General features: G+C 42.9%; 43 protein-coding genes, 3 tRNA genes, 1 rRNA gene and 1 riboswitch. Of the genes, 7 read left to right on the forward strand and 40 right to left on the reverse strand.

Translation table 11 applies throughout. The annotated features are described in order from the left end of the window. From HC733_RS16250 to orn, 9 genes are all read right to left on the reverse strand, one after another. A 16S ribosomal RNA gene (locus HC733_RS16250) occupies positions 1-109 on the reverse strand; the annotation flags it as partial. 821 nt (positions 110-930) lie between these two features. Then, positions 931-1,383 carry a 50S ribosomal protein L9 gene (gene rplI / locus HC733_RS16255; RefSeq protein WP_190366069.1) on the reverse strand — a complete coding sequence of 151 codons (453 nt, stop codon included), beginning with the start codon at positions 1,381-1,383 and terminating at the stop codon, positions 931-933. A gap of 35 nt (positions 1,384-1,418) precedes the next feature. Further along, complete coding sequence (gene rpsR / locus HC733_RS16260) at positions 1,419-1,646, reverse strand: 30S ribosomal protein S18 (protein ID WP_086744268.1); 228 nt, start codon at positions 1,644-1,646, stop codon at positions 1,419-1,421. An 11-nt stretch (positions 1,647-1,657) separates the two neighbouring features. After that, entirely contained in the window at positions 1,658-1,984 is a 327-nt protein-coding gene (priB, locus tag HC733_RS16265) for a primosomal replication protein N (protein WP_190366070.1), read from the reverse strand. Positions 1,985-2,016: 32 nt separating this feature from the next. Further along, positions 2,017-2,358 carry a 30S ribosomal protein S6 gene (gene rpsF / locus HC733_RS16270; protein ID WP_070991141.1) on the reverse strand — a complete coding sequence of 114 codons (342 nt, stop codon included), beginning with the start codon at positions 2,356-2,358 and terminating at the stop codon, positions 2,017-2,019. 185 nt (positions 2,359-2,543) lie between these two features. Next, a tRNA-Gly gene (locus tag HC733_RS16275) sits at positions 2,544-2,619 on the reverse strand. Between the two features lie 96 nt (positions 2,620-2,715). Continuing rightward, a tRNA-Gly gene (locus HC733_RS16280) sits at positions 2,716-2,791 on the reverse strand. Between the two features lie 96 nt (positions 2,792-2,887). Further along, positions 2,888-2,963 (reverse strand) — tRNA-Gly (locus HC733_RS16285). Between the two features lie 105 nt (positions 2,964-3,068). Further along, entirely contained in the window at positions 3,069-3,614 is a 546-nt protein-coding gene (gene orn / locus HC733_RS16290) for an oligoribonuclease (protein WP_152087218.1), read from the reverse strand. Positions 3,615-3,819: 205 nt separating this feature from the next. On the opposite strand from orn, the gene rsgA reads away from it, so the two are divergent. Together rsgA and asd are read left to right on the forward strand one after the other, a co-directional pair. Beyond that, positions 3,820-4,878 (forward strand): small ribosomal subunit biogenesis GTPase RsgA, encoded by a 1,059-nt coding sequence (gene rsgA, locus HC733_RS16295; protein WP_190366071.1) that lies wholly within the window; start codon positions 3,820-3,822, stop codon positions 4,876-4,878. A 43-nt stretch (positions 4,879-4,921) separates the two neighbouring features. Beyond that, positions 4,922-5,788 carry an archaetidylserine decarboxylase gene (gene asd / locus HC733_RS16300; RefSeq protein ID WP_190366072.1) on the forward strand — a complete coding sequence of 289 codons (867 nt, stop codon included), beginning with the start codon at positions 4,922-4,924 and terminating at the stop codon, positions 5,786-5,788. Positions 5,789-5,831: 43 nt separating this feature from the next. Here asd and HC733_RS16305 read toward each other — a convergent pair whose 3' ends face one another. The 8 genes from HC733_RS16305 to HC733_RS16340 form a co-directional block, all read right to left on the reverse strand. After that, on the reverse strand, positions 5,832-6,584 hold the full coding sequence (locus HC733_RS16305) for a ThiF family adenylyltransferase (protein ID WP_190366105.1): 753 nt from the start codon (positions 6,582-6,584) through the stop codon (positions 5,832-5,834). Next, entirely contained in the window at positions 6,584-8,104 is a 1,521-nt protein-coding gene (gene thiE, locus HC733_RS16310; protein WP_190366073.1) for a thiamine phosphate synthase, read from the reverse strand. Before thiE ends, HC733_RS16305 begins: the two co-directional genes overlap by 1 nt. Positions 8,105-8,125: 21 nt before the next feature. After that, a complete protein-coding gene (locus tag HC733_RS16315) occupies positions 8,126-8,920 on the reverse strand; it encodes a thiazole synthase (RefSeq protein WP_190366074.1) in 795 nt (264 codons plus the stop codon). A 3-nt stretch (positions 8,921-8,923) separates the two neighbouring features. After that, on the reverse strand, positions 8,924-9,118 hold the full coding sequence (gene thiS / locus HC733_RS16320) for a sulfur carrier protein ThiS (RefSeq protein WP_190366075.1): 195 nt from the start codon (positions 9,116-9,118) through the stop codon (positions 8,924-8,926). Further along, entirely contained in the window at positions 9,115-10,140 is a 1,026-nt protein-coding gene (locus HC733_RS16325) for an FAD-dependent oxidoreductase (RefSeq protein ID WP_190366076.1), read from the reverse strand. The genes thiS and HC733_RS16325 overlap by 4 nt, the downstream gene beginning before the upstream one ends. A gap of 91 nt (positions 10,141-10,231) precedes the next feature. Next, positions 10,232-12,184 carry a phosphomethylpyrimidine synthase ThiC gene (gene thiC / locus HC733_RS16330; RefSeq protein ID WP_194710076.1) on the reverse strand — a complete coding sequence of 651 codons (1,953 nt, stop codon included), beginning with the start codon at positions 12,182-12,184 and terminating at the stop codon, positions 10,232-10,234. Positions 12,185-12,307: 123 nt separating this feature from the next. Further along, positions 12,308-12,407, reverse strand: a riboswitch (TPP riboswitch). 29 nt (positions 12,408-12,436) lie between these two features. Beyond that, the gene (locus HC733_RS16335; protein WP_190366077.1) at positions 12,437-12,835 is read right to left on the reverse strand and encodes an META domain-containing protein; all 399 of its coding nucleotides are present in this window, start codon (positions 12,833-12,835) and stop codon (positions 12,437-12,439) included. Between the two features lie 105 nt (positions 12,836-12,940). Beyond that, positions 12,941-13,330 carry a thioesterase family protein gene (locus HC733_RS16340; RefSeq protein ID WP_190366078.1) on the reverse strand — a complete coding sequence of 130 codons (390 nt, stop codon included), beginning with the start codon at positions 13,328-13,330 and terminating at the stop codon, positions 12,941-12,943. A 129-nt stretch (positions 13,331-13,459) separates the two neighbouring features. Between HC733_RS16340 and HC733_RS16345 the strand changes: the two genes are divergently transcribed. Beyond that, a complete protein-coding gene (locus HC733_RS16345; protein ID WP_190366079.1) occupies positions 13,460-15,535 on the forward strand; it encodes a TonB-dependent receptor in 2,076 nt (691 codons plus the stop codon). 60 nt (positions 15,536-15,595) lie between these two features. Here the strand turns inward: HC733_RS16345 and speD are convergent, their stop codons facing one another. From speD to rpe, 11 genes are all read right to left on the reverse strand, one after another. Next, the gene (gene speD, locus HC733_RS16350) at positions 15,596-16,405 is read right to left on the reverse strand and encodes an adenosylmethionine decarboxylase (RefSeq protein WP_190366080.1); all 810 of its coding nucleotides are present in this window, start codon (positions 16,403-16,405) and stop codon (positions 15,596-15,598) included. Between the two features lie 97 nt (positions 16,406-16,502). Then, positions 16,503-16,907 carry an OsmC family protein gene (locus tag HC733_RS16355; protein WP_190366081.1) on the reverse strand — a complete coding sequence of 135 codons (405 nt, stop codon included), beginning with the start codon at positions 16,905-16,907 and terminating at the stop codon, positions 16,503-16,505. Between the two features lie 77 nt (positions 16,908-16,984). Continuing rightward, a complete protein-coding gene (locus tag HC733_RS16360; protein ID WP_105166728.1) occupies positions 16,985-17,320 on the reverse strand; it encodes a DUF3802 family protein in 336 nt (111 codons plus the stop codon). Between the two features lie 180 nt (positions 17,321-17,500). Beyond that, the gene (astD, locus tag HC733_RS16365) at positions 17,501-18,973 is read right to left on the reverse strand and encodes a succinylglutamate-semialdehyde dehydrogenase (RefSeq protein WP_190366082.1); all 1,473 of its coding nucleotides are present in this window, start codon (positions 18,971-18,973) and stop codon (positions 17,501-17,503) included. Between the two features lie 16 nt (positions 18,974-18,989). Continuing rightward, complete coding sequence (gene astA, locus HC733_RS16370) at positions 18,990-20,006, reverse strand: arginine N-succinyltransferase (RefSeq protein ID WP_190366083.1); 1,017 nt, start codon at positions 20,004-20,006, stop codon at positions 18,990-18,992. 70 nt (positions 20,007-20,076) lie between these two features. Continuing rightward, a complete protein-coding gene (locus HC733_RS16375; protein ID WP_190366084.1) occupies positions 20,077-21,288 on the reverse strand; it encodes an aspartate aminotransferase family protein in 1,212 nt (403 codons plus the stop codon). Between the two features lie 310 nt (positions 21,289-21,598). Then, positions 21,599-22,774: an HDOD domain-containing protein gene (locus HC733_RS16380; RefSeq protein ID WP_190366085.1), complete on the reverse strand. Its 1,176-nt coding sequence runs from the start codon at positions 22,772-22,774 to the stop codon at positions 21,599-21,601. A 38-nt stretch (positions 22,775-22,812) separates the two neighbouring features. Beyond that, on the reverse strand, positions 22,813-23,394 hold the full coding sequence (locus HC733_RS16385; protein ID WP_190366086.1) for an anthranilate synthase component II: 582 nt from the start codon (positions 23,392-23,394) through the stop codon (positions 22,813-22,815). A gap of 54 nt (positions 23,395-23,448) precedes the next feature. Beyond that, positions 23,449-24,453, reverse strand: a complete 1,005-nt coding sequence (gene trpS, locus HC733_RS16390; RefSeq protein WP_190366087.1) for a tryptophan--tRNA ligase — start codon at positions 24,451-24,453, stop codon at positions 23,449-23,451. 25 nt (positions 24,454-24,478) lie between these two features. Next, positions 24,479-25,144, reverse strand: coding sequence for an HAD family hydrolase (locus HC733_RS16395; protein ID WP_190366088.1), 666 nt, complete (start codon positions 25,142-25,144; stop codon positions 24,479-24,481). Between the two features lie 3 nt (positions 25,145-25,147). Further along, entirely contained in the window at positions 25,148-25,828 is a 681-nt protein-coding gene (gene rpe / locus HC733_RS16400) for a ribulose-phosphate 3-epimerase (protein ID WP_190366089.1), read from the reverse strand. A 197-nt stretch (positions 25,829-26,025) separates the two neighbouring features. Here rpe and HC733_RS16405 point away from each other — a divergent pair, with 197 nt between their 5' ends. Beyond that, positions 26,026-26,322, forward strand: a complete 297-nt coding sequence (locus tag HC733_RS16405) for a hypothetical protein (RefSeq protein WP_190366090.1) — start codon at positions 26,026-26,028, stop codon at positions 26,320-26,322. Between the two features lie 5 nt (positions 26,323-26,327). Then, positions 26,328-26,507 carry a DUF2970 domain-containing protein gene (locus HC733_RS16410; protein ID WP_190366091.1) on the forward strand — a complete coding sequence of 60 codons (180 nt, stop codon included), beginning with the start codon at positions 26,328-26,330 and terminating at the stop codon, positions 26,505-26,507. Here HC733_RS16410 and HC733_RS16415 read toward each other — a convergent pair. From HC733_RS16415 to HC733_RS16455, 9 genes are all read right to left on the reverse strand, one after another. After that, positions 26,492-27,343 carry a Dam family site-specific DNA-(adenine-N6)-methyltransferase gene (locus tag HC733_RS16415; RefSeq protein WP_190366092.1) on the reverse strand — a complete coding sequence of 284 codons (852 nt, stop codon included), beginning with the start codon at positions 27,341-27,343 and terminating at the stop codon, positions 26,492-26,494. The two genes, HC733_RS16410 and HC733_RS16415, sit on opposite strands and share 16 nt — an antisense overlap. Positions 27,344-27,395: 52 nt before the next feature. Continuing rightward, entirely contained in the window at positions 27,396-28,859 is a 1,464-nt protein-coding gene (locus HC733_RS16420) for an SPOR domain-containing protein (RefSeq protein ID WP_190366093.1), read from the reverse strand. After that, the gene (gene aroB / locus HC733_RS16425) at positions 28,859-29,929 is read right to left on the reverse strand and encodes a 3-dehydroquinate synthase (protein ID WP_190366094.1); all 1,071 of its coding nucleotides are present in this window, start codon (positions 29,927-29,929) and stop codon (positions 28,859-28,861) included. The genes HC733_RS16420 and aroB overlap by 1 nt, the downstream gene beginning before the upstream one ends. A gap of 23 nt (positions 29,930-29,952) precedes the next feature. Next, positions 29,953-30,471 (reverse strand): shikimate kinase AroK, encoded by a 519-nt coding sequence (gene aroK, locus HC733_RS16430; protein ID WP_190366095.1) that lies wholly within the window; start codon positions 30,469-30,471, stop codon positions 29,953-29,955. Between the two features lie 162 nt (positions 30,472-30,633). After that, complete coding sequence (gene pilQ, locus HC733_RS16435) at positions 30,634-32,667, reverse strand: type IV pilus secretin PilQ (protein ID WP_190366107.1); 2,034 nt, start codon at positions 32,665-32,667, stop codon at positions 30,634-30,636. 19 nt (positions 32,668-32,686) lie between these two features. Then, on the reverse strand, positions 32,687-33,229 hold the full coding sequence (locus HC733_RS16440; protein ID WP_190366096.1) for a pilus assembly protein PilP: 543 nt from the start codon (positions 33,227-33,229) through the stop codon (positions 32,687-32,689). Further along, complete coding sequence (locus HC733_RS16445) at positions 33,226-33,831, reverse strand: type 4a pilus biogenesis protein PilO (RefSeq protein WP_190366097.1); 606 nt, start codon at positions 33,829-33,831, stop codon at positions 33,226-33,228. Before HC733_RS16445 ends, HC733_RS16440 begins: the two co-directional genes overlap by 4 nt. A gap of 24 nt (positions 33,832-33,855) precedes the next feature. Then, positions 33,856-34,428 (reverse strand): PilN domain-containing protein, encoded by a 573-nt coding sequence (locus HC733_RS16450; RefSeq protein WP_190366098.1) that lies wholly within the window; start codon positions 34,426-34,428, stop codon positions 33,856-33,858. Then, entirely contained in the window at positions 34,416-35,495 is a 1,080-nt protein-coding gene (locus tag HC733_RS16455) for a pilus assembly protein PilM (RefSeq protein ID WP_190366099.1), read from the reverse strand. The genes HC733_RS16450 and HC733_RS16455 overlap by 13 nt, the downstream gene beginning before the upstream one ends. 132 nt (positions 35,496-35,627) lie before the next feature. Between HC733_RS16455 and HC733_RS16460 the strand changes: the two genes are divergently transcribed. Further along, positions 35,628-38,072: a PBP1A family penicillin-binding protein gene (locus HC733_RS16460; protein ID WP_190366100.1), complete on the forward strand. Its 2,445-nt coding sequence runs from the start codon at positions 35,628-35,630 to the stop codon at positions 38,070-38,072. A 57-nt stretch (positions 38,073-38,129) separates the two neighbouring features. Here HC733_RS16460 and metL read toward each other — a convergent pair whose 3' ends face one another. Together metL and metB are read right to left on the reverse strand one after the other, a co-directional pair. Further along, a complete protein-coding gene (gene metL / locus HC733_RS16465; RefSeq protein ID WP_190366101.1) occupies positions 38,130-40,478 on the reverse strand; it encodes a bifunctional aspartate kinase/homoserine dehydrogenase II in 2,349 nt (782 codons plus the stop codon). A 4-nt stretch (positions 40,479-40,482) separates the two neighbouring features. Next, positions 40,483-41,706 (reverse strand): cystathionine gamma-synthase, encoded by a 1,224-nt coding sequence (metB, locus tag HC733_RS16470; protein ID WP_190366102.1) that lies wholly within the window; start codon positions 41,704-41,706, stop codon positions 40,483-40,485. Positions 41,707-41,992: 286 nt separating this feature from the next. Between metB and metJ the strand changes: the two genes are divergently transcribed. Further along, positions 41,993-42,313, forward strand: coding sequence for a met regulon transcriptional regulator MetJ (gene metJ / locus HC733_RS16475; RefSeq protein ID WP_190366103.1), 321 nt, complete (start codon positions 41,993-41,995; stop codon positions 42,311-42,313). Positions 42,314-42,766: 453 nt separating this feature from the next. Here metJ and HC733_RS16480 read toward each other — a convergent pair. After that, on the reverse strand, positions 42,767-43,171 hold a 405-nt coding region (locus HC733_RS16480), incomplete at its 5' end, for an IS630 family transposase (RefSeq protein WP_190366104.1).

Genomic DNA, 43,171 nt, shown 5'->3' on the forward strand with positions numbered 1-43,171 from the left:
CGTCCGCCGCTCGTCATCTTCTAGCAAGCTAGAAATGTTACCGCTCGACTTGCATGTGTTAGGCCTGCCGCCAGCGTTCAATCTGAGCCATGATCAAACTCTTCAATTAAAAGTTTTTTCTGTCCCGAAGGACATGCTCAATGAATTCTGATTTTGATACTCACCTAATATAAAGATGAGATATCGAATTGACTGTGTTGCAACAAGTAAACTTGTTGCCGTTGGTCACTCACTTTCCATTAAAGGAAAAAACATTGAGACTCTAAATTTGTTTGCGTCCCTACCTAAGTAGTTCTGCTGTTAGAACTCAATCTGTACGAGTGCCCACACAGATGATTGCTTCATATTTTTAAAGAACGGTGCGATGATTCAGCGCTTGGCTCATCTCGCTAGGGGTGTGCATTCTAAGCATTCCCTATTTTTTGTCAACACTTAATTTTTAAGTTTTCAGAAGAAGTTTAAATCTTAAGTTTTACTCGACTCTGACTCGTTGTTGCTTTGCTTAAGTTGCTCAGCGCTCCGTGTCAGTGGGGTCGCATTATAGGGCGATCCTTTTTTTGATCAAGTGTTTTTTTAAGAAAAGTGATAAAAATAGATCGTTCGCCTACTTTTCGAGCTGAACATGCTGTTTTCGCCGTTTTAATAGGCTCTCCTGTGATATATTTGACCAATTTATTACAGATCACTCGGGCAGAACCTATTTGGGTTTTACATCGCAGATAAAAATAAAGGAATGTCCGGTACTTTAACTTCGAGTTAGCTATTTTCTATCTATAATATGAGGGTATAAGCAAGATATAGAGTTGATGGGTATATAAAGTGACACGTTAGCTTAATTAATCAATGGTATGTGTGAGAAGTGTTTTTTCTTGGCTCTGAAAATAAAAAACCGCGCACATGATGTGCACGGTTTTGCTTAATCATAAAATATTAAGCTTCAGCAATAACGATTACTTTAATAGTAGCTGTTACGTCTGCATGTACTGAGATTGATACGTCAAATTCACCAGTCTCACGGATAGTACCTAGAGGTAGACGAACTTCTGACTTAGCAACTTCAACACCAACTGCTGAGATAGCGTCAGCGATGTCACGAGTACCGATAGAACCGAACAGCTTACCTTCGTCACCAGCTTTAGAAACTAATGTAACTTCTGCTAATGCTTCAAGTTTCTCAGCGCGTGCTTGCGCAGATACTAATTCTTCCGCGATTTTCGCTTCTAAATCAGCACGACGTGCTTCGAAAGTTTCGATGTTTGCTTTAGTCGCAGGAACTGCTTTGCCTTTAGGGAATAAGAAGTTACGTGCGAAGCCAGATTTAACTGCAACCTGGTCACCTAGGCTACCTAGGTTAGCGATCTTGTCTAGTAGAATAACTTGCATGTCTCTACACCTTTTAAAAACTGTTAATCAGCTGCTTACTTGTGTAAGTCAGTGTATGGAAGAAGGGCTAAGTAGCGAGCACGCTTGATAGCAGCTGCTAGCTGGCGCTGGTATTTAGCGCTAGTACCTGTGATACGGCTAGGTACGATTTTGCCACTTTCTGTTACATAGTTTCTAAGAGTAGCTAGATCTTTATAATCGATTTGTTGTACGCCTTCCGCTTTAAAACGGCAGAACTTACGACGTCTGAAATAACGTGCCATGAGTAATTTCCTCAATTAATTCTTTCAATATGTTGTGCGTGTAGTACGAGTTGACTCAAACCATTTCGGTTTTCGTGACGATTTAAAAAACCTCGAACTTGTACTGCTTGCCCAACGTATAAATGCTGTGTTTGAGACTGGAACTGTTTCCCGCTGGCGACCACTTGAAGTCGAACATAACTATTACGGTTAAGATCTGCTTCAACTTGCATTGATTTATGCTCAAGCACAAAAATACAATGTGGTATACCGGCTGGGCTTTGATTAAATTTGGGTGTTTTACAAATCACGCCCGAAAGCACATATTGATTTGTATACAGGTCAACCTGTTTTTGCACCGCAAACCCTCAATGTCCAGAGTCAATAACGATTAAGCAGTAGCTGCTTCTCTTTTCTCTTCTCTTACTAGAGGAGATGCTTCAGTTACAGCAGTTTTAGTACGCATAACTAAGTTACGTAGTACTGCATCGTTGTAGCGGAAAGAAGTTTCAAGCTCGTTGATTACTTCAGTTGGTGCTTCAACGTTCATAAGAACATAGTGTGCCTTATGAAGTTTTTCGATTGGGTATGCCAATTGACGACGACCCCAGTCTTCTAAACGGTGAATAGTACCGCCAGCTTCAGTGATAGAACCAGTATAACGCTCGATCATACCAGGTACTTGCTCACTTTGATCTGGGTGAACCATGAATACGATTTCGTAATGACGCATGGATATTCCTTACGGTTAATATAGCCTTTTCCCGTTTCGGCCAGTCGGGTGAAGGCAAGGAACTAAATGTGATAGCCGAAAGAGCGCGTATTTTACGTAGAGTTGGATTATTAAGCAATTAAAATTTGTTATGCAAAGAAGAAATTTAAAAAGGAATTGATAAAAAAGAGATTCTAGATGGAGATTGGAGCGGCACACGAGGTTCGAACTCGTGACCTCGACCTTGGCAAGGTCGCGCTCTACCAGCTGAGCTAGTGCCGCATTCCAGATTTGCTCATTTTCCGCTGTGTGTAACTTTAAGGTCACATCTAACGTTTAAGCAGCCGAGCTAAGTACTGCTTTGTAATTCTAAAAGGTTGGAGCGGCACACGAGGTTCGAACTCGTGACCTCGACCTTGGCAAGGTCGCGCTCTACCAGCTGAGCTAGTGCCGCATTCCAGAGTTGCTCATTTTCCGCCATGCGTAACCTTAAGGTCACATCTAGCGTTTTAGCAGCCGAGCTAAGTACTGCTTTGTAATTCTAAAAGATTGGAGCGGCACACGAGGTTCGAACTCGTGACCTCAACCTTGGCAAGGTTGCGCTCTACCAGCTGAGCTAGTGCCGCATACGCAATATTTTCTTTACTTAAGAATGTAAAAACCCCGCTAAGGCTTCTCGTCTTAAGCGGGGCAGGATTCTACAACATAAAAAATGCTTTGCAAGCATTTTTTTAAATATTGAAAAACTTTTCTTGATAGATTTTCAACTCCATGATGGAATCTTTAATATCATCTAAAGCCAAGTGTGAACTTTTCTTTTTAACTTCATCTAACAATTCGGGTTTCCATCGACGGGCCAGTTCTTTTACCGTACTGACATCCAGATTGCGATAATGAAAATATGCTTCAAGTTCTGGCATGTATTTGTTTAAAAAACGGCGGTCTTGACCAATGGAGTTACCACACATTGGCGATTTTGCAGGAGGTAACCAACCTTTTAAGAAGTCCAATGTTTGTTTAACCGCGTCTTCCTCTGTAAATTTACTTGCTTTACAACGTGCAGTTAGACCTGAACGACCATGTTGGTTAGTACACCACTCATCCATATTATCTAGCAACTCATCACTTTGATGAATGGCGATAACCGGGCCTTCAGCTAATATATTTAAGTCACAGTCAGTGATCACTGTGGCGATTTCGAGGATTTTATCTGTCTTAGGTTCTAGCCCCGTCATTTCGAGGTCAAGCCAGATCAAGTTAGATTCATTAAACGACATAGACTACCTTAGCGGTACTTTCCTTTAGATCCAATGCAATTAGATATATCATATTAGCTTCACCAGTTGACCTAAAGCTTTTTTTTAAAAAGCGGGGCATTTAATTGAGTTATAGACCAATTACATGCAGCTCACAAAACAAACAGTACAGGAATAGGCTAATTTAAACAAATTATCTTATTTTTGGCCGGTAGACCAAAGTAACATGGCAAAAAAGACAAAACTAAGTAAAGGCCAATCCAGACGGATCAGTGCCAACCATCAAAAGCGGTTGCATAAAGCTAAACAGCAAGAGGCAAACCAACAAGACAGCGCTTGGCAAAGTGATAACTTGGGGCCGATAGAACCTGCCGTGGTGATCAGCCGTTTTGGCCAACACGCAGATATCGAAACCTCGCAAGGTGAAGTGCTGCGCTGCAACATTCGACGCACTATAAACAGTCTAGTGTGTGGTGACGAAGTATACTTTCGCCGCGCCAAAGTCAGCGATGGTGACTTGGCTGGTGTTATCGAGACCACCGAAGAGCGTCGTTCTCAGCTCACACGCCCAGACTTTTATGATGGTGTTAAAGTTGTAGCAGCCAACATAGATCAAATTTTGATGGTATCGGCAGTATTACCTGAGTTTACGCCCCATATTATCGACCGCTATTTGGTAGCCTGTGAGGACATGGGCATTGAGCCTATTCTGGTACTCAATAAAGTCGATTTACTTGATGATGACAGCCGTCAGTACATTGATGAAGTACTCGATATTTACCGTAACTTAGGTTATCAAGTATTGTTAGTGAGCAATAAAACAGGCGAAGGCATCGAAGCTCTGAAACACACACTGGCAGGTAAAAATAATATTTTTGTTGGTCAGTCTGGCGTTGGAAAATCCACTTTAGTGAATACAGTGCTACCCAACGCGGAAATATTAACGCAAGAAGTGTCAGAGAACAGCGGTCTGGGACAACATACAACAACAGTATCTCGACTTCATCACCTGCCCAGTGGCGGTAACCTGATTGACTCTCCGGGGATCCGTGAATTTGGGTTGTGGCATTTAGAGGTGGAACGCGTGACCTGGTGCTTTAAAGAGTTTAGGGAGTACATTGGCGGTTGCCGCTTTAGAGACTGTAAGCACCTCAATGATCCTGGTTGTCTATTGGTAGAGGCCGTAAACGAAGGTAATATCAGTGAATTGCGCTTTGATAGCTACCATCGCATACTCGAGTCCATGGCTGATGGCCGCGCGGGCGCTCGCGCTCCTCGTGTTTAATTTTACGCTGATATCAGCAAAATTTTTTTAGGAAAATAATAACGTGAACTTGGATAAATTAAAAATTGCCATGCAGTATGCGCTGCCAAAACACGCACTATCGCGCCTTGTTGGAAAGCTCGCCGCTGCCGAGGCTGGCGCGCTGACAACGCAATTGATTAAATTATTTATCAAGCAATACAAAATTGATATGAGCGAGGCGCTTCACGAAGACCCTGCACATTACAAAACCTTCAATGAATTCTTTACGCGTCCTTTAAAGCCGGGTATTCGCCCTCTCGCTGAAGATAAAAATATTATTGCCCACCCTGTAGATGGGGCAATTAGCCAGTTAGGCGATGTTGTTGATGGTCAGATCATTCAAGCGAAGGGTCATGACTATAGTTTGCAGGCACTTTTAGGTGGTAAAGAAGAAGACTTTTTACCCTTTAGCGGCGGTAAGTTTGCGACTATTTACCTAGCCCCAAAAGATTATCATCGTATTCATATGCCAATCGATGGCACATTAAAGCGCATGATCTATGTGCCTGGAGACTTGTTCTCAGTCAACCCATTGACCGCGCAAAATGTACCAAATCTGTTTGCTCGTAATGAACGTGTAGTAGCGATTTTTGATACCGAAATTGGCCCTCTTGCAATGGTATTGGTTGGTGCAACCATCGTAGCGAGCATCGAAACCATTTGGGCGGGTACAGTAACGCCACCAGCAGGTAAGGATGTGTTTAGTTGGGATTACCCAGCCACTGGCAGCAACACAGTGTCGTTGAAAAAAGGTGAAGAAATGGGTCGATTTAAACTTGGCTCTACGGTTATTTTAGCTTGGGGTGCAAACCAAGCCGACTTCCTAGACGGTGAGCAACCGGAAACAGTCACTCGTATGGGCACGCCTTTTGCCACCATCAAAAAATAGCCTCTTATCTCCTAAGGCTAATCGACATTGGCCTTAGGACTTTCTAACACGCAGCACTACAAACCATACATTGACGATCTTTGACTATTTGCCAAACGTTCTGCTTAAGCGTCATACCATCAACACTAGCAAAATAGCATCCACTGTGATGACCTAAAATGGTATTTATCGCTAATAACGCTTGCTGCGCGCCGATCACGCCAAGCAGTGGGCTCAATACACCAAAATTATCGCAGTTGGTACTTTCTACTTCATCGCTTTGAGGAAATACACAAGCATAACAAGGTCCATTCTCTCTAAAGTCAAAACACATCACTTGCCCTGAAGTAGCTATTGCAGCGCCAGAGATCAGTACTTTTTTGTTTTTCAAACAGTAACTATTAAGTAAATAACGCGTCTCGAAGTTATCGCTACAATCAAGCACAATATCTGCATTTTTTAGCAAAACTACCACATTGTCAGCGGTCAGTTTAGTACACAGCGGATTGAGTTCGATACTGTTGTTAAGACTCGCCAACACTTTACTTGCAGCATGGCTCTTTCGTTGCCCTATATGACTGACTTTATACAAAATCTGCCTTTGCAAATTCGACAACTCAACCTCATCGTCATCTATAAAAGTGAGTGTACCTATACCACTAGCAGCTAAATAAAACAGCGCAGGGCTGCCCAAGCCACCACAGCCAACCACTGCCATGTGGGCATTTTTGAGCTTAAGCTGCCCTTGCTCCTGCACCTCTTTTAGTAATAAGTGGCGGCTGTATCTGAGCCGCTCTTTATCATTTAGCTCCATTATTATGCACTCTGTAAACACGCTTTAAGTTGTTCGATTGCTTTAACATGGTCCTCAGACTCGGTGATCGCTCGCACCACGGCAATACTACCCACCCCTGTTTTTACTACTTCTGAGGCCACTGACAAATCGATACCACCTATCGCAACCGTCGGGTATTGCTGCGTCATCAAAGGTACAAACTGTGAAAGTTTTTCAAGGCCTTGTATTTGCCCTGTCATATCTTTGGTTGTGGTTGGATAAATTGCCCCAAATGCGAGGTAACTGGGTCTGTAGTTATGTGCTCTGAGCATTTCGTAAAAACCATGCGTAGACACTCCCAATCTTAATCCGGCTTGCTGAATGGCTCGCAAATTGGCCTCACTGAGATCTTCTTGCCCTAGATGCACCCCGTAAGCGCCGTGTTTAATGGCTAATTGCCAGTAGTCGTTAATAAACACCCGTGCTTGGTATTTTTTACCTAAGGTAATGGCCGTTTGAATATCTGCTTCAAGTGTTGCTGGATCTGCGTTTTTAACTCTTAGCTGCACGGTTGGCACGCCAGCGGATAAACATTTCTCTACCCAATCAACATTATCCACTACCGCATAAAGACCTAGTTCACCATCAGTATCAGCAAACCCAGCAGCAAAATTAAAAGGGTTGGGCTGTGCAAAATCCAACTCGTCTGCTAGCCAGCTGCCCGCTTCTATCACTTGTGGATAATACGCTAAGTTGGTAGGGAAACCGGTTTGTGCAACAGGGCCTATGCCTTCACCATACCGTGTTGCCGCATGCAAACCTTGATTAATGTAGGCTTTAGCCATTATAAATGCGTCTTTGAGCGGGTAGCCTTTTGCTAAACATGCGGCTATCGCAGAAGATAAACTGCAGCCCGTGCCATGGGTATGTGGAGTATTAATTGTTTCATTGCCAAGCCAGTATTCCTGCCCTTGCCAGAGGCAGAAATCAACACAGTACCCTTTTGGATAATCCCAATGCCCACCTTTGACAACAACGGATTTAACCCCCATTTCCACTAACTTACTTGCGGCTTCACGAACCGCATCAGGGCCAATTAAATACACCCCAGTTAAAAGCTGAATTTCTTGCGTATTCGGTGTTATCACATCAACCAGTGGCAGCAGATGCGTTTTTAAAGCATCAACTGTGTCTTCTTCTGTTAACTTATCGCCACTGGTAGCAATCGCGACGGGGTCATACACAATAACCGGAGGCTGTGACCACTTTTGCTTATAATGACTAAGGTGCTCTGCAATTAATTGAATTTGCTGCACGTTTGCCAGCATACCAATTTTTATTACGTGTGCTGGCATGTCAGTTGCCAAGGCTTGAAGCTGTGATTCAATGACATCCGTTGCCACCGAATTAATTGCCTCTACGCCTAGGCTATTTTGAGCTGTTAATGCTGTGATAGCTGTACAGGCATGCACCCCAAAGCTCTGCATCGCTTTAATATCTGCTTGAATACCTGCACCACCACCTGAGTCTGATCCTGCAATACTCCAAACTACCTGTGCCATTTCAGACTCCTCATTTATTTGTTAGTTACTTTGATGCCAAAACGGCATACCCATTGTGGGTGTTGAAGGTGCCGCAACATCTTTTTCGGGCATCGCTTGTGCAACATAAGCCGCACGCCCTGCTTGCACCGCGTGGTTAAATGCCTTGGCCATTTTTACCGGACACCCGGCGCCCGCTATCGCGGAATTAAGCAATACCGCATCATACCCCATTTCAAGTGCTTGGCAGGCATGTGATGGTAAGCCCAAACCTGCATCGACAATGAGTGTCATATCAGGTAAGCGCTGACGTATCATTGATAAGTTATAAGGGTTTAAAAGCCCTTTACCCGTGCCAATAGGAGCGCCCCAAGGCATGAGCACTTCACAACCCAGTGCAGCCAAACGCTGGCATAATACTAAATCATCGGTGCAATACGGTAATACCTTAAAACCCTCAGACAGCAATATTTGTGTTGCTTCCAACAATGCCACTGGGTCTGGTTGCAAGTTATATTCATCGCCAATCAGCTCTAACTTTATCCAATCAGTCGCAAAAACTTCTCTGCACATTTGCGCCAATGTCACCGCCTCTTTCACACTATGGCAGCCTGCTGTATTGGGGAGCACGGTTAAACCGGTGTCTTTGATCAATTGCCAAAAGTCATCTCCCGCCGAGACCGAGTTTTGACGACGTAATGACACAGTGACAATTTGCGACTGTGAAGCACGAATAGCCTCTTGCATTACTTGTGGCGAGGGATACAAGGCAGAGCCTATCAATAAACGGCTCTCAAACCTTTGCCCATAGATGTTAAGCGGTTTATCGTCTCGCATCGCCTAGCCGCCTTGAATTGGAGAAAGCAATTCAATGCTGTCACCTTCCGCTAAATGCGTTGATTGACACTGACTACGTGGCACAAATTGACCATTTAGCGCCACCGCATAGGGCTCTTTCGCATCAGTAGCATCAATAAATGCTTGAAGTGTATGCTCGGTTGACTCTATGGTCTGACCATTAAATGTTATTTTCACAATAACTCCTTACTAAGCGCTTGCTTAACGACAGCTGGAGCAAGCAAATAACCATGACGATACAGGCCGTTAATACTGATCACCTTTGCATTCACTGAAATTTTTGGACGGTTATCAGTAAAAGCTGGCCTAAGCCCCGCATTAAGCGCCATCACGCGCGCTTCTGCAAAGCCGCTGTGCACTGTATAGGCAGCTGATAGCAACTCAAGGGTTGAGCGTACTGTTATAGGCCCATCATCTTGCGATTCAATTTCAGTGGCGCCAATAACAAACTCATGATTGGGCTTAGGCGCAATATAGATAGGATAACGCGGGTGCATCAGTCGTACAGGCCTATTGAGCGTTACCTCAGGTGCGTAAACTCGCGCGACTTCACCTCGTACACCACGCAAACCAGCAAGCTGTTTTTTAGCCCCGATACCTCGACAATCGATGATCCAATCGAACACTTCGTCGTTGACTAGTGCGTTGGAGTGCTCATCATGCTGTAACTCGAATGACTGACCAAAGTAGAATCTGCAATCCTTTGTTTGCAGCAACTCAAAGCTTGCTTGATAGAAAGCCTGATTATCTAGCTGGCCTTCACTTGGCAAATAAATGCCTTGGTGAAAGCGCCCCGCAAGTTCAGGTTCAAGTTTAGCAATATCTTGACCCGTTAGTTGCTGCGCTTGATGTCCCGCTAATGGCTTTAGACGCTGTGAAAAACTGCGCAAATCCCCCATATCTTGTTGATGTGCAACAATCAGTGTACCTGTTTGTTGATACATAACAGGGGAGGGCAGCATAGCAAGGAGCTTCGGCCACAGCCCCATCGCTTCTACGCCAAGCTGCGCAATGTCAGTGTCGCAGATAACCGATTCAGCCATAGGTGCTAGCATTGCTGCAGCAAGCGCACCTGCACCATTATCATTAGCATTGGGAGCGGCTTCAAAGATACTCAGCTGATATTGCTCGTGTAGCATCAGTGCCGCAACTCGGCCCACGAGACCAAATCCTAAAATCGCAACCTTTGGTTTTTTCATGTTTATCGTCTGCTGTTTGCAATTAATATTGAGCGAGTGATAGCTGATTTAGTGCTATCACCCACGTCAATACTAGGTTTTAAACGAAAAGTTAAATTGCCTTGTGATAAATTTCAGAGCCAGATTGCTTAAACTCTTCAGACTTTGCTCTCATTTGGGCTTCAACATCTACCATTTTGATCTCAATTGCATCGCCAACGTTGTTTGGATCTATTCCTCTTGCTTCAAGGTCTTTGGCATAATCACGCACTTCTTGGGTTATCTTCATTGAACAGAATTTTGGGCCACACATCGAGCAAAAATGCGCTACTTTACCTGACTCTTGCGGTAATGTTTCATCGTGGTATTCACGGGCACGCTCAGGATCTAAGCCTAGATTGAATTGATCGTGCCAACGGAATTCAAAACGCGCCTTTGATAATGCGTTATCACGCACCTGGGCACCGGGATGACCTTTAGCTAAATCAGCCGCATGCGCTGCTATTTTGTAAGTGATCAGGCCTTCTTTTACATCTTCTTTATTGGGTAAGCCTAAATGCTCTTTTGGCGTCACATAGCACAACATCGCACAGCCATACCACGCAATTTGTGCTGCGCCAATACCAGATGTAAAGTGATCGTAGCCTGGTGCTATATCGGTCGTTAACGGGCCTAATGTATAAAATGGCGCTTCATGACAATGCTCTAATTGCTCTTTCATATTTTGCTCAATCATATGCATTGGTACGTGACCTGGGCCTTCGATGAATACTTGTACATCATGCTTCCAAGCAATTTTCGTCAGCTCACCCAATGTGCGTAATTCAGAGAACTGCGCTTCATCGTTCGCATCGGCGATTGATCCAGGACGTAAACCATCTCCAAGGGAAAAACACACATCGTATTGCTTCATGATCTCGCAGATATCTTCAAAGTGGGTATACAAGAAGTTTTCTTTATGATGTGCCAAACACCACTTAGCCATAATCGAGCCACCACGAGATACAATCCCTGTTACGCGTTTTGCTGTCATGGGCACATAACGTAGCAGTACACCCGCATGGATTGTAAAATAATCAACTCCCTGCTCTGCTTGCTCAATTAGAGTATCTCTAAAAATCTCCCACGTGAGGTCTTCAGCAACCCCGTTAACTTTTTCAAGCGCTTGATAGATTGGCACCGTGCCAATTGGTACAGGAGAGTTACGCACTACCCATTCGCGTGTTTCGTGAATGTATCGACCCGTTGATAAATCCATAACTGTATCTGCGCCCCAACGAGTAGACCAAACCAGTTTTTCCACTTCTTCTTCAATAGAGGAAGTTACCGATGAGTTACCTATGTTGGCATTGACTTTCACTAAGAAGTTACGGCCAACGATCATCGGCTCAGATTCTGGGTGGTTGATATTGTTTGGCAAAATGGCGCGACCACGGGCTATTTCATCACGCACAAATTCAGGGGTAATAAACTCTGGAATTGACGCACCAAAAGACTGACCTTTATGCTGCTGGGCAAGGATCTCTTCTTTGAGCTTAGCACGGCCCATGTTTTCACGGATCGCCACATACTCCATTTCTGGTGTGACTATTCCTTGGCGAGCATAATGCATTTGAGTCACATTTTTACCTGCTTTTGCGCGGCGAATTTTTGGTAAGTGCTCAAAGCGAATATGATCTAGCCCTTCATCCGCCATGCGCTGTTGAGAAAACTTAGAGGTGACCGAGTCAAGCCACTCAGTATCATCGCGCGCATCAATCCACTCTTTACGCAGTTTAGGTAAGCCTTTACGTACATCTAATTTAAAGTCAGGATCTGTGTATGGGCCAGATGTGTCGTATACCCGAACAGGTTCGTTTTTCTCATAGACAGGGTTATCTTCGGTACCACCTACAAAACTATCTGATAGGGTGATCTCACGCATACCAACACGCACACCCGCTTGCTCCCCTTCAACATATACTTTGTGAGAACTAGGAAAAGGTTGTCCCGTAAGGTTGTAAATAAATTCAGATGCCGCGGCACGTGTTTCGCGGCGAGATGGTTTGCTACTATTGTTTGACATGACTTGCCTCATTGTTATTTAAGGGGTCTTGTCAGATCTCCAAAAGGAGCGAGATGAGGTTAGCCTCAGATGATCGAGTTTTATGACATCATAAAACTCTGGCAGCCTACAAACATCTGTTTGCAATACAGGCAGCTTGTTCCCTACGCAGGTTTTAACCTGATCAGGTTCACGGATCCCGCAAAATGCGATCTCAGCCCAAAGGGCACTCCGACAAGTAACGAATTAGCAACGAGTGTACTGGAGAAGGACTTAGCCTGCAACTCGAAAACGCAATTCTGGCTGGCCTTTAAAAATCAGCTCATTTTCAATCATGAGCACAGGTACACCACTTTCAAGCATTTTTAGTAACATTTGTTCTTGCTGATTGGTATGTTCATCACACAGTTTACGTGTCATTCCCATATGAGATACCTGAAGTGAACTATTGCGCACCATTCCTTCTCCAAAGAATCGATTACAACCAGCGTTGCCGGCAACTTGCATGGCTTCTATAAACTCAATAGAAATGTCACTATTAACAACTAATTTCCCATTGATATGACTCAGCTGCCACTTGGTATGCTTTAGCTGTATATCACCTACTTTTTCGGTTGATATACAGCCAACTAAAAACGCGCACATCACGCAAGATAAAAAGAAAGATTTCATGTCACACTATTACTCACTAAACTCGTATAATTATACACATTTAACTGAATTTAGCGGCAATAAATAGCTATTTAGAATCGAAAAAGCGCATTTTTAGCGCTAACTTCATGAAAACAAGCTTTGAATTTCCTTACATAGGAACGGACGTCCCCGTTCATTAACTGAGGTGCCTGTCACAATAGCATCTAGCATGAGTTTGTCATCAGACTTACGAATAACTTTTTGTATGAAAATGAACTTCAATTTGCTTTGTTGTTGTACCTCAACTTGCACATAAAATTCATCCCCTGGTTTGAGTGAGTCTTTAAAGTTCATTTCCGAGCGGATCACGACTAAATTAACTTTATCTCGAGCTAACGCGGCAAAATCAACGCCTTTCGAAAGTAAAAACTCGTGTCTTGCGTGCTCTAAATAATTAAAATACACCCCATTGTTCACAATTCCTTGTAAATCACATTCGTAATCACGCACTTTGAAATCTACGCTAAATACCACTTGAGCCCCACAATATAAAAGTAAGCTATTAATAATTGGCAAAGTTATAACACATTTAAACGCGATTTTGGTTTTAACCTAGCGGTCATTTGCTAAAATGTGCGCAACTCAAACGACAACTGCCGGACTATGAATTCAAAATACTCTTTACTCAGCGCAACAATCATATCGCTGCTTTCTTATAACTCATTCGCCAACGACACTTCTATTGAAACTATTGAGGTAACTGGTGATTTTAAAAGAGAGAGCATTCAAACCTTAAGTACAAGTGCCATAGTAATGGGTGATGACATCATCACAGCTAGAGGCGCCACTCATCTAGAGCAGATGTTAAATAGTGCAGCAAACACGAACTTTACCGCAGGCGCCTCACGAGGGCGCTTTGTGCAGATCCGTGGTATCGGACTACGCTCTCAATTTGTAGACCCTATTCACCCAAGTGTAGGCATGTTGGTAGACAACATTGACTACTCAGGTTTAGGAGGCAGCGCGTTACTTTTTGATACAGAACATGTGGCTATTTACCGTGGTCCTCAAGGTACACGCTTTGGAGCCGATGCGATGGCAGGTATGATTGATGTCCATACTCAAGCAGCCACAAAAGAGTCGGCCTTAAACATTAAACTTGGTATCGGCAATTACCAAAGTAAAGATGCGGGTATCGCAATGGGCGGAGCTGTAACTGAGAGTACCGCTGTTCGAGGTAGTTATTACTTACAACAGTCTGATGGCTATACCGATAACGTCTATTTAAATAAAGCCACACAAAAATTAGATGAGCAGGTTGGCAGAGTTAAATTACATACGCAATGGAGTAACTCGCTAAGTACTGAATTTGTTGCCCATCACATCAATATTGACAATGGTTACGATGCCTTCACGCTATATAACAACCGCCAAAGCAGCGCTGATGAACCAGGTCAGGACAATCAACAAAGCAATGCCTTTGCAGTTAAAACCCTTTATACCGGCGCCAAACTCTTTGACCTGTCGATACTTGTCAGTCGATTAAGTGGTGACACACTATATAGTTATGACGAAGATTGGACTTGTAATGATGCTTCTCGAGCAGATGTATGTGCTGCAGGGCTTCACCCTGACGGTTACAGCTCAACAGATAGCTATCAGCGTGAACATGATAGAGGTACATTAGAGCTCACGTTCTCAGATAAGCAACAGAACTGGGTTGGTGGTATTTCTGCCAAGCGCAAGCAAGTAGAGCTTACACGCGCGTACACTTGGCAAAGCCAAGACTTTAACTCTCATTACGATGTAAGCCATCTGGCATTGTTCGGTCAAAAAGTCACACACATATCTGACAAAACCGACCTCATTACCGGGCTACGTGCTGAGCGATACGACACCGATTACTTTGATAACAATACTATTACTGGCAACAATGATGATTGGATGTGGGGTACAAAGCTAGCCTTAGAACACTATGTCGTGCCTAGAACGATGATTTATACCAGCCTGTCTCGCGGATACAAAATTGGGGGCATTAACGGCGAAGCATTAGCCAGAGCGAAAGATGAGCAGCTAAATGTTCAACCAGCCCAGTATAACTTTGCTCCTGAATACCTTTGGAATGCAGAGTTTGGTGTAAAGGGCAGCTCAGAAGACAAACGTCATACGGTTAGAGTCAGCGCTTTTTACATGCACAGAGAAGACATGCAAGTAAAACGCTCTTTGGAAGTGGACAGAAAGTTTTTAGAGTTTATTGATAATGCTTCTAAAGGAAGAAATTACGGAATAGAGGTTGAAGGACAGTTTCATTATACCGATCGTTTAAATTTCACTTATAGTGTGGGTTACCTTGACACCAAAGTTAAAGGTGACTTTATCAACCTGAACTTAGATGGTCGAGAGCAAGCTCAAGCACCCAAATATCAATACTCCATAGCGGCTAATTATTTTATCACAGAGCAATTAGTTGCCGCGCTGTCATTGGATGGCAAAGATGATTACTACCATTCAATCAGCCATGATGCTAAGGCAAACAGCAGCAACTTAATCAATGCAAGCTTAAGCTATTATGCGCAGCAGTGGTCACTCACAGCGTGGGGCAGAAACTTAGCAGATAAAGACGTAGCGGCTCGAGGCTTTAGATTTCCAAATAACCCATTAAATGGTTATACCACTGAAACCTACGTTCAATACGCAGAACCGCGCCTTGTCGGGCTTACATTTAAGTACGAGATATAAAACCGCGAAACATAAAAAAAGCGCTCAAAGAGCGCTTTTTTCATCACACCATATTTGAAGTTAATCAACTTCAGGCAGGTTACGTCCATAGAATACTTCTTGGATTTCACGATTTAGGCGAGCTCTGATCTCAGTTTCTTCATCTTCGCTCAAATCTGCCGTTGTGATGCCAAACAAATAAGTATTCAAATCTGTCTCTTTAAGCATCATCTTAGTGTGGAACAAGTTTTCTTGATACACATTCACATCCAGCATTTGATACGCTTCTTTCGTATCATCTGTCATGTAATTCTGGATTGAGTGAATCGCATGATCAATGTAATGCTTCACACCTGTTACGTCACGAGTAAAGCCACGAACACGATAATCAATAGTTACCACATCTGATTCCAAAGAATGGATCAAGAAGTTAAGCGCCTTAAGTGGTGAGATAATGCCACAAGTAGACACTTCAATATCTGCACGGAAAGTACAAATTCCATCATTTGGGTGCGCCTCAGGATAGGTGTGCACACAAATGTGGCTCTTATCAAGGTGCGCAACTACAGATTCTGGCAAAGGTCCTGGTGTTTCATTGCTATCAAAAGTCTGCTGTTCAACAGGCTCTTCAGATACCAAAATTGTTACACTTGCCCCTTGCGGCTCGTAATCTTGACGCGCAATATTCAATACGTTAGCGCCAATAATATCAACAACGTCTTTTAAAATATCAGTCAAACGATCAGCACTATATTGCTCATCGATATACTCTAAGTATTCTTTACGTTGTTGTTCTGTTTTGGCGTAACAGATATCGTAAATGCTAAAGCTTAAACTCTTAGTTAAGTTGTTAAAGCCATGGAGTTTAATTTTATCAAAGGGCTTGTTCACGATAGACCAACCTTCAAACTATAAATCTGCGAAACGCAGAACCAAAAGTTTGCGGATTTTATACGAAAATCGCGCTACGAAAAAGGGTTATTTTCCCTCACTTTTCGACAACCTCATGGCTGTGGGTAATTTCTACTGATTTATCAAGCATTAATGCCACTGAGCAATACTTTTCTGCAGAGAGCTGAACAGCACGAGCTAAGTGCTTTTCAGACACATTGCGACCTGTAACCACAAAGTGTAGGTTCATTTTGGTAAAGACTCTAGGTGCAGTTTCCGCACGTTCACCAGTCAATTTGACTTCGACGTTATCAAAGTCCTGCTTTGCTTTTTTTAAGATACTCACCACATCAACCGAAGAGCAACATCCAGCTGACATTAATACCATTTCCATTGGACTGGGTGCCGCGCTATCTGCGCCTGCGTCAAATACCACGTTATGCCCTGATTCAGAGCGCCCTATGAATGTATCTCCCTCTACCCACTTTACACTTGCTTGCATAGTTACCTCATAAGAAACAATAACACCGCCTTTGGGCGGTGTTATTGTAAATAATTGTTGTTATTAAACTTTTACTATCATACGGCCGAGTCAAACATATTTTTAACTAAGCCGGCAAATTCTTCAATAAACTCGCGCTGCTCTACCGTAACACGCTGCTCGGTGACACTTGAGAGCACTTCTTGTAAGTCATAAACAATGCCATCAACTTCACGTACAATCAAGCTTCGTTGCTCTGTTGTCAACTCGCTATGTTGTTCACAAATACGTATTACATTCTCAGCAATAACATCCTCGATCAGTTCCATGACTTTAGGGGCACCTGGCTTAATCTCGCCGGGTTTTTCAAACAAGGCTAAGTTTTGTGTAAGATACATGACTAATTCGTCATAACCTTGTTTATCTAAAACCATCTTTAATTCACCTACGACTTTGAACCTACCTGATATTGATTTAAGCAGAAACTGACTGCTAATGCTACTTTTGTCGTTTAGCTGAAAACAAAAAAAGCAGCCGAAGCTGCTTTTTATCGGAACAAAGTACTAGCTTATAATTTCATCATAAAATAAAGCTAACCCTTTGTATGCTAAGCCTTAGTCAATATTAAGACCTGGGCTCAATGTACCTGGTAGCGTCACTTTTTCAAGCTCAACCGATGCAACTGGGTATGCACAGTAGTCAGCAGCATAGTAAGCACTAGCTCTGTGGTTACCTGATGCACCAATACCACCAAATGGTGCTGCACTTGATGCGCCTGTAATTGGGCGGTTCCAGTTAACAATACCAGCACGAATACGACGCAAGAAACGATCATAGTCAGCTTCATTATCACCAAGTAGACCTGCAGATAAACCAAAACTGGTATCATTAGCCTTGTCGATTGCTGCATCAAAATCAGTGTAACGGAACACTTTTAATAACGGGCCAAAATGCTCTTCATCTGGAAAATCAGTGATATTAGTACACTCAATGATGCCAGGAGTAACAAAACCTGTTCCCGCTTTATGTGTTAGCTCGATAAGTGACTCGCCACCTAACGACTGCAATTGTGTTTGCGCCGCAACCATACCCTTAGCAGCCGCTTCAGAGATCATTGACCCCATAAATGGCTGATCGGCATCATCATAGTTACCCACTTTAATTGCCTTAGTGGCACGGATCAGGTGCTCAAGAATAGCGTCACCTTGTGCGCCTGCTGGCAAGAACAACTTACGTGCACAAGTACAACGCTGGCCACTTGAAATAAATGCAGATTGAATAATGTCATGTACAACAGCTTTAGTATCTGATGCATCTTTAACAATCAACGGGTTGTTGCCACCCATTTCTAAAGCAAGAATTTTACCGGGTTGACCTGCATACTGCTCATGTAATAAATGACCAGTACGAGAAGAACCTGTAAAGAATAAGCCATCAATACCTTTGTGCGACGCCAACGCTTTACCAGTTTCAACTTCACCTTGAACCAAGTTGATAACACCAGCTGGCAAACCTGCTTTTTGCCAAAACTTCAAAGTCAACTCAGCCACATAAGGTGTTAACTCTGATGGCTTGAAGATAACCGTATTACCCGCAAGCAATGCAGGTACAATGTGGCCGTTAGGTAAGTGACCAGGGAAATTATAAGGACCAAATACAGCAACAACGCCATGTGCTTTGTGACGAATAAACGCTCGCCCTTCTGGCATTGGGTTTTCCACTGTACCCGTTCTTTCATGGTACGCTTTTTCTGAAATCGCAATTTTTCCAACCATCGCCCCCACTTCAGTGCGCGTTTCCCAAAGCGGCTTGCCAGTTTCTTTTGCAATGGCAATTGCCAGCTCTTCAGCGTTTTCCTTTAGTACCTCAGCAAAACGTTTTACTATTTCCAAGCGTGCAGAAAAATCTAAATCGCTCCAAGTATAAAAAGCATTTCTTGCCGCTTTAACCGCAGCGTCAACTTGCTCTGCAGTGGCAGAGTTTGCACGCCAGATCACCTCATTGTTTGCTGGGTTTACTGATTTAAATTCGCTGCCAAGACCTGCAGCCCATTCACCGTTTATCAGTTGAGCAGGATGTGTTGTCATAATTAATACCTACAAATTAAAGTGTTGCGATGCTAACTGAGTCACCACTAACAATGTTCAATGCGTTTGCCAATTCAGCCGAAATAACGATTTCATCGCTAGCTGGATCAACTTGAAGTTCGGCTACCGTTGCCCGATAACCTGCAAGTTTACCATTTGCTACCATCACAGGGGAACCGCTCTGTGGTTGACCGATACGCACTTGTTTGTTTTGCACTGAGCGAACTGTACGGATATTATCCACTTTAGCTTCTACCGTCGGCCCTGCGTCAAAAATGTCAACATAGCCATTAAAGGTAAACCCTTCGCTTTTTAGTAACTCAATTGCTGGCCTAGTATTATTATGTACCTGACCTATCACAGCTTGCGCATCTTTACTTAGCAAGTTCACGTAAATCGGATATTTAGGCATCAACTCAGCGATAAAAACTTTTTGACCGATACCAGTCAAATAATCGGCCGTTGGGAAGTCCATTGAGAAGAAATGCTCTTCCAGCCATTGCCAAAATGGGCTTTTACCATTTTCATCGGATACGCCTCGCATCTCTGCAATCACGGTATCAGCAAATCTGTGCTGATGTTGCTTAATAAACATAAACCGCGATTTAGATAGCAATTTTCCGTTTAGACCTTTGCGATAGCCATCTTTTAAAAATAATGTACACAGCTCAGTAGCTCCCGTGTAGTCATTACATAGCGTCAAGATATCTACTGCTTTATACACATCTAAGGTGCGTGATGAATGGATCACCTTACTTAAATGATAATGATAAAAGGCATCATCTAAACCAACAGCGGCCTCGATGGCGCTTGTACCAACAACCTCGCCAGTTTCGCTGTCTTCGAGCACAAAAAGATAACCTTCGTCAAAAGGAATATCTGTCTCTTTCAAAAACGACGCCTCTGAACGGGCTATTTTACTTTGCAACAACTCTTCATTCACAGGAAGTGACGTAAAGCCATGACCTGATTCATGAGCAATATTTAAAAGCGCTGGATAGTCGCTTTTTTGGATTGGGCGAAGGATCATCATGAGCCCGCTTACTCCTCAATTATAAACCTAGACGGTAAATTAAGGCCTACCTAAGTAGGCCTCGCCAAGATTAAGCGTTATTAGCTACAACACTAGCAACCGCTTTTTCAAAACGTGCCATGCCTTCGCGGATATCTGCTTCAGGGATCACAAGAGATGGTGTAAAGCGCACTACATCAGCACCTGCGACCAGTGACATTACGCCCTCTTTTATACCCGCAACTAAGAAGTCTTTAGCGCGACCTTTGTATTGCTCAGCCATTACACCACCTAATAATAGGCCTTTACCACGGACTTCGCTAAATACCTTGTACTTGTCATTAATCTCACTCAAAAGCTCACGGAAAAGCGCTTCTTTGTGTTTTACGCCGGTGAGAACTTCAGCCGTATTCACCGTATCAAATGCAGCTTCTGCCACAGCACACGCTAACGGGTTACCGCCATACGTTGAACCATGCGTACCCACTTTTAGATGCTTAGCAATATCTGTTGTGGTGATCATTGCACCGATAGGGAAGCCACCACCAAGTGCTTTAGCCGTTGTTAGGATGTCAGGTGTCACACCTAAACCTTGATATGCATACAAATCGCCTGTACGACCAACACCTGTTTGTACTTCATCGAAAATAAGTAGTGCATTGTGTTTAGTACAAAGTTCACGCACACCTTTTACAAAATCAGCGTCAGGAGAAATAATGCCGCCCTCGCCTTGTAATGGTTCCATCATTACTGCACATGTGTTGTCAGAAATTAATGCTTCAAATGCCGCCAAGTCGTTGTAATCGCAGTGTACGATGTCACCAGGCTTAGGACCAAAGCCGTCAGAGTAAGCCGCTTGACCGCCTACAGTTACGGTAAAGAACGTGCGTCCATGAAAGCCTTTGTTGAAAGAGATAATCTGTGATTTTTGCTCACCAAAGTTATCCAGTGCAAAGCGACGTGCTAGTTTTAATGCAGCTTCATTAGCTTCTGCACCTGAGTTTGCGAAGTAAACTTTCTCAGCAAACGTCGCATCCACTAGCTTTTTAGCTAAACGAAGCGCAGGTTCATTGGTCATAACGTTTGATAAATGCCAAATCTTCTCGCCTTGTTCTTTTAGCGCAGATACTAATGCTGGATGACAATGCCCTAAGCAGTTAACAGCAATGCCACCAGCAAAATCGATGTATTCACGGCCTTCTTGATCCCATACGCGTGACCCTTCGCCTTTTACAGGAATGACAGCTGAAGGTGCATAGTTAGGCACCATTACTTGGTCGAACAATTCACGATTAATAGTCATTTTAACTCCTCATTTGTTTGAGTAGGGCACCGAGGTAAAAGCATAACTCAGCCTTTGATTATTACATTAGGAGCAATAAAAATTATCACTTGGTGCAAATTTCATTCACTTATTATTTCAGAAAAAATTCTGAAAGTCTCATAGAAAACTTTCATAGAGGCCTTGATATTCAAGGGATTGAGATAATATTTCATGTGCCGTGAATAACTATTTGCATAGAAAGAAACGACAAGGCAGATGCATAAGGTGTATAGCCCTGCAGTCTAATTTATCGATTGAATGGTTAGTCGTAAAAAAAATTGTTTAAATATTACGAAATAGTCAACTGCATGCCATGGAATGAGCATGTCGAGAGTATTTTTTGCTCAGCCAAGGTCAGACCCAAGTAAGAAAACCATAATTGCGTTTCATCGTCTTCAATGAAATGGTTTTCTTTTAGTAACAGGTACAGCGCATAGCCATGGGCTTTTTTCAGTACTGTGGTTAAAGGTAAAGGATCGCTTAATTTTTTATTCGAATTTGGTAAATAAGTAACCGCAAACTCTTCCATCGCGGCATTAAATGGCAAATATCGAAACTCCATGTTTTCAATTAGCTGTTGAGTGACCTTTGCGGAATGTTCTAGTAACAGGTTACGCAAAAAAAGTGGATCTGGGCTGAGTTCTAACAGTGCCGTGTGTAAGTCTTTATGGCCTTTATTTCGCGCTTTTAACACCCTGTCCTGCCATATAGTTTCATAACTTCTCAAATACAAACGTGTTAATGCAGCTTTACCGATATCAAGCATCATACCTAGCGTATAAGCATGCTGCTCTTTTGCACCATTTAACTCAGCCAACGCTTTTGCAGCTAATGCTGTGGCCATGCTTAGCTCTCTAAGCTTTCTTTTCATTAATTGAAAAGGTTCTGTGGAATAAGGTAACCAGTGGCGCATGGCGTATGTGGGAATGACCCACTGTAAATTTTCTAACCCCAAATAACGCAGTGCCAAAGCAGGTGTATCAACTTTTACAGTGATACCCATTGAGCTTTTTTTGCGATACTGCGGCATATTCACTAAAGATACCAGCTCTCGCCCTAACCAAGATAAGTCATTAACCAGTGGCTCAAGGCGGCCAACAGAAGCCGATTTGACCGCAAGCAAATCAAATATGGCCGGCACACCATCTTCTATCCCCATAACTTCGTAGTACAAACAGTCAATGTCATTCACTTGTTTTGTAATGCTAGTTTCTATTGCTTGGTGAATATGTTCGCTGGCTTTGGCGATATATTTGTGGTGACTCGTGCTGCTTTCTTTTCGTTTAGCGGAGGCCGCAATTTCTACTTCTAATAATGTACGTTGCGGTATTTTCTCGCCCAGATTCATCTCTAACGTGTGAATATAACCGAGCTGTTGCTGAGCAAAACTATGACTAATAAGCAAGTCGTGGGCGCGCTCACAAAGCGCTTGTGCCATCCTTAAGTGCGTATTTTCTTCAGTCATAAGCTCACTTTAAACTAGCAATTTGTATTATAAAAAGGTTAGAAGCGACGAATAAAGTTATCAAGTAAGTTCAGGCCATGTTCCGTTAAAATGGCCTCAGGGTGAAACTGCACTCCCTCCAACGCTAAATTAGTATGGCACATCCCCATAATCTCATCCACTTGTTGAGTTGCTGTTTGTGTCCAAGCCGTTACCTCAAAGCAATCTGGTAGAGTATGCTTATCAACAACAAGAGAGTGGTATCTGCATACCGTTAAGGGGTTCGGTAGGCCTTTAAAAACGCCCTGTGCAGTATGTTTTATCTGAGAAGTTTTACCATGCATTACAGTATGCGCCCTAACCACTTTTGCACCTAAAGCCTGCGCAATAGCTTGATGGCCAAGACAAATACCAAGTATTGGGATCTGACCTTTAAATTGCTCAATAACAGATAAAGAAATACCCGCTTCGTTAGGAGAGCAAGGTCCAGGTGAGATCACTATATGCTCTGGGTTAAGCGCTTTTATGTCAGCCAAACTGAGTGCATCATTGCGCTTCACCAATACCTCTTGATCCAAACGTTGGAAATACTGCACTAAGTTATAAGTAAATGAGTCATAGTTATCGATCATTAATAACATAGAAATTTCCATAAAAAAGCCAGGCCCATGCCTGGCTAACTACAATATGTAAATTTACGGACGAGGAATAAAACCAACCGCGTCATAAACAGCTTTTAGGGTTTGCTCAGCTCTTGCACTTGCCTTTTCAGCCCCCTGCTTCATGATGTTATCCAATAAAGTTTGATCTTCACGGATCACCTTAAAGCGCGCTTGAATTGGTTCAATCATCGCAACCACGGCTTCTGCGGTATCTTTTTTCAAATGCCCATACATTTTATCCGCATACTCAGGTACAAGCTGATCGATAGGACGCTTTGTTGCAACCGATAACAAAGTCAGCAAGTTAGATACGCCAGGTTTCTCATTGCGATCAAAGTAAATTCGCGCTTGTTCATCTGAATCAGTAACCGCTTTTTTGAGTTTTTTCTCAATTTTTTTCGGCTCATCCAACAGCATGATAAATGCATTTGGATTGTCATCCGATTTAGACATCTTTTTCAGTGGATCTTGTAAGCTCATCACTCTAGCGCCTAACTCAGGAATATAAGGCTCAGGAATTTTGAACACATCGCCATAAATATTATTAAAGCGCGTTGCGATATCTCTGGTGAGTTCTAAATGTTGCTTTTGATCTTCACCAACCGGTACTTGGTCCGCTTGATAGAGCAAGATATCTGCAGCTTGTAATACTGGATATGCAAACAAGCCAACATTGACGTTGTTGGCATGTTTAGACGACTTATCCTTAAACTGCGTCATGCGATTCAATTCGCCCATTTGCGCATAGCAGTTAAGAACCCAAGCTAATTGAGCATGTTCTGGCACTTGCGATTGTACAAATAGTGCTGATTTTTCAGGATCGATACCGCATGCTGTGTACAACGCTATCCCATCTAGTACGCGATCTCGTAGTGTTTGTGGGTCTTGTCGTACCGTAATGGCATGCAAGTCAACCAACATAAAGAAACTTTCATGATCTTCTTGTAAGTTAAGCCACTGGTTAATGGCGCCTACATAATTGCCTATCGTCATACCACCGGTTGGCTGAATGCCACTTAACACTACTGGTTTAGTCATGATGTTCCTTTATTAAAATATTGTATTATCGCTGAGTTAAAATAGGGATTATATCTAAGAAATTGTCGCAGAGGTACTGTGGATTAAATTCTTGCAAATTTGCCCCTTGATGATAGCCATAAGTTAAAGCTATAACCTCAATATTTGCGTTTTGGGCAGCTAAAATATCACTCTTTGAGTCACCAACCATAATCACCTCTGATGGCTGCAACTCCATAAGTTCACAAGCTTTTAGTAGTGGCTGCGCAGCAGGCTTTTTTTGCCCATCATCTCCACATACCAGCACATCAAAATACGAGCTGAGCTGTAGTTGTTGCAAAAGTGGCTCGGTAAACACTCTATCTTTGTTGGTGATTAGCGCCTTTGAAAAACCACTTAAGGCTGCTAAGCCTGTTTCAACGTTGGGATACAAGCTTGCGCATTGCCCAGCTAATTGCTCATAGTGACCTTTAAAGGTTTTTATGGCAAGGTCAATTAAGGATTGCGGCAATTGAGGATTTAGTTCGCTATCACCACTTAGGCCGCGCTTAACCAACATATCAATGCCGTTGCCCACCCAAGTGCAAACTTGTCCATAACTTACAATAGGAAATGCCACTTCGGTTAACGTCAAATTAAGCGCGATATACATATCTTGCGCACTATTAACCAACGTACCATCCAAATCAAATAAGACACCTTTATAACGCATTAATTATTGTACCTTTGCTAATTCTGCACGCATTTGAGTTATAACTGCTTGATAGTCTGGCTGATTAAAAATTGCCGATCCAGCTACGAACATATCTGCACCCGCCGCCGCAATTTGCGCAATGTTGTCAACTTTAACGCCACCATCGACTTCTAAACGTATGTTGTACCCACTTTGATCTATCAATGCTCTTACCTGACGCAATTTATCTAAGGTATGAGGAATAAAGCTCTGACCACCAAAGCCCGGATTAACTGACATTAACAAAATGACATCTAGCTTATCCATCACATGATCCAAGTAATGTAGTGGCGTCGCTGGGTTAAATACCAAACCGGCTTGGCAGCCATTGTCCCTAATTAAGCTAATAGTGCGGTCAATATGCTCACTCGCTTCAGGATGAAAAGTAATGATGTTCGCACCCGCTTTGGCAAAGTCAGGAATAAGAGAATCAACAGGCTTTACCATCAGATGCACATCAATTGGTGCGCTAATGCCATAGTCACGTAGTGCTTTACAGATCATTGGGCCAAACGTTAGGTTTGGCACATAATGATTATCCATCACATCAAAGTGGATCACGTCAGCACCCGCATTTAGCACTTTATCTACGTCTTCACCCAAGCGGGCTAAATCCGCCGATAAAATAGACGGTGCGATTAAATAGTCTCGTTGTTTTTGCACAATAAAAGCCTCTGTTCCTCAGTATTGTCCGCACTACTTTACCGCATTTTAGATTCGCGACACACTATTAAGAGCCCACTAATTGTAACAATTCAAAAACTTCCCTATCTGAAACTGCGCAAAACCAATTTTTCGTTTGTTTAGTGAGCAATTATTGTGTATTATTTGATGATAACCGTTAGGTGAGGAGTAACACTATGTTAGGTCGGCTTAAAACACGGATGCTTGTGCTTAGTGCGATTGTAGTTATGTCAACGGGATTAGTATTCCAAGATGAGGCTGCGTTAGCGCTTACCAAACATGATAACTGTACATGCAAAACCACAGACAGCAGTTCAACACAATACTGTGAAACAGAAAAGGATATCAATTGGTACTCATGGTTCATGGGTCAAAGCGGTAGTGCGCAGTTTCACTATCTAGACTTATTGGAGCTTTTGTTAGGCTCTGATAGACAAAGCGACGGCGGTATCTCCTCACGGACAGGACTCTAATCGTTATGTCCTTGCTTCGCGTACTACAAAGCGTTATAGCCGCAATGTTTGGCGTGCAGAGTGAGAAGAAGTATCATGATGATTTTAGTAAACCAGCAATTGCCCCTTACTTAATAGTGGGCATTATCTTAGTTGCGGCGTTAGTCGTTACGCTATCTGCTTTCGTGAACTACTTAGCACGGTAATGTTTTTGCTTATGGTACATAGCCATAAGCTCGTTGACTTTGTTTCGTGCCCCGCCTTTGGGACTAATAGTACGTTTGACCTGAATAACATCTAAGCTAGCTTGGCTATATATTTTCCGAGTCCATACCGTATCATGGTTTGAAATTAATACTGGTGTTTTGTGAATAAATGCAGTTTGCTCAGCCAAGTTTGCAAGATTTGCTTGATCATCTAGATCAAACCCCCCTTTTGCATAAGACGTAAATGAAGCTGTTTTACTCAACGGAACATAAGGTGGATCGCAATATACAACCGCATTATCAGGTATTTTTCGAAAAACATCCGTATAACTTTTACACGTAAACGTGGCTCTTTGCGCCTTACAGGCAAACGCATACAACTCTTTTTCAGGAAAATACGGACGCTTATATTTTCCAAAAGGAACGTTGAAGATCCCTTTTAGATTGTAACGGCATAAGCCATTGTAACCATGACGGTTCATATACAAAAATAAAATAGCACGCTCGTAAATGTCTACACTTTCGTTAAACTGTAAACGGTAAGCGTAATATGAATCGGGGTGGTTGTTCAGCTCAACGAATAGTTTTTTTGCATCGCTCACAAACTCATCAGGTTGGCGCTTGAGCTCATTGTATAAATTGATCAAATCAGCATTGATATCATTCAAATAATAATTTTTAAAGTCAGTATTTAAAAATACTGACCCTGCACCTACAAACGGCTCAACTAACGTGTCTGCATCTTGACTTGCGGTTTTTAGCCTACGCGCAATGTCTTCAACCAAACTGTATTTTCCGCCTGCCCATTTTAGGAAGGCGCGAGTCTTTTGTTGCATGCTGATTCTATTTATAAAAAATGTGGGCCGATTTTACACTAAAAGTCTATGATTACCGAGTCGGTAGACTAATTTCCTGTTTTATTTTATCAACTTTCTTGAAAAATGGCTGACCGCTTAATATTTGCGCTGGCAACGTCGATTTTGCTTCTTGAGCCAGCTCTAAACTTGAAAATGGCCCCAAAATGATAATCCACCATATTTGGCTGCTTCGGTTAGCTTTATATATTTTAACGTTGTCTAATTTATGTTGCTCAATAAATTCTTGTGCGACCGCTTTATCTTTCACAGCTAAAAGCTGAACTGCCCACTCACTGTCCTCACGAGCCATCAACCAAGCGCCGTCATCTAGCATATCGACATGACCTGTTGGCAGCGCGTTAGTCTCTTTACTGTCCACTTGAGCACTTTGTTTTTTCGTCTCAATCACAGGTTGAGGAGGCTGTTCAGCCCCTTCAAGGAGTTGTTCGGCCACCGCCTCTGCTGCCGCAGGTATTGCTTTTGTCTCGACATTGCTGTCAGCTGCCACGATTTCTTTAACAGTACTGTCATTTGCCAAAGCCGATACGATAGCAGCCACATCTTGCTGCTTTACTAACCCATTCTGCTCGTTAGCCGAGTGTTCAACCTCACTCTCAACCTGTTTTTGTGTTTCATCTTCCACAGTGACAGGTTTAGAAACCTCTGCAGGGCCATCGGTTAACGGTACCTCGGCTTTTTGATCATCATTGACGGCTTTAGTTGCTGGTATAACTGTATTAAGCTGTGAGTTCTCTTCAGGCTCAGGCAATAGAGCTGTTAGCTCTTTTTGATAAATGAATGCAATCATTAACATGGCCAAAATCACGGTTAAAAGAACCAGATGCCAAGATAACTTCGTAGCTTTTTTGGGTGTGGCTCGCAAATCCACTTGTTGTTCACTTTGCCATTCGAGTAATACCGCAGGGTTTCCGGCACATCCCCTTAAGAAGGTATGAAAAATGGGGTCTTCCAATGGCGGTAATTGTTTGAAAAACATATCCATCAGGCGGCGGGACTCTGCCATAGATAGCGGTTCAATATGAATATCCAGAGCATCTCTTAACATATTTGGCGCTTGCGCAGTAACCAATATATAAAGCGTTTCAGGACATTCTTTCGCAAGTATTTGTAGCTGCTCAATCATCTCATCCGTAAGGTGTCGCGCACCATCTAACACCCATAAGCAAGGGCCACACGGAGATTGGCGGTATAGATTATAAAAATTCTGACTTAGAGATAACTGCTGATCGATCAAAGGACCTCGAAAACTATGCTGCAAGAGCTGCGTCATTAAGTCTGAGTCTTTCGTCGTGGCAGAGAGTTGGATGTATGCTTTATTGAAATCAGGGTATTTATCTGTGATAAAAGATTCAGCAATATAGCTTTTGCCTAATCCTGAGGAACCCACTAAACAAATCAGATTTTGCCCATATTCGAACTGTAACGCTATACGATCCACTAAGGCGGATCTGCTCGGTAATATTTGCGACTGCATTAGCGGCCTATCAGCAATCTCACCGTGTCATCTGACACATCATCGACCAATGCACAAGTACCCAGCGAAGTTGGTACTATAAAACGAATGCGCCCTTTTTTGTTCTTTTTATCTTTTCGCATATGTGACAAGAATTGCTCTGTATTCATCTGAGCAGGCACTTCAATTGGTAACTCATAACTTGCGATTAATTTCTCTATTCTCGCAACTTCAGAGCCAGTTAAAGTATCTCGTAACGCAGCTAGTTTTGCCGCGAGTACCATACCAACTGCAACGGCTTCACCATGTAACCAGTTGCCATAACCCATTTGCGCTTCGATAGCGTGACCAAAAGTATGCCCCAAATTCAATAATGCTCTCACACCCGCTTCAGTTTCGTCTTGAGCTACAATTTGCGCCTTAATTTGACAACAACGATAAATAACCTGCATCAACACATCTTGTTTTAATTCAGTGAGTGTATGATGGTTATCTTCTAAAAATGTCAAAAATGACTCGTCATAGATTAGACCATACTTTATTACCTCGGCCATACCAGCTGCGAACTCTCGAGCAGGCAAGGTAGCTAAACTATTGGTGTCAATGAATACCGCTTTAGGTTGATAAAAAGCGCCAATCATATTTTTGCCTAACGGGTGATTAACAGCCGTTTTACCACCAACGGAAGAGTCTACTTGGGACAGTAAAGTGGTTGGAATTTGAATAAAAGGGATACCACGTTGATAGCACGCAGCGACAAACCCCGTGAGATCTCCGATAACACCACCACCAAGCGCTATTAAACAGGTGTCTCTGCCACAATTGTTTTGCAGCAAGAAGGCATTTACTTGTTCAAAGTATTCAAGGGTTTTGTATTGCTCGCCGTCGGGAAGACAAAAATGTAATGGTTCATAGCCATCAAGGGCATCCAGTAAGCTATCTAGATATAACGGTGCAATAGTATGATTGGTAATGATGACAGGACGACATTGACCGATGTACTTGGTGAGTCGTCCTACATCTGCTAGTAAGTTTTGCCCTATGTAGATAGGATAGCTGCGCTCGTTTAAATCTACCTTCAACTCAAGCATCTATCCCTCCTAGGTGATCAAAATTAAAAATCTAGCTTTTCTATGATTTGATTAGCTACAACCTTTGCACTTTGCTCATCAGTGCGTACTACAAAGTCTGCAACTTCTTTGTACAGAGGCTCTCGTTCCTCTGCTAAACGCTCTAGTACATCGCGCGGCGCTTCTTCTGTTTGCAACAGAGGGCGACGTTTATCGCGTTGAGTGCGAGCAACTTGCTTTTCAATTGGCGTTTCAAGGTAAACAACGATTCCGCGCGCAGACAACTTATTGCGCACTTCTTTGCTTAAAACAGAACCACCACCCGTTGCTAAAACTATACCTTGCATTTCTGTAAGGTCCGAAATTACGCCTTCTTCACGCACGCGGAAACCTTCTTCGCCTTCAAGATCAAACACCCACGCAATATCTGCGCCTGTACGGCGTTCAATTTCTTGATCCGAGTCGAAAAATTCAAGGTGTAATTGATCAGCTAGGTGACGACCAATTGTGCTCTTACCAGCCCCCATAGGGCCTACTAGAAATATATTACGTTTCTCAGCCATATCTTTTTAGTACTAACGAACTCTAAAATTTGAAATAAAACCCCGCCTAACGACCTGGCCCCAAAATTAAGGAGGGGATTATCTCAGTAATCCACGAACGATTTCAAGTCAAATAGTATAAAAAGCAACTACAGTACGTAAATTCGTTCAACTATTCACTTATTACTGACTATCAAGCATGATCTTTGGGGTCACGAAAATCAGTAATTCTTTTTTCTCATTTATTTCTCGGGTGTTTCTAAACATCGCACCTAGGTATGGAATATCACCTAACAGTGGAATTTTACTCACTGCACTGGTAATTTCCTGTTGGTATATACCACCCAAGACAACCGTCTGACCATTATCTACCAAAACTTGCGTCTGAATTTGCTGGGTATTAATGGCCACCGCAGGACCGTTCGGTGTCTGTACATTATCTCCTCGCGTATCCTGCGTGATCACTAAGTCTAATATAATTTTGTTGTCAGGTGTAATTTGTGGTGTTACTTCCAAACTCAATACCGCTTTTTTGAAACTCACTGAAGTAGCTCCACTCGACGCGGCTTCAACATAAGGGATTTCAGTACCCTGCTCAATTCTTGCTTTCTTTTGGTTGGCAGTGGTAATACTCGGCGTTGCTATAATTTCGCCCTTGTTCTCTTGCTCAAGCGCAGAAAGCTCTAGATCAATCAAAGTACCATCTGCAAGTTTTGCAATGTGCATACCAATTGTGCCAGCCGAAGTACCCGAAACTGGTAAATTCACATTTAAGCGATTTGCAAGATCCGGAATTTGACCATTAGACAACTGCTGAGCACCGACTAAATTACCTGATATCGCATCAGTACCCTGCTGATCTCCAAATCCCCAACGCACCCCTAAGTCTTCTTGAACGTTATCTTTAACAGTTACCATACGTGACTCAATTCGAACTTGCTTGACCGGTACGTCTAAAGTTTCAACCATTCGCCTAATACTTTCGATGCTACGCGCACTGTCCTTAATCAACAGCGTGTTGGTACGTTTATCAACTGATACACTACCACGTTCGCTCACGATACTATTGATATCTGTTTTTAATAAATCGGCAAACTCTTCAGCTTTTGCGTAATTCAGTTGAATATATTCACTATAAAGAGGCTCTAATTCCTCAACTTGCTTACGCGCTTGAAGCTCTTTGGCCTCTCTGGCTGCTAGTTCTTCAGAGGGCGCAACCATCAAAATTGAGCCATCCATTCGCTTGTCCAAACCTTTGATACGCAAAACGACATCCAACGCTTGATCCCAAGGAACGCCATCTAAACGTAAGGTAATATTACCGGCAACCGAGTCACTGGTAACTAAATTAAAATTGTTAGTGTCTGCAATAATTTGCAATACAGAACGCACAGGAATATCTTGAAAATTCAGTGTAATAGGCTGACCTTGATAATTCCTGCTGATACCAAAGCTGCGTTCTTCATCGTCTTTTTCTACTGTTAAAGTGAAAATATTACCTAGCTGTTGATATGTGTATTTAAACGCTTCTTTGGGCTCTATTACCAAACGGCTTTTGCCATCCTCTCTGAATGTTTCAACGCGATTTACTATGGTACCAAAGTCCATTACATCTAATTCATACAACAGATCATCTGGGATATCGATATGGTGAAAGTCTGCGTAAATCTTGCCGCCACGTTCTTGCACATCGATTGCTGCTTGAGGAGTGTTTAGAAACGCCAGTACCTTCGCTTCGCCTTTGTCTCCTCGTCTAAAATCAATCGATTGGATTTGGTTTTTCTGCGCTTTTACACTATCTCCTTCCGCCGAAGGGATAGGGTTATCCGAAACCTGCAAGTAAGCGATATTATTTTTTACAAATGATTTATAGAGCTTCAATTGCTCCATATTCACCGTAACTATCACTCCATCATCTGTGAGTTGGCTTTCTATTGAGGTAATCCCCGCTTTGTTTACCTTAAGCGCTTTGAGGCTTTCTTCAAATTCTACTTTTGGGAAGAATAATTCTAACCTAGCAGGGTCAGTAAGTGCTTTAACTTGCGGCTCGTCATTTAACTGCTCATCAAAGACCAGCTCAAGCTGAGTTTCACCATCTGGCACTGGGTTATAACGCACATCATATAGCATAGGCAGCGCTTGAGCCCAGCCTGTTATAGCCAGCACAGTGCTACATATTAAACCTTTAACGCTCAAACTATTCCAAGCATGGGACATACTTTCACTACCTTTGTTGTTATTCACTCACGCCACTCCCTTGTGCTTCTCGGATCTCGACTCTAGATAGACGTTCTTTCCAACAACCACTGCCATCAGGGATTAATTCTAATAATTCAATATACCCAGGTTGTACATTGATAACTTCACCATGGTAAAGACCCATGTATTGGCCTCTTTTTATTTTATATAGACCTTGATCAGATGCTTTAATCAGCGCCCATGTTACGTTTTGGGTTGCAATCGTCCCTTTCATCGAAAGCGTGTCTATTGGATATTTTTCGAGAGGATCTCGCGCTCTATCAGGATCTGGATGCAAACAATTTTGCACCTGAACCATTTGACTCTCAATCACTTCAGGTTCAGGCGCCACAAACGGACTTCTAAGATTATGAGCCGTATAGGCAAAATGCGTAAAGTCTCGCATTTGTGGAACCGGCTCAACTTGCGGTGTTGCACTAGCCTGAATTTGATCGATAAACTCTTTTTGTTCTGCTGTATCATCGTTACAACCGAGCAGCACACTTAAAACAAGCATCAAATATGCGTTGCGTTTTGTCATGGCTCATCACCTTGACCATAACGATATGTTTTCGCTACTACGCTAAATATCAAAGCATTACTACCCGCATTTTCTATTCTGAAATCATGCAAGCTAACAATACGTGGCAGCTGTGCTACTTTACTAACAAATTCTCCAAACTCATGGTATGTTCCTACAACTTCTAACTTAATTGGCAGTTCTGTGTAAAACTCTTTTTTATTCTCAGGTAACCAGCCAATTTTTAAAAAAGTTAGTCCGCTAGAGGTACCTACATACGTCAAGTCATCAAGTAAACCCGGTGTTTCATTCGAGGATGGCAGCTGGCGTAATAGTAGCGAAAATTGCGCTTCCATATCTTTCATCTGCTGACGATATAAGTCTAAGTTATTAGCACGAGCATATTTTATTCTGTAACTGGTACGTAATTGTGCTTCTTGCTGAACGACATGCTCATATCTGGCTATCGAGTTAGAAACCAGTAAGCTATAACCAACAACAAACGTGATAACGACTACTAATACACAACACATGACTTTAACCGCAAGTGGCCACTCACCAATGTTGTCGAGTTCTATCTCGTTCCAATCAATATTTTGTATAGATTTTAAATCAAAATTCACGCTGCTATCTCGCTAATACCGAATCTATTTGTCACGCTCAGCCACCTGTATTTCACGAAACGGTTTAACATAAAAATGCATGGTAAAGTCACTCAACAAGCGTGAATTTTGCTCACCAGTGACAATGCCCTGGATTGTTGGTCGCTCCAGTAAATAAGAGCTTTCAACAGCTCGCAACATTTGTGACAAGCGGTTGTTAGACTCGCTACGCCCAACAACCTTAATCAAGTCCTCTTTACGCTCTAAGCTAGTTAGATACACTCCGGCAGGCACTACCCGCACCACCTCATCGATTATCTGAGTCCCTAAATTTCGGTTGCTTTGCAACTCCTCGATAAGGTTGATCCGCCTTTGCAGGCTTTCTTTTTGCTGACTCAGGTCATTGATCTCCACAATACGGCTATCTAATTTACCTACTTCTTTGTTGAGATACTCATTCTTTACTTGCTGTCCTTCTGTAAGACCGTCGTAAAAAGAACCAATCAAATACAAAACAAAAAGCACTGCAACGATATTGGCGGCAATAATCGATAGAAACTTTTTTTGTGACGCTTGTCTGCGTTGCTCTCGCCAAGGCAGCAAATTTATATGTGGCATGATGAAAAACTCCTCAATGCCAAGCCTGTGGCAATTGCAAACTGTGGTTTATGGCGCTCTAAAACATTACGATCGACTTTCGGCGCTATTTCCATATCGGCAAATGGGTCAGCAATAATAGTATGAATACCTAATTCTTCAGCCAAAAGCCTATCTAAGCCTTCAACTAATGCCGTGCCACCAGTCAGTACAATATAATCAATCTGCTCTTTACCACTGCTAGTGATAAACATTTGTACAGCTCTACGCACTTGCTGTAACAAGGCAGTTTGAAATGGTGCGAGTACTTCGAAGATATAATTTGGCGGCAAATCTCCGGTTGTTTTTGCTATCTCTGCTTCATCAAAAGACTTGTTATAGTAGGCAACAATACTGTTTGTGTACTGCTCCCCCCCAAACACTTGGTCGCGCGTGTAAATCGTTTTTCCAGACAACACAACACTTACCAAACTGATTACAGCTCCAATATCTATGATAGCAACTGTTTTATCAAAGGCATCTGCGGGCAACTGACCATACAGTACCGTTAAAGATCTACTCAAAGCGTAGTTTTCAACATCGACCACTTTAGCCTGATAGCCGCCTTCTTCCAACGCGCCGACTCGGGCTTCCACGCTCTCAGTGCGCGCAGCTGATAACAAAACATTGACTTTGGAAGGATCAGCCTCATTCACGGATATTTTCTCAAAATCAATACTCACTTCATCGAGCGAGTAAGGGATCAGGCTGTCGGCTTCAATCGCAATTTGCGATTCAAGTTCAGCATCGGTTAATGAGACATCCATAAAAATCACTTTGGTGATCACGGTTTGCCCTGAGACTGCTACTGCGCCAAATTGAGTAAGCCTTGGAATTCGTTTTTTGATTTTTCCTATCACTCGTCCAATCGCTTCAATATCTTGGATCGTTCGTTCAGTGATAGCCCCCTTCGGCACAAGCTCAATTGCTACCGCTTCAACGCGATAGCCTGCAGAAGATTGCGACAACAGTACGGCCTTGACACAATGCGAGCCAATATCAATACCAATCATCATCGGAGCTTGCTTTTGAAAAAGGTTACTGAGCATGCGTTTGGTCTTTATCCTTTGTTTTAACTTCTAATAAGTTATAATTATAACGCGAAAATTATTAATCGTTTTTTATTCAAGATATACTAGCAGTGTCTACCTATAATTGGGAGTCTAACTAGGGAACATTTCGTGACTTTATTGAGAAGAGCAATACAATTTTTAATCGCAATAAGCGTTTTAGCCCTGCTAACGTTAATCAGTCTTTATTACTATGTCAAACAAGATATACCCAGTGTCGAGGTGTTACGTGATGTACAACTCCAAACCCCGATGCAAGTATTTACGCAAGATGGCAAACTGATTAACCAATTTGGAGAAAAGCGCCGCATTCCGGTAAAAATAGACGACATTCCAAAACCTCTGCTGCAAGCTTTTCTCGCAACGGAAGACAACCGTTTTTATGAACACTTTGGGGTTGATCCAATTGGGATAATACGCTCAGCAATCGTGCTCATTAGTACCGGACAGAAAAAACAAGGTGCCAGTACAATCACTATGCAGCTAGCGCGTAACTTCTTTTTAACAAGAGAAAAAGCGTATATTCGTAAGGTGAAAGAGATTTTTATCGCGTTACATATTGAGCAATTGCTTACAAAAGATGAAATTCTTGAGCTGTACTTAAACAAAATAGAGCTAGGTAACCGCGCTTTTGGTATTGGCGCAGCAGCACAAGTTTATTATGGCAAAGACTTAAAAGAACTAACTTTGGCGCAAATGGCAATGATAGCAGGTTTACCTAAGGCGCCTTCTGCACTAAACCCTATTCGCAACCCGACTCGCGCAAAACTACGCAGAAACGTCGTTTTGAGTCGCATGCTCAAGGAAAAGTACATTTCCAAAGCACAGTATGATGAAGCACGTGTCGCTCCCATTACAGCGAAGTTCCATGGCGCTGAAATAGAGTTGTATGCCCCCTACATTGCTGAAATGGTGCGCAGCTATATGGTAGATACCTATGGCGAAGATAAAGCCTACAATAGTGGCTTTAGAGTCTTCACGACGGTTGAGTCACATATTCAAGCAGCGGCACAGCAAGCGCTCATTGATAATCTTCATAGCTACGACATGCGACATGGCTTTCGGGGCCCAGAACGTGTTTTATGGACAGAAGAGCAATCTGCGCTAAGTAGCCAAGAGATTATAGAAGCGCTTCAGAATGTAAAAGAGATAGAGCCCCTTAAAGCTGCCGTTGTTGTTGATGTTGCAGAGCAAAGCGCAACTGCTTTACTAAAATCGGGTGACTACATAACCCTCCCATGGGAGGGTCTAAAATGGGCACGAGGATATATTTCTGATACCCGACAAGCAATGCCACCGAAAGCGGCATCTGAAATACTCTCGCCAGGCATGCAAATTTGGGTTCGCCCACAGTCTGAGTATTGGCAGCTAAGTCAATATCCAAGACCTGCCAGTGCTCTGGTTTCTATGGACCCACAAGATGGTCGAATTAAAGCGTTAGTGGGTGGATACAGTTTCGCTCAAAGTCAATATAACCGTGCTACACAGGCTAAACGTCAAGTAGGCTCCAATATCAAGCCGTTCATTTACTCAGCAGCATTTGAGAATGGCTATACGTTAGCAACCATCATTAATGATGCGCCAATTAATCAATGGGATAAAAGTGTTGGCGTGGCTTGGCGTCCTAAAAACAGCCCTGAAGTATACAATGGCCCCATTCGCATTCGTCGCGCCTTAGCGCAATCTAAAAACGTGGTATCGGTTAGGTTACTAAAAGGCGTGGGCTTGCAGCGTACTGCAGATCATTTACTAAAGTTTGGTTTTGCTGATGAAGATATTAACCGCAGCGAATCTCTAGCTTTAGGGAGTGCAGCCATCACGCCACTTGAAATGGCCAGAGGGATGAGCACCTTTGCCAACGGTGGTCATCTAATTGAACCTTATTTTATCAGCGAGCTTCAAGATGCGTTTGGTAATACCCTAGGCCAAGCACAACCCTTAATCGCCTGTGATGAAGAGCAGTTAGAGACTCAACCACAACAGTGTGCACCAAGAGTTATCTCACCACAGAATGCCTTTTTAGTGGCTAGTGCCATGCACAGCGCAATTTGGGGCGGCGGTAGCTGGAAACATAAAACAGGCTGGACTGGCACCGGTTGGAGAGCACAAGCGCTCAAACGCCGCGATTTAGTAGGAAAGACTGGCACAACCAACGACTCTGTTGATACTTGGTTTAGCGGCTTTAACCGTAATGTGTTAACAACCGTCTGGGTTGGCTTTGATGATGCAGGTAAACCACTTGGCCGTGCCGCGTATAACACCAACCTAGGTAGCAACCAAATTGTGGGAGCAGAATCAGGCGCGACAACTGCACAGCCTGCATGGGTTGAGTTTATGAAAGTAGCACTTACAAACCAACCAGATGCCCCGATTGAACCGCCTCCGGGCCTAATCTCAACGCGGATCGACTTAAAAACTGGATTGTTGAGTAACAAAAATGACCACACCAGTCGCTTTGAATACTTTATCTCTGGTACGGCACCGACTAAATACGCGTTGGATGAGAACAACAGCACACCGTTTGATGATGAGCCTGTGCAAGAAGAATTATTCTGAGAATCAACTGCAATAAAAAAGGCGATTTTTGAATCGCCTTTTTTATTTCCCAATCACCTATTTTAGCCGTTGAACTAGCCAATATAGATCGGAATGCACGCCAGCTGCTGTGACTTCTTTGCCTGCACCCGGCCCTTGCAATACAAGGGGGTTATGTTCATACCAAACGCTTTTGATCACAAAAATGTTGTCGCCTGGGGTTAAATTTGCAATCGCGGATGACTTATCGACATAAGCAATGCCAACTTTTGCTGTCGCTTTTCCAGAGGCAGACACTTGTAAGGAACCGGTATATCTTAGCACTTTGTCTTGCGCTTTTGCCTGTTGATATAGATGTCCATAAAAGCTGTCTAGCTCTTCTTTGCAAGCTAGAAATTCATCCCAACTACCATGTGCTAAATTATCTGGCATCAAGGGCTCAAGCTCTATATCAGCTAAGTCCAAAGTAAGACCTATGTCTCTGGCTAGTATCAGCAACTTTCGCTGCATGTCCCGACCAGATAAGTCTTCACGAGGATCTGGCTCAGTGTAGCCCATATTTTTAGCTTCTAGCACTAAGCTTGAAAATGGCTTGCTACCGTCAAAGCTACTGCACAGCCAAGATAAGGTGCCTGAAAATACGCCTTCGATCTGTGTTACTTTGTCGCCACTATGCTGTAAATCAGCAAGCGCAAAGTTTATCGGTAGACCCGCACCTACACTGGTATTGTAACGCCAGTGTAGGTTGCGCTCGTTCAATTGCTCACGTAACTGTTGATACCAAGTATTTTCCGCCGTACCCGCATACTTATTTGCACTGATCAAATGACAGTCTTGTTTTATCAATTGCGGGTATAGCTTGCTAAATTCCTCGCTCGCTGTGATATCGATAACCACTTTATGTTCATAATCAAGCTCGCCAATGCGCTCAATTAAATCATCATTATTATAAGTAACAGCCTCATTTTGCCACTGCTGCTGCCAAGCCGATAATGAAATTCCATTGGCCGCAAACAGCATTTTTTTTGAGCGTAGCAAAGCCACCACTTTCACATCAAACTGTTGCTGCAAATGTGCAACCTGAGGCTGACATTGATTGACAAATACTTCGCCAACATTGCCTAAGCCCGCAATCACTACAGCCAGCTCCCTTCCTTTATTCACTAACTTATCGTGTAAAATCGCTAGCACATCGCTGTCAATTGCCTGATCAGTTAAGAACAGCGCATATTCATTATCCTGGTGGTTAAAACGCACGACGATATTTTGTTCATGTAACAACTGAGCAGCCTGCGCTTGCAACTGAGCAATATTGGCCGACGGTGCAACAACGGCAAAGCCTTGCAAGGCACTTTCCACAATATTCGCTCGCCCTGATAAGGCCTTTAAGACACGATGTGTACTTTGCGCTGGCACTAAAATATACGTTTCACCTTGGGCATTAAAGTGATGAATACTGTGTTGGATCATTTGGCTTAGCTGCCCCACTTCACCAGGTGCAATAGCATCAACTCGAACAAGGTCTAAGTCTTCAAATGTAGTAATAAAGCGTTTTGCTTTACTGTAGCCTTCTTTAACGATCTCTGTAGGGGGAGCTTCGACATCAAAACTACTGCGAACCTGTAACTTTATTTTGCTGTGCTTAAGCGGAGAGAGCGTCTTCGCATGTAACACAGGGTTACCTAAACGCGCCAACAGATGCGCCTGTGCTCTGCATACTTTAGGATATTTAATCGCATTTGCTACTTTGCGAGGATCGGTACTAAAAACGCCCTGTGTGTCGGTCCAAATAGAGACTGCATCTGCATCAATATAGCTTGCCAACAACGTCGCACTATAATCACTACCATTGCGCCCCAGTGTAACTGTGTTCTTCTCAACGTCGCTGGCAATAAACCCTGTAACCACATAAAGCAAATCGCCTTTTAATTGCTCTATGCAAGCTTGTCTATTCTGTTGATGTAATAATTGTCCATGGTGCAATGTGAAAAGATTTCTTGCATCTATATATTCAGCAGCAAATCCCAACTGTGATAAGTAACAAGCCAGCAATCTTGCAGACCACAGCTCACCGTGGGCTAGCAAAGTGGCTTCGTGAAGTGTTCTTTGTTTCGCATTTGATGTGATCAGCTGTAGTTCTTCACCTAGTTGTGCAAGGAGTGTCTGTTGCTGATGTAACTCAAAAAGCGCTCGTATCAGCTCTGCTTGATGATTCTCTACCTGCAACAAAATATCACTAAAACCCTGACTATCATCTTGCAGATAGCTTTCCCACAACTTAACAAGGGTATTCGTTGTCTTACCTGCAGCAGAAACCACCACACAGTCTCCAGCTTGGCAATGACTTAACACAATTTGTGCAACCGCTTGATAGCGCTCCGCAGAACTGAGACTAGAGCCTCCGAATTTATGTACTACTTTTGTCATTTTCTTACCACAAAGCCGTATGTGCCGGCGTTAGTTTAAACGTTTTACCTTCATCTGAGGCGCTCTTACAGCCTAAGTTGAGCCTGTTAAATGCTTGTTCCAAGTCATCCAGTAAATCCTCTACATCTTCAATACCTACAGAAATGCGGATCAAAGTGTCTCCCACTCCAGCCTCTAAACGCGCTTGTGGATCCATGCCCGCATGAGTCATTGTGGCAGGATGGCAAATTAAACTTTCAACCCCCCCTAGCGACTCCGCCAGAGAAAACTGCTTTAAGCTCGTCAAAAACGCAGCTGACTCTTGTACACCACCTTTAATATCAAAACTCACCATGCCACCAAACCCTTCTTGCTGTTGCTTAGCAAGTGCGTGCTGAGGGTGTGACTCTAGGCCTGGGTAATACACTTGGCTCACATAAGGCGACTGTTCCAGATACTTAGCTATTGTCAGTGCGTTTTCTTGGTGTTGCTTTAAACGCACATTTAAAGTTCGCAATCCTCTGAGCGTTAAATAACTATCGAATGGCGCACCTGTGATACCAATGTTGTTTGCCCACCACGCTAACTCTTCGCCTAATTGTGCTGTTTTAGCAATGACTGCACCACCAACGACATCTGAATGGCCGTTTATGTACTTAGTCGTAGAGTGCACAACAATGTCCACACCAAATTTGATTGGATTCTGCAATGCTGGAGATAAAAAGGTGTTATCTGCTGCTACTAAAGCCCCAACCTCTTTTGCTGCCTGTGCCACCGCTTTAATGTCGGTTAACCTTAGAATTGGATTACTCGGCGTTTCTATCCAAACAAGTTTAGGTTTTATGGCTTTTATTTGCTCATAACTTTTTGACTGTGTTAAATCGAGCACTTCTAGTTTTAGTAGTCCGCGTTTTTGCAACGATGTAAATAAGCGATAACTTCCACCATAGCAATCGTGAGGGATCACTAGAGTATCATCGTGATTTAAAAGTTGAGTCACTAAGTGCACAGCCGACATGCCTGTTGCAGTAATAATTCCTCTTTCGCCGCTTTCAAGCTGCGCCAGAGTTTGCGCTAGCGTATCTCGATTAGGATTACCGCTGCGGCCATAATCATAAGCACGCTTGGTATCAAAATCAGCGAACGAGTAGGTCGTTGACAGATAAAGTGGCGGCACAACGGCACCGTGATGCTTATCCGCTTCGATACCGTGGCGCACCGCAACCGTCGACTTTTTACTTTGACTCATTTCATCACCTAGATAGTTGGATGTTTAGACGTCCAAAAGGTTAGATGATAAAAAAAGAGAAGTCAAAACATTTATACTGCTAAATGGCTATTTAACTAGTATTTGACTATCTTTTTTAAACCGATAAAATTTCGCCACTTATCTAATTAGTATTGCTAATAAGACTGCGTTTTTGAATAAACTATAACGGTAAGCATATCACTATAGTTTAAACCGTGTTTTACACGGAGTCAGTTTACGAACCCAGTCTTATTGGCATTCCCAAAACTGAGGCAACAACAACATTATGGCTAAATGGAATGGTGAATATATTCACCCATATGCAGAGCACGGTAAAAAATCTGAACAAGTAAAAAAGATCACCGTCTCTATCCCGTTAAATGTACTGAAAGTGTTGACTGATGAGCGCACTCGTCGTCAAGTAAACAACCTTCGTCATGCAACAAATAGCGAGCTATTATGTGAGGCTTTTTTACATGCCTTTACCGGCCAACCTCTGCCTAGCGATGAAGATTTAAGAAAAGACAATCCAGAAAAGGTACCAGAGGAAGTTCGCAAAATTATGGTAGAAATGGGATTGGAAGTTCCTATCATTAATGAAGAATAATTGGTCTGCTTGCTAATAGCTCCGATGAGTGAGCAGAGCTCCAGTCTGAAAATACAGGGCATGAATAATTACCATATGTTGTGCCCTGTATGTTACATAACCTTTCACTAGAAATTCTTAACGAACCTCAATTTAGTGCTTACGAAAAGTTAACGACGATTTGAACAGTCTGGCTGACACATCATTGCCGATATAGTGTTACAAGCCACATTGTAGTCACAATTTCTTTCTCGCATCGAAGTGGTAGCGGGCGTAGGCCACGATCCTGTCGCACCTTAAGCATTGGGAGTCTGTACGTTTCTTAATTCTGCTACAACCTCAGAGAGGTTCTTAAACTGCTTTTTGTTAAGCTTAAATAACATGATTTATACCAATCTGCTTAAGCATGTGATCTAATACATGTACACGAATTAAAGCATGCTCACTTATATGGACTTATACCATTTGCATTAATTAACTGACCAATTCAATCCACTCTCTGGAACACGCCGACTTTACCCGCTCTATATTCGAGATAAACGTATTCCATGCCACGGATACCTGCTCCACAGTATCGTCATAGCCTATAAAAACCCTGTTTGAAAGGCAATGTTGCCTCAGCCACTGCCATACTTGCTCTATCGGATTTAGCTCCGGCGAATACGGCGGCAGCTTGATGAGGGTGACATTGTTAAAAAATGAGGCCGTATCCTGTGTATGCCAGCCAGCACCATCAATAATAACCACCGCATGTCGTCCCGCCTCCGTTGCGTCGCTGATCTGTTTCAAGTGTTGTCTCATGCCATCTTTGTTCACAAACGGACTAATGAATGCCTCCGTTTTTCCATTACTTGGGCACACCGCGCCGAACAGATAGCC

The organism is Pseudoalteromonas sp. S16_S37 (genome assembly GCF_014694405.1).
Classification (GTDB): Bacteria; Pseudomonadota; Gammaproteobacteria; order Enterobacterales; family Alteromonadaceae; genus Pseudoalteromonas.

Coding starts and splice junctions, on each gene's coding strand:
- HC733_RS16380 (WP_190366085.1), bottom strand. CDS start 22,774: ATGACTGAAGAAAATACGCACTTAAGGATGGCACAAGCGCTTTGTGAG.
- HC733_RS16315 (WP_190366074.1), bottom strand. CDS start 8,920: ATGCGAGACGATAAACCGCTTAACATCTATGGGCAAAGGTTTGAGAGC.
- thiE (WP_190366073.1), bottom strand. CDS start 8,104: ATGGCACAGGTAGTTTGGAGTATTGCAGGATCAGACTCAGGTGGTGGT.
- HC733_RS16355 (WP_190366081.1), bottom strand. CDS start 16,907: ATGCAAGCAAGTGTAAAGTGGGTAGAGGGAGATACATTCATAGGGCGC.
- trpS (WP_190366087.1), bottom strand. CDS start 24,453: ATGACTAAACCAGTAGTGTTAAGTGGCATTCAGCCAACCGGTGGTATG.
- HC733_RS16345 (WP_190366079.1), top strand. CDS start 13,460: ATGAATTCAAAATACTCTTTACTCAGCGCAACAATCATATCGCTGCTT.
- HC733_RS16325 (WP_190366076.1), bottom strand. CDS start 10,140: ATGAAAAAACCAAAGGTTGCGATTTTAGGATTTGGTCTCGTGGGCCGA.
- HC733_RS16395 (WP_190366088.1), bottom strand. CDS start 25,144: ATGCGTTATAAAGGTGTCTTATTTGATTTGGATGGTACGTTGGTTAAT.
- HC733_RS16450 (WP_190366098.1), bottom strand. CDS start 34,428: ATGCCACATATAAATTTGCTGCCTTGGCGAGAGCAACGCAGACAAGCG.
- HC733_RS16360 (WP_105166728.1), bottom strand. CDS start 17,320: ATGGTTTTAGATAAACAAGGTTATGACGAATTAGTCATGTATCTTACA.
- HC733_RS16455 (WP_190366099.1), bottom strand. CDS start 35,495: ATGCTCAGTAACCTTTTTCAAAAGCAAGCTCCGATGATGATTGGTATT.
- HC733_RS16375 (WP_190366084.1), bottom strand. CDS start 21,288: ATGACTATTAATCGTGAATTGTTCGACCAAGTAATGGTGCCTAACTAT.
- orn (WP_152087218.1), bottom strand. CDS start 3,614: ATGTCGTTTAATGAATCTAACTTGATCTGGCTTGACCTCGAAATGACG.
- rsgA (WP_190366071.1), top strand. CDS start 3,820: ATGGCAAAAAAGACAAAACTAAGTAAAGGCCAATCCAGACGGATCAGT.
- HC733_RS16335 (WP_190366077.1), bottom strand. CDS start 12,835: ATGAAATCTTTCTTTTTATCTTGCGTGATGTGCGCGTTTTTAGTTGGC.
- aroK (WP_190366095.1), bottom strand. CDS start 30,471: ATGGCTGAGAAACGTAATATATTTCTAGTAGGCCCTATGGGGGCTGGT.
- rplI (WP_190366069.1), bottom strand. CDS start 1,383: ATGCAAGTTATTCTACTAGACAAGATCGCTAACCTAGGTAGCCTAGGT.
- thiC (WP_194710076.1), bottom strand. CDS start 12,184: ATGTCAAACAATAGTAGCAAACCATCTCGCCGCGAAACACGTGCCGCG.
- rpsR (WP_086744268.1), bottom strand. CDS start 1,646: ATGGCACGTTATTTCAGACGTCGTAAGTTCTGCCGTTTTAAAGCGGAA.
- HC733_RS16420 (WP_190366093.1), bottom strand. CDS start 28,859: ATGCAGTCGCAAATATTACCGAGCAGATCCGCCTTAGTGGATCGTATA.
- astD (WP_190366082.1), bottom strand. CDS start 18,973: ATGACAACACATCCTGCTCAACTGATAAACGGTGAATGGGCTGCAGGT.
- aroB (WP_190366094.1), bottom strand. CDS start 29,929: ATGCTTGAGTTGAAGGTAGATTTAAACGAGCGCAGCTATCCTATCTAC.
- rpsF (WP_070991141.1), bottom strand. CDS start 2,358: ATGCGTCATTACGAAATCGTATTCATGGTTCACCCAGATCAAAGTGAG.
- HC733_RS16415 (WP_190366092.1), bottom strand. CDS start 27,343: ATGCAACAAAAGACTCGCGCCTTCCTAAAATGGGCAGGCGGAAAATAC.
- HC733_RS16440 (WP_190366096.1), bottom strand. CDS start 33,229: ATGACAAAACGCAACGCATATTTGATGCTTGTTTTAAGTGTGCTGCTC.
- metL (WP_190366101.1), bottom strand. CDS start 40,478: ATGACAAAAGTAGTACATAAATTCGGAGGCTCTAGTCTCAGTTCTGCG.
- metB (WP_190366102.1), bottom strand. CDS start 41,706: ATGAGTCAAAGTAAAAAGTCGACGGTTGCGGTGCGCCACGGTATCGAA.
- metJ (WP_190366103.1), top strand. CDS start 41,993: ATGGCTAAATGGAATGGTGAATATATTCACCCATATGCAGAGCACGGT.
- HC733_RS16410 (WP_190366091.1), top strand. CDS start 26,328: ATGTCCTTGCTTCGCGTACTACAAAGCGTTATAGCCGCAATGTTTGGC.
- HC733_RS16405 (WP_190366090.1), top strand. CDS start 26,026: ATGTTAGGTCGGCTTAAAACACGGATGCTTGTGCTTAGTGCGATTGTA.
- pilQ (WP_190366107.1), bottom strand. CDS start 32,667: ATGTCCCATGCTTGGAATAGTTTGAGCGTTAAAGGTTTAATATGTAGC.
- astA (WP_190366083.1), bottom strand. CDS start 20,006: ATGATGATCCTTCGCCCAATCCAAAAAAGCGACTATCCAGCGCTTTTA.
- HC733_RS16385 (WP_190366086.1), bottom strand. CDS start 23,394: ATGTTATTAATGATCGATAACTATGACTCATTTACTTATAACTTAGTG.